General features: G+C 62.9%; 54 protein-coding genes and 1 other RNA gene (2 of these 55 only partly in view). 40 read left to right on the top strand and 15 right to left on the bottom strand.

Annotation, left to right across the window (positions count from 1 at the left end):
• A protein-coding gene (locus CAF70_RS22050) for an alpha/beta hydrolase (RefSeq protein ID WP_085626491.1) crosses the window boundary here: on the bottom strand, window positions 1-298 show its 5' end (the start). It extends 359 nt beyond the left edge of the window; 298 of the gene's 657 nt are visible here — the first part of the coding sequence; it begins with the start codon at window positions 296-298; its stop codon lies beyond the left edge, outside the window.
• Between the two features lie 332 nt (window positions 299-630).
• Here CAF70_RS22050 and CAF70_RS22045 point away from each other — a divergent pair, with 332 nt between their 5' ends.
• The 4 genes from CAF70_RS22045 to CAF70_RS22030 all read left to right on the top strand — a co-directional run bounded on the left by CAF70_RS22045 (window position 631) and on the right by CAF70_RS22030 (window position 4,788).
• A complete protein-coding gene (locus CAF70_RS22045; protein ID WP_085626492.1) occupies window positions 631-1,659 on the top strand; it encodes an amino acid ABC transporter substrate-binding protein in 1,029 nt (342 codons plus the stop codon).
• 67 nt (window positions 1,660-1,726) lie between these two features.
• A complete protein-coding gene (locus tag CAF70_RS22040) occupies window positions 1,727-2,905 on the top strand; it encodes an amino acid ABC transporter permease (protein ID WP_085626493.1) in 1,179 nt (392 codons plus the stop codon).
• Between the two features lie 10 nt (window positions 2,906-2,915).
• Window positions 2,916-4,013: an amino acid ABC transporter permease gene (locus CAF70_RS22035; protein WP_063913329.1), complete on the top strand. Its 1,098-nt coding sequence runs from the start codon at window positions 2,916-2,918 to the stop codon at window positions 4,011-4,013.
• Between the two features lie 10 nt (window positions 4,014-4,023).
• Window positions 4,024-4,788 (top strand): amino acid ABC transporter ATP-binding protein, encoded by a 765-nt coding sequence (locus CAF70_RS22030; protein ID WP_003251792.1) that lies wholly within the window; start codon window positions 4,024-4,026, stop codon window positions 4,786-4,788.
• A 120-nt stretch (window positions 4,789-4,908) separates the two neighbouring features.
• Here CAF70_RS22030 and algW read toward each other — a convergent pair whose 3' ends face one another.
• Window positions 4,909-6,069, bottom strand: coding sequence for a Do family serine endopeptidase AlgW (gene algW, locus CAF70_RS22025; RefSeq protein ID WP_085626494.1), 1,161 nt, complete (start codon window positions 6,067-6,069; stop codon window positions 4,909-4,911).
• Window positions 6,070-6,235: 166 nt separating this feature from the next.
• On the opposite strand from algW, the gene CAF70_RS22020 reads away from it, so the two are divergent.
• The 3 genes from CAF70_RS22020 (at window position 6,236) to cysN (ending at window position 10,067) form a co-directional block, all read left to right on the top strand.
• Entirely contained in the window at window positions 6,236-6,994 is a 759-nt protein-coding gene (locus CAF70_RS22020) for a Nif3-like dinuclear metal center hexameric protein (protein ID WP_085626495.1), read from the top strand.
• A gap of 238 nt (window positions 6,995-7,232) precedes the next feature.
• Window positions 7,233-8,150, top strand: coding sequence for a sulfate adenylyltransferase subunit CysD (gene cysD / locus CAF70_RS22015; protein ID WP_013974136.1), 918 nt, complete (start codon window positions 7,233-7,235; stop codon window positions 8,148-8,150).
• Window positions 8,151-8,165: 15 nt separating this feature from the next.
• A complete protein-coding gene (gene cysN / locus CAF70_RS22010; RefSeq protein ID WP_085626496.1) occupies window positions 8,166-10,067 on the top strand; it encodes a sulfate adenylyltransferase subunit CysN in 1,902 nt (633 codons plus the stop codon).
• A 252-nt stretch (window positions 10,068-10,319) separates the two neighbouring features.
• On the opposite strand, the gene CAF70_RS22005 is transcribed toward cysN, so the two are convergent.
• Entirely contained in the window at window positions 10,320-10,799 is a 480-nt protein-coding gene (locus CAF70_RS22005; RefSeq protein ID WP_085626497.1) for an Lrp/AsnC family transcriptional regulator, read from the bottom strand.
• Window positions 10,800-10,926: 127 nt separating this feature from the next.
• Between CAF70_RS22005 and CAF70_RS22000 the strand changes: the two genes are divergently transcribed.
• On the top strand, window positions 10,927-12,123 hold the full coding sequence (locus CAF70_RS22000; RefSeq protein ID WP_085626498.1) for a methionine gamma-lyase: 1,197 nt from the start codon (window positions 10,927-10,929) through the stop codon (window positions 12,121-12,123).
• A gap of 162 nt (window positions 12,124-12,285) precedes the next feature.
• Here CAF70_RS22000 and CAF70_RS21990 read toward each other — a convergent pair whose 3' ends face one another.
• Window positions 12,286-12,723, bottom strand: coding sequence for a YhcB family protein (locus CAF70_RS21990; RefSeq protein ID WP_085626500.1), 438 nt, complete (start codon window positions 12,721-12,723; stop codon window positions 12,286-12,288).
• A gap of 135 nt (window positions 12,724-12,858) precedes the next feature.
• Between CAF70_RS21990 and CAF70_RS21985 the strand changes: the two genes are divergently transcribed.
• From CAF70_RS21985 to zapE, 3 genes are all read left to right on the top strand, one after another.
• Window positions 12,859-13,494, top strand: a complete 636-nt coding sequence (locus CAF70_RS21985) for an alpha/beta hydrolase (protein ID WP_085626501.1) — start codon at window positions 12,859-12,861, stop codon at window positions 13,492-13,494.
• Window positions 13,495-13,519: 25 nt separating this feature from the next.
• Window positions 13,520-14,869 carry a tryptophan--tRNA ligase gene (locus tag CAF70_RS21980; protein WP_085626502.1) on the top strand — a complete coding sequence of 450 codons (1,350 nt, stop codon included), beginning with the start codon at window positions 13,520-13,522 and terminating at the stop codon, window positions 14,867-14,869.
• A gap of 166 nt (window positions 14,870-15,035) precedes the next feature.
• On the top strand, window positions 15,036-16,130 hold the full coding sequence (zapE, locus tag CAF70_RS21975; RefSeq protein WP_025340562.1) for a cell division protein ZapE: 1,095 nt from the start codon (window positions 15,036-15,038) through the stop codon (window positions 16,128-16,130).
• Between the two features lie 132 nt (window positions 16,131-16,262).
• Here zapE and CAF70_RS21970 read toward each other — a convergent pair whose 3' ends face one another.
• Both CAF70_RS21970 and CAF70_RS21965 read right to left on the bottom strand, forming a co-directional pair.
• On the bottom strand, window positions 16,263-17,183 hold the full coding sequence (locus CAF70_RS21970) for a GlxA family transcriptional regulator (protein WP_178076415.1): 921 nt from the start codon (window positions 17,181-17,183) through the stop codon (window positions 16,263-16,265).
• A gap of 274 nt (window positions 17,184-17,457) precedes the next feature.
• Window positions 17,458-18,498 carry an NADP(H)-dependent aldo-keto reductase gene (locus CAF70_RS21965; RefSeq protein WP_085626503.1) on the bottom strand — a complete coding sequence of 347 codons (1,041 nt, stop codon included), beginning with the start codon at window positions 18,496-18,498 and terminating at the stop codon, window positions 17,458-17,460.
• Window positions 18,499-18,756: 258 nt separating this feature from the next.
• Between CAF70_RS21965 and rplM the strand changes: the two genes are divergently transcribed.
• From rplM to CAF70_RS21930, 7 genes are all read left to right on the top strand, one after another.
• Complete coding sequence (gene rplM, locus CAF70_RS21960; protein ID WP_003260798.1) at window positions 18,757-19,185, top strand: 50S ribosomal protein L13; 429 nt, start codon at window positions 18,757-18,759, stop codon at window positions 19,183-19,185.
• A 14-nt stretch (window positions 19,186-19,199) separates the two neighbouring features.
• Window positions 19,200-19,592 (top strand): 30S ribosomal protein S9, encoded by a 393-nt coding sequence (gene rpsI, locus CAF70_RS21955; RefSeq protein WP_003260797.1) that lies wholly within the window; start codon window positions 19,200-19,202, stop codon window positions 19,590-19,592.
• Window positions 19,593-19,856: 264 nt separating this feature from the next.
• Window positions 19,857-20,450, top strand: a complete 594-nt coding sequence (gene petA / locus CAF70_RS21950) for a ubiquinol-cytochrome c reductase iron-sulfur subunit (protein ID WP_015271723.1) — start codon at window positions 19,857-19,859, stop codon at window positions 20,448-20,450.
• The gene (locus tag CAF70_RS21945) at window positions 20,450-21,661 is read left to right on the top strand and encodes a cytochrome bc complex cytochrome b subunit (protein ID WP_025340560.1); all 1,212 of its coding nucleotides are present in this window, start codon (window positions 20,450-20,452) and stop codon (window positions 21,659-21,661) included. Before petA ends, CAF70_RS21945 begins: the two co-directional genes overlap by 1 nt.
• Window positions 21,661-22,440, top strand: coding sequence for a cytochrome c1 (locus CAF70_RS21940; RefSeq protein WP_085626504.1), 780 nt, complete (start codon window positions 21,661-21,663; stop codon window positions 22,438-22,440). Before CAF70_RS21945 ends, CAF70_RS21940 begins: the two co-directional genes overlap by 1 nt.
• 118 nt (window positions 22,441-22,558) lie before the next feature.
• Window positions 22,559-23,182, top strand: coding sequence for a glutathione S-transferase N-terminal domain-containing protein (locus CAF70_RS21935; RefSeq protein WP_085626505.1), 624 nt, complete (start codon window positions 22,559-22,561; stop codon window positions 23,180-23,182).
• 10 nt (window positions 23,183-23,192) lie between these two features.
• Window positions 23,193-23,621, top strand: coding sequence for a ClpXP protease specificity-enhancing factor (locus CAF70_RS21930; protein ID WP_085626506.1), 429 nt, complete (start codon window positions 23,193-23,195; stop codon window positions 23,619-23,621).
• Between the two features lie 52 nt (window positions 23,622-23,673).
• On the opposite strand, the gene CAF70_RS21925 is transcribed toward CAF70_RS21930, so the two are convergent.
• The 5 genes from CAF70_RS21925 to CAF70_RS21905 form a co-directional block, all read right to left on the bottom strand.
• Window positions 23,674-23,892, bottom strand: a complete 219-nt coding sequence (locus tag CAF70_RS21925) for a YgdI/YgdR family lipoprotein (RefSeq protein WP_085626507.1) — start codon at window positions 23,890-23,892, stop codon at window positions 23,674-23,676.
• A 143-nt stretch (window positions 23,893-24,035) separates the two neighbouring features.
• Window positions 24,036-24,614 (bottom strand): BON domain-containing protein, encoded by a 579-nt coding sequence (locus tag CAF70_RS21920; RefSeq protein ID WP_063913315.1) that lies wholly within the window; start codon window positions 24,612-24,614, stop codon window positions 24,036-24,038.
• Complete coding sequence (locus CAF70_RS21915; protein ID WP_085626508.1) at window positions 24,611-25,204, bottom strand: phosphoheptose isomerase; 594 nt, start codon at window positions 25,202-25,204, stop codon at window positions 24,611-24,613. Before CAF70_RS21915 ends, CAF70_RS21920 begins: the two co-directional genes overlap by 4 nt.
• Window positions 25,205-25,290: 86 nt before the next feature.
• Complete coding sequence (locus CAF70_RS21910) at window positions 25,291-25,662, bottom strand: YraN family protein (protein ID WP_085626509.1); 372 nt, start codon at window positions 25,660-25,662, stop codon at window positions 25,291-25,293.
• Entirely contained in the window at window positions 25,662-27,479 is a 1,818-nt protein-coding gene (locus CAF70_RS21905) for a penicillin-binding protein activator (protein WP_085626510.1), read from the bottom strand. Before CAF70_RS21905 ends, CAF70_RS21910 begins: the two co-directional genes overlap by 1 nt.
• 186 nt (window positions 27,480-27,665) lie before the next feature.
• Here CAF70_RS21905 and rsmI point away from each other — a divergent pair, with 186 nt between their 5' ends.
• From rsmI to lpxC, 18 genes are all read left to right on the top strand, one after another.
• Window positions 27,666-28,541, top strand: coding sequence for a 16S rRNA (cytidine(1402)-2'-O)-methyltransferase (gene rsmI, locus CAF70_RS21900; protein ID WP_085626511.1), 876 nt, complete (start codon window positions 27,666-27,668; stop codon window positions 28,539-28,541).
• A 67-nt stretch (window positions 28,542-28,608) separates the two neighbouring features.
• Window positions 28,609-28,968: RNase P RNA component class A (gene rnpB, locus CAF70_RS21895), an RNA gene on the top strand.
• 308 nt (window positions 28,969-29,276) lie between these two features.
• Entirely contained in the window at window positions 29,277-29,732 is a 456-nt protein-coding gene (gene mraZ / locus CAF70_RS21890) for a division/cell wall cluster transcriptional repressor MraZ (RefSeq protein WP_004575120.1), read from the top strand.
• Entirely contained in the window at window positions 29,729-30,676 is a 948-nt protein-coding gene (gene rsmH / locus CAF70_RS21885; protein ID WP_085626512.1) for a 16S rRNA (cytosine(1402)-N(4))-methyltransferase RsmH, read from the top strand. The genes mraZ and rsmH overlap by 4 nt, the downstream gene beginning before the upstream one ends.
• Window positions 30,673-30,966 (top strand): cell division protein FtsL, encoded by a 294-nt coding sequence (gene ftsL / locus CAF70_RS21880; protein ID WP_025340552.1) that lies wholly within the window; start codon window positions 30,673-30,675, stop codon window positions 30,964-30,966. The genes rsmH and ftsL overlap by 4 nt, the downstream gene beginning before the upstream one ends.
• Window positions 30,966-32,708: a penicillin-binding protein 2 gene (locus CAF70_RS21875; RefSeq protein ID WP_172827529.1), complete on the top strand. Its 1,743-nt coding sequence runs from the start codon at window positions 30,966-30,968 to the stop codon at window positions 32,706-32,708. Before ftsL ends, CAF70_RS21875 begins: the two co-directional genes overlap by 1 nt.
• Window positions 32,705-34,195, top strand: a complete 1,491-nt coding sequence (locus tag CAF70_RS21870; protein ID WP_178076413.1) for a UDP-N-acetylmuramoyl-L-alanyl-D-glutamate--2,6-diaminopimelate ligase — start codon at window positions 32,705-32,707, stop codon at window positions 34,193-34,195. The genes CAF70_RS21875 and CAF70_RS21870 overlap by 4 nt, the downstream gene beginning before the upstream one ends.
• Window positions 34,188-35,555: a UDP-N-acetylmuramoyl-tripeptide--D-alanyl-D-alanine ligase gene (gene murF / locus CAF70_RS21865; protein ID WP_085626513.1), complete on the top strand. Its 1,368-nt coding sequence runs from the start codon at window positions 34,188-34,190 to the stop codon at window positions 35,553-35,555. The genes CAF70_RS21870 and murF overlap by 8 nt, the downstream gene beginning before the upstream one ends.
• Window positions 35,555-36,637 carry a phospho-N-acetylmuramoyl-pentapeptide-transferase gene (gene mraY / locus CAF70_RS21860; protein WP_023661969.1) on the top strand — a complete coding sequence of 361 codons (1,083 nt, stop codon included), beginning with the start codon at window positions 35,555-35,557 and terminating at the stop codon, window positions 36,635-36,637. The genes murF and mraY overlap by 1 nt, the downstream gene beginning before the upstream one ends.
• A 6-nt stretch (window positions 36,638-36,643) precedes the next feature.
• Window positions 36,644-37,990, top strand: coding sequence for a UDP-N-acetylmuramoyl-L-alanine--D-glutamate ligase (murD, locus tag CAF70_RS21855; RefSeq protein ID WP_085626573.1), 1,347 nt, complete (start codon window positions 36,644-36,646; stop codon window positions 37,988-37,990).
• On the top strand, window positions 37,987-39,201 hold the full coding sequence (gene ftsW / locus CAF70_RS21850; RefSeq protein WP_025340546.1) for a putative lipid II flippase FtsW: 1,215 nt from the start codon (window positions 37,987-37,989) through the stop codon (window positions 39,199-39,201). The genes murD and ftsW overlap by 4 nt, the downstream gene beginning before the upstream one ends.
• On the top strand, window positions 39,191-40,270 hold the full coding sequence (murG, locus tag CAF70_RS21845; RefSeq protein ID WP_085626514.1) for an undecaprenyldiphospho-muramoylpentapeptide beta-N-acetylglucosaminyltransferase: 1,080 nt from the start codon (window positions 39,191-39,193) through the stop codon (window positions 40,268-40,270). The genes ftsW and murG overlap by 11 nt, the downstream gene beginning before the upstream one ends.
• Complete coding sequence (murC, locus tag CAF70_RS21840) at window positions 40,263-41,711, top strand: UDP-N-acetylmuramate--L-alanine ligase (protein ID WP_085626515.1); 1,449 nt, start codon at window positions 40,263-40,265, stop codon at window positions 41,709-41,711. The genes murG and murC overlap by 8 nt, the downstream gene beginning before the upstream one ends.
• Window positions 41,708-42,664, top strand: a complete 957-nt coding sequence (locus CAF70_RS21835) for a D-alanine--D-alanine ligase (protein WP_085626516.1) — start codon at window positions 41,708-41,710, stop codon at window positions 42,662-42,664. Before murC ends, CAF70_RS21835 begins: the two co-directional genes overlap by 4 nt.
• A gap of 5 nt (window positions 42,665-42,669) precedes the next feature.
• A complete protein-coding gene (locus tag CAF70_RS21830; RefSeq protein WP_085626517.1) occupies window positions 42,670-43,539 on the top strand; it encodes a cell division protein FtsQ/DivIB in 870 nt (289 codons plus the stop codon).
• A gap of 14 nt (window positions 43,540-43,553) precedes the next feature.
• Window positions 43,554-44,810 carry a cell division protein FtsA gene (gene ftsA / locus CAF70_RS21825; protein WP_015271706.1) on the top strand — a complete coding sequence of 419 codons (1,257 nt, stop codon included), beginning with the start codon at window positions 43,554-43,556 and terminating at the stop codon, window positions 44,808-44,810.
• A gap of 55 nt (window positions 44,811-44,865) precedes the next feature.
• Window positions 44,866-46,062: a cell division protein FtsZ gene (ftsZ, locus tag CAF70_RS21820; protein WP_003251871.1), complete on the top strand. Its 1,197-nt coding sequence runs from the start codon at window positions 44,866-44,868 to the stop codon at window positions 46,060-46,062.
• 112 nt (window positions 46,063-46,174) lie between these two features.
• Window positions 46,175-47,086, top strand: coding sequence for a UDP-3-O-acyl-N-acetylglucosamine deacetylase (lpxC, locus tag CAF70_RS21815; protein ID WP_023661965.1), 912 nt, complete (start codon window positions 46,175-46,177; stop codon window positions 47,084-47,086).
• Between the two features lie 47 nt (window positions 47,087-47,133).
• Here the strand turns inward: lpxC and CAF70_RS21810 are convergent, their stop codons facing one another.
• A complete protein-coding gene (locus tag CAF70_RS21810; protein WP_085626518.1) occupies window positions 47,134-47,589 on the bottom strand; it encodes a DUF721 domain-containing protein in 456 nt (151 codons plus the stop codon).
• Between the two features lie 391 nt (window positions 47,590-47,980).
• On the opposite strand from CAF70_RS21810, the gene secA reads away from it, so the two are divergent.
• The 4 genes from secA (at window position 47,981) to CAF70_RS21785 (ending at window position 53,842) form a co-directional block, all read left to right on the top strand.
• Window positions 47,981-50,716, top strand: a complete 2,736-nt coding sequence (gene secA / locus CAF70_RS21800) for a preprotein translocase subunit SecA (protein ID WP_085626520.1) — start codon at window positions 47,981-47,983, stop codon at window positions 50,714-50,716.
• A gap of 196 nt (window positions 50,717-50,912) precedes the next feature.
• Window positions 50,913-52,130 (top strand): bifunctional glutamate N-acetyltransferase/amino-acid acetyltransferase ArgJ, encoded by a 1,218-nt coding sequence (gene argJ, locus CAF70_RS21795; RefSeq protein ID WP_085626521.1) that lies wholly within the window; start codon window positions 50,913-50,915, stop codon window positions 52,128-52,130.
• A 138-nt stretch (window positions 52,131-52,268) separates the two neighbouring features.
• On the top strand, window positions 52,269-52,901 hold the full coding sequence (locus CAF70_RS21790) for a glutathione S-transferase family protein (protein WP_085626522.1): 633 nt from the start codon (window positions 52,269-52,271) through the stop codon (window positions 52,899-52,901).
• Window positions 52,898-53,842, top strand: a complete 945-nt coding sequence (locus CAF70_RS21785) for a Nudix family hydrolase (RefSeq protein WP_085626523.1) — start codon at window positions 52,898-52,900, stop codon at window positions 53,840-53,842. Before CAF70_RS21790 ends, CAF70_RS21785 begins: the two co-directional genes overlap by 4 nt.
• 143 nt (window positions 53,843-53,985) lie before the next feature.
• Here the strand turns inward: CAF70_RS21785 and CAF70_RS21780 are convergent, their stop codons facing one another.
• The 3 genes in view from CAF70_RS21780 to CAF70_RS21770 are tightly spaced (at most 38 nt apart) and all read right to left on the bottom strand, a layout consistent with a single transcriptional unit that may run on beyond the window.
• Window positions 53,986-54,552 (bottom strand): cob(I)yrinic acid a,c-diamide adenosyltransferase, encoded by a 567-nt coding sequence (locus CAF70_RS21780; protein WP_085626524.1) that lies wholly within the window; start codon window positions 54,550-54,552, stop codon window positions 53,986-53,988.
• 1 nt (window position 54,553) lies between these two features.
• Window positions 54,554-56,584, bottom strand: a complete 2,031-nt coding sequence (locus CAF70_RS21775) for an ATP-binding protein (RefSeq protein WP_085626525.1) — start codon at window positions 56,582-56,584, stop codon at window positions 54,554-54,556.
• A gap of 38 nt (window positions 56,585-56,622) precedes the next feature.
• Window positions 56,623-56,783, bottom strand: the end of a protein-coding gene (locus CAF70_RS21770; RefSeq protein ID WP_085626526.1) for a putative 2-dehydropantoate 2-reductase. 757 nt of this gene lie beyond the right edge of the window; only the last 161 of its 918 coding nucleotides appear in the window; its start codon lies beyond the right edge, outside the window; it ends in the stop codon at window positions 56,623-56,625.

Genomic DNA, 56,783 nt, shown 5'->3' with positions numbered 1-56,783 from the left:
CCTGCTCGGCCTTGATCAGGGCAATGAGCTGCTCGGCCGATTCTTCCAGCTGCGTTTCGTCGATGGCGCGGGCCGGGGTCATTGCCTTGATGTCGTACCAGCTGGGCATGGCGTAGCCGCCGTTGATGGTTACCGGGCGGGTGGGGGCCTGGGGCATGACGAAACGGGTGCTGAGCAGGCGCTCCTGCATGAATTCGGCCACTGGTAGGAAGTCGTAACGGTCGGCACCCAGACCGTGCAACCAGATCACACAGGCATCTGCGGTTTTCTGCGGTTCGAGAATCAGTGGGTTGGTCATGACTGCTCCGAAAGTGTGCGGGTCTTGTTATGGCGTGCGTGAAAAGAAGGCGCTGGAAATGATTGTCTGAAAAAGAATGTCGCAACGATACAACTTTACCTACTTGACGAGCGCTTAAACGCTACAGCCGGGAATTTTGGTACGCGCTTTGCAATTCAACCTGTGATGCAAAGGGCAGGCCGTGACGGTAACACCCTTTGCACGCGAAGGCTGTCACAGAACAGTCCATTGCGCCATTTGACCCAATAACAAGCCAATACGGGTCGGACACGCCTCAAAAGGGTGCGGTGCAATTCCGGCTCGATACAACAAGAGCGATTTGGAGGTTGTGAATGAAGATGTTGAAAACCACCCTGGCAGTCCTGACCGCTGCCGCCGCGCTGGGCGCCGTGAGCAACGCCCAGGCCGGCGCCACCCTCGATGCGGTAAAGAAGAAGGGCTTCGTCCAGTGTGGCGTGAGCGACGGTCTTCCAGGCTTCTCGGTACCTGATGCGCAGGGCAAGATCGTTGGTATCGACGCCGACGTGTGCCGCGCTGTGGCCGCCGCCGTGTTCGGTGACGCCAGCAAGGTCAAGTTCAGCCAGCTCAACGCCAAGGAACGCTTCACCGCCCTGCAGTCGGGCGAAGTCGACGTGCTGTCGCGCAACACCACCTGGACCAGCTCGCGTGATGCCGGCATGGGCCTGGTGTTCGCCGGGGTTACCTATTACGACGGCGTTGGCTTCCTGGCCAACAAGAAGCTGGGGGTATCCAGCGCCAAGGAGCTCGATGGCGCGACCATCTGCATCCAGGCCGGTACCACCACCGAGCTGAACGTGTCGGACTACTTCCGCGCCAATGGCCTTAAATACACCCCTATCACCTTCGACACCTCCGACGAAAGCGCCAAATCGCTGGAATCGGGCCGTTGCGACGTGCTGACCTCGGACAAGTCGCAGTTGTTCGCCCAGCGCTCCAAGCTGGCCGCGCCGACCGAGTACGTGGTACTGCCGGAAACCATCTCCAAGGAACCGCTCGGCCCGGTGGTGCGTAAAGGCGACGAAGAATGGTTCAGCATCGTCAAGTGGACCCTGTTCGCCATGCTCAACGCCGAAGAGGCGGGCATCACCTCGAAGAACGTCGAGGCCGAAGCCAAAAGCACCAAGAACCCGGACGTCGCCCGCCTGCTGGGCGCGGATGGCGAGTACGGCAAGGACCTCAAGCTGCCCAAGGACTGGGTAGTGCAAATCGTGAAGCAAGTCGGTAACTACGGCGAAGTGTTCGAGAAGAACCTGGGCCAGAGCACCGACCTGAAGATCGACCGTGGCATGAACGCCCTGTGGAACAACGGCGGCATCCAGTACGCGCCACCTGTGCGCTGATGGCTGCACCCTGCGGCGGCATCCCGCCGCCGCAGGCTGTTCGGAACCCTACTGTCCGGGGCACTTCATGCAAAATCGAATTGGCGCACAAAAGGGGTTATCCCTGAGCGATCCACGTGTGCGCGCGTGGCTGTTCCAGATTCTCACGATAGTCTTCGTGGTCGGTCTGGGCTGGTATCTGTTCCACAACACGCAAACCAACCTGCAACACCGGGGCATCACCTCGGGCTTCGACTTCCTCGACCGCAGTGCCGGCTTCGGCATCGCCCAGCACCTGATCCCCTATGTGGAATCCGACAGCTATGCGCGGGTGTTCGTCATCGGCCTGCTCAACACCCTGCTGGTGACCTTCATCGGCGTGGTGCTGGCGACCCTCCTCGGCTTCATCATCGGTGTGGCGCGGCTGTCGCCAAACTGGATGATCAACAAGCTGGCGACCGTGTATGTGGAAACCTTCCGCAATATCCCGCCGTTGTTGCAGATCCTGTTCTGGTATTTCGCCGTGTTCCTGACCCTGCCGGGACCGCGCGGCAGCATCAATATCGACGATACCTTCTTTATCAGCAACCGTGGCCTGAACATGCCCGGCGCGTCCATGGCCGAAGGCTTCTGGCCGTTCGTCGTGGCCCTGGTCCTGGCACTGCTGGCCATCGTGGTAATGGTGCGCTTTGCCAACAAACGCTTCGACGAGACCGGTGTACCGTTCCACAAGTTCTGGGTGGGGCTGGCGTTGTTCATCGCCATTCCCGGCGTTTGCGTACTGCTGTTCGGCACCCCGGTGCACTGGGAAGTGCCGCAATTGAAAGGATTCAACTTCGTCGGCGGCTGGGTGCTGATCCCCGAGCTGCTGGCGCTGACCCTGGCGTTGACCATCTATACCGCAGCGTTCATCGCCGAGATCGTGCGCTCCGGTATCCGTTCGGTCAGCCATGGCCAGACCGAGGCCGCGCGCTCGCTGGGCCTGCGCGAGGGCCCGACCCTGCGCAAGGTGATCATCCCCCAGGCACTGCGGGTGATCATTCCGCCGCTGACCAGCCAGTACCTGAACCTGGCGAAGAACTCATCGCTGGCGGCCGGTATCGGCTACCCGGAAATGGTCTCGCTGTTCGCCGGTACCGTGCTCAACCAGACCGGCCAGGCCATCGAGGTGATCGCCATCACCATGAGTGTCTATCTCGCCATCAGCATCAGCATTTCGCTGCTGATGAACTGGTACAACAAGCGCATTGCGCTTATCGAGCGGTGAGGATACGCCCGTGAATGCCCATGTTTTCAAACCCGATATGCCGCCACCGGTGAAAACCGTCGGCGTGCTCGCATGGATGCGGGCCAATCTGTTCTCCAGCTGGCTCAACACGCTGCTGACCCTGTTCGCCATCTACCTGGTGTGGCTGATCGTGCCGCCGTTGCTGCAGTGGGCGTTGCTTGACGCCAACTGGGTCGGCACCACCCGCGCCGACTGCACCAAGGAAGGCGCCTGCTGGGTGTTCGTGCAGCAGCGCTTCGGCCAGTTCATGTACGGCTACTACCCGGCGGAGTTGCGCTGGCGCGTGGACCTGACCGTATGGCTTGCCGTGCTCGGCGCCGCGCCACTGTTCATCAAGCGCTTCCCGCGCAAGGCCTTCTACGGCCTGGGCTTCCTGGTGCTGTACCCGGTGCTGGCCTACACCCTGCTGCATGGGGGCGTCCTGGGCCTGGAAAACGTAGCGACCAGCCAGTGGGGCGGGCTGATGCTGACCTTGGTGATTGCCACCGTGGGTATCGTCGGCGCCTTGCCACTGGGCATCCTGCTGGCCCTTGGCCGGCGTTCACGGATGCCGGCAGTGAAGGTGGTGTGCGTAACCTTCATCGAGTTCTGGCGCGGCGTGCCGTTGATCACTGTGCTGTTCATGTCGTCGGTGATGCTGCCGTTGTTCCTGCCCGAGGGCATGAGCTTCGACAAGCTGCTGCGGGCGATGATCGGCGTGATCCTGTTCCAGTCGGCGTACATTGCCGAGGTGGTGCGGGGCGGCCTGCAGGCCATCCCCAAGGGCCAGTATGAAGCCGCTGCGGCCATGGGCCTGGGCTACTGGCGGGCGATGGGCCTGGTGATCCTGCCGCAGGCGCTCAAGCTGGTGATCCCCGGCATCGTCAACACCTTCATTGCCCTGTTCAAGGACACCAGCCTGGTGATCATCATCGGCCTGTTCGACCTGCTGAACAGCGTCAAGCAAGCCGCCGCCGACCCTGCCTGGCTGGGCATGGCCACCGAGGGCTACGTGTTCGCCGCCCTGGTGTTCTGGATTTTCTGTTTCGGTATGTCCCGCTACTCCATGCATCTGGAGCGCAAGCTGGACACTGGCCACAAGCGTTAGGAGTTTCGAAATGAGTGAAGCGATCAAGCAGCCTGCCGGCCCCGAAGGCATCATCCAGATGCAGGGCGTTAACAAGTGGTACGGCCAGTTCCATGTGCTCAAGGACATCAACCTGAACGTGCGCCAGGGCGAGCGTATCGTACTGTGCGGGCCGTCCGGCTCGGGCAAGTCCACCACCATCCGTTGCCTCAACCGCCTGGAAGAGCACCAGCAGGGGCGCATCGTGGTCGATGGTGTGGAGCTGACCAACGACCTCAAGCAGATCGAAGCGATCCGCCGCGAGGTCGGCATGGTGTTCCAGCACTTCAACCTGTTCCCGCACCTGAGCATCCTGGAGAACTGCACCCTGGCGCCGATGTGGGTGCGCAAGATGCCACGGCGCAAGGCCGAGGAAATCGCCATGCACTACCTGGAGCGGGTGCGTATTCCGGAGCAGGCGCACAAGTACCCGGGGCAGTTGTCCGGTGGCCAGCAGCAGCGTGTGGCGATTGCCCGTGCGTTGTGCATGAAGCCGAAGATCATGCTGTTCGACGAACCGACCTCGGCGCTGGACCCGGAAATGGTCAAGGAAGTGCTCGATACCATGGTGGGCCTGGCCGAGGATGGCATGACCATGCTCTGCGTGACCCACGAGATGGGCTTTGCCCGGACCGTGGCGAACCGGGTGATCTTCATGGACAAGGGCGAGATCGTCGAGCAGGCGGCACCGGATGACTTCTTCGACCGGCCGCGCAGTGACCGGACCAAGTTGTTCCTGAGTCAGATCCTGCATTGATGCTGTAGGGGCCCCTTCGCGGGCACGCCCGCTCCCACAGGTACTGCACAGGGCTTGAGGCCGGTGTTATCACTGTGGGAGCGGGCGTGCCCGCGAAGGGCCGCAAAGCGGCCCCGTTTTTTACTTCTCTTCCTTGGCGACTGCCGGCGCCGGTGGCGGCCGCAGCCCCACCTCGGCGATCAGCTTCAGCTGCTGCCCATTGCGCATCACCTCGATGGTGATCTTCTCGTTGGGCTTGATCCTCGCCACCTGGTTCATCGACTTGCGCCCGTCACCGGCCGGCTCACCGTTGATGCTCAGGATCACGTCACCCAACTGCAACCCGGCCTTCGCCGCCGGCCCTTCGCGGAAAATACCCGCCACCACGATGCCCGGGCGGTCCTTCATGCCGAACGAGTCGGCCAGTTCCTGGCTCAGCGGCTGTACCTCGATGCCCAGCCAGCCACGGATGACCTGGCCGTGCTCGACGATCGACTTCATCACCTCCAGCGCCAGTTTTACCGGGATGGCAAAACCGATACCCTGCGAACCGCCGGATTTGGAGAAGATCGCGGTGTTGATGCCGATAAGGTTACCGTTGGCATCCACCAGCGCACCGCCGGAGTTGCCCGGGTTGATTGCTGCGTCGGTCTGGATGAAGTCTTCGTAGTTGTTCAGGCCCAGCTGGTTGCGGCCAGTGGCGCTGATGATGCCCATGGTCACGGTCTGGCCGACGCCGAACGGGTTGCCGATGGCCAGCGACACGTCGCCGATGTGAATGTTGTCGGAACGGCCGATGGTGATCGCCGGCAGGCTCTTCAGGTCGATCTTCAGCACCGCCAGGTCGGTTTCCGGGTCGCTACCAATCACCCGGGCCAAGGTTTCGCGGCCATCCTTCAGGGCCACGACGATCTGGTCGGCGCCACTGGTGACGTGGTTGTTGGTCAGCAGGTAGCCCTCGGGGCTCATGATCACCGCCGAGCCCAGGCTCGATTCCCAGCGGCGCTGCTTGGGCAGGTTGTCACCGAAGAACCGGCGGAACTGCGGGTCTTCGAACAGCGGGTGGGCGCTCTTGTTCACCACCTTGGTGGTGTACAGGTTGACCACCGCCGGGGCGGCCAGGGTCACGGCGTCGGCGTAGGACACCGGGCCCTGCATGATCCGCGAAGTCTGCGGTGCCTGCTGCAGGTTGACGTCCTGGCTGGGCAGGCCGACCCATTCCGGGAAGCGCTGGATGATCAGCATGGCGATCAGTAGGCCGGTAAGCAGCGGCCAGCCAAAGTAACGCAAAGCCTTGAACATGAATGAATCCTGGAAAGAGCGGGGTGGTGGCCGCGCGGTCGGGCATGAGCGCGCGCGATCATACACCGGTTCCCCCAGTGCCGGCGACGGCTCATAATGGCCGGCATTATACGGGCGTTGCATGGGCGTTGTGCCCGAGAAAAGCGCAGATTTCGAGGAGATTTTCATGGCCGTCGCTCTGAACACCCTGGTCGAGGAAGCCGAGCGTTACCTGGGCAGCGCGAGGATCCAGGATTATTGCCCCAACGGCCTGCAAGTCGAGGGCCGGCCGCAGGTCAGCCGTATCGTCAGCGGTGTCACCGCCAGCCAGGCATTGCTGGATGCGGCAGTCGAGGCCGAGGCCGACCTGGTGCTGGTGCACCATGGTTACTTCTGGAAGGGCGAGAACCCGTGCGTCACCGGCATTCGCCAGCGCCGGCTGAAGACCCTGTTGAACAACGACATCAGCCTGCTGGCGTTCCACCTGCCGCTGGACGTGCACCCGGACGTGGGCAACAACGTGCAACTGGCGCGGCAGTTGGACATCACCGTCGAAGGGCCACTGGACCCGGAGAACCCCAAGGTGGTCGGGCTGGTCGGCTCGCTGGCCGAGCCCGTGACCGCGCGCGACTTCGCCCGACGGGTGCGGGAGGTGCTGGGGCGTGAACCGTTGCTGGTCGAAGGCGAGCAGATGATCAGTCGGGTCGGCTGGTGCACCGGGGGCGGGCAGGGCTACATCGACACGGCGATCGCGGCCGGGGTGGACCTGTACCTGACCGGCGAGGCGTCGGAGCAGACCTATCATAGTGCCCGCGAGAATGGTGTCAGCTTCATTGCCGCCGGTCACCATGCTACCGAGCGCTATGGGGTGCAGGCGCTGGGTGATTACCTGGCGCGGCGGTTTGCCGTGGAGCACCTGTTCATCGATTGCCCGAACCCGATCTGACATCGGCGCCGCCTTCTTCGCGGGCACGCCCGCTCCCACCAGGGCTGCGCTGCACCTGTGGGAGCGGGCATGCCCGCGAAGGGCCGTAGAGCGGCCCCGTCCCACCCCAAACCCCCAGTCATATCGTTAGACTTTTTCGATCTAGCCAGCCTCCTAAATAGAAGCAGCCGCTGTGGTAGAGTGATTCGCTCGAACACGGCCCGCAGGCCGTCCATAAGATCGTTTTTCGTGAGTAGCCATGGTCGACAAACTGACGCACTTGAAACAGCTGGAGGCGGAAAGCATCCACATCATCCGCGAGGTGGCCGCCGAGTTCGACAACCCGGTGATGCTGTACTCGATCGGCAAGGATTCCGCCGTGATGCTGCATCTGGCGCGCAAGGCCTTCTTCCCGGGCAAGCTGCCGTTCCCGGTGATGCACGTCGACACTCAATGGAAATTCCAGGAGATGTACAGCTTCCGCGACAAGATGGTCGAGGAAATGGGCCTGGAGCTGATCACCCACGTCAACCCCGAGGGTGTGGCGCAGGGTATCAACCCGTTCACCCATGGCAGCTCCAAGCACACCGACATCATGAAGACCCAAGGCCTGAAGCAGGCGCTGGACAAGCATGGTTTCGATGCCGCCTTCGGTGGCGCGCGCCGCGACGAAGAGAAGTCGCGGGCCAAGGAGCGCGTGTACTCGTTCCGTGACAGCAAGCATCGCTGGGACCCGAAGAATCAGCGCCCCGAGCTGTGGAACGTGTACAACGGCAAGGTCAACAAGGGCGAGTCGATCCGCGTCTTCCCGCTGTCGAACTGGACCGAGCTGGACATCTGGCAGTACATCTACCTCGAAGGCATCCCGATCGTGCCGCTGTACTTCGCCGCCGAGCGTGAAGTGATCGAGAAGAACGGCACCCTGATCATGATCGACGACGAGCGCATCCTCGAACATCTCACCGATGAAGAGAAAGCGCGCATCGTCAAGAAGAAGGTGCGTTTCCGTACCCTCGGCTGCTACCCGTTGACGGGTGCTGTCGAGTCGGAAGCCGAGACCCTGACGGACATCATCCAGGAGATGCTCCTGACCCGTACGTCCGAACGTCAGGGCCGTGTCATCGACCACGATGGCGCCGGTTCCATGGAAGACAAGAAACGCCAAGGCTACTTCTAATTTCAGGGTTACTCCATGTCGCACCAATCTGATCTGATCAGCGAGGACATCCTCGCCTACCTGGCCCAGCACGAGCGCAAGGAACTGTTGCGCTTCCTGACCTGCGGCAACGTCGACGACGGCAAGAGCACCCTGATCGGGCGCCTGCTGCACGACTCGAAGATGATCTATGAGGACCACCTCGAGGCCATCACCCGTGATTCGAAGAAAGTCGGCACCACCGGCGAAGAAGTCGACCTGGCGCTGCTGGTCGACGGCCTGCAGGCCGAGCGCGAGCAGGGCATCACCATCGATGTCGCCTACCGCTACTTCTCCACCGCCAAGCGCAAGTTCATCATTGCCGACACCCCGGGCCACGAGCAGTACACCCGCAACATGGCTACCGGTGCGTCCACCTGCGACCTGGCGATCATCCTGGTCGACGCCCGCTACGGCGTGCAGACCCAGACCCGCCGCCACAGCTATATTGCTTCGTTGCTGGGCATCAAGCATATCGTGGTCGCGGTCAACAAGATGGACCTCAAGGGCTTCGATGAAGGCGTGTTCGAATCGATCAAGGCCGACTACCTGAAGTTCGCCGAAGCCATCAACCTGACCCCGAGCAGCCTGCACTTCGTGCCGATGTCGGCGCTCAAGGGTGACAACGTGGTCAACCATAGCGAGCAGTCGCCGTGGTACGCCGGCCCGACGCTGATGGAAATCCTCGAAACCGTCGAGGTGTCGGCCGACCGCAACTTCACCGACCTGCGCTTCCCGGTGCAGTACGTCAACCGTCCGAACCTGAACTTCCGTGGCTTTGCCGGCACCATCGCCAGCGGCGTGGTGCACAAGGGGGACGAAATCGTCGTGCTGCCGTCGGGCAAGAGCAGCCGCGTCAAGTCCATCGTCACCTATGAAGGTGAACTTGAAAACGCAGGCCCTGGCCAGGCAGTGACCCTGACCATGGAAGACGAGATCGACATCTCCCGTGGTGACCTGCTGGTGCATGCCGACAACGTCCCGCCGGTCACCGACCAGTTCGACGCCATGCTGGTGTGGATGGCCGAGGAGCCGATGCTCCCGGGCAAGAAGTACGACATCAAGCGTGCTACCAGCTACGTGCCGGGCTCGATTGCCAGTATTACCCACAAGGTCGATGTGAACACCTTGGAGCAGGGCGCTGCCAGCGCGCTGCAACTGAACGAGATCGGCCGCGTCAAGGTGTCCCTGGACGCCTCGATCGCCCTCGACGGTTACGACAGCAACCGCACCACCGGTGCGTTCATCGTCATCGACCGCCTGACCAACGGCACCGTTGGCGCGGGCATGATCATCGCCCCGCCAGTGTTGCCGCACGGCAGCACCGGTCATCATGGCAAGCTGTGCCATGTGGCTACCGAAGAGCGCGCCCTGCGCTTCGGCCAGCAGCCTGCCACCGTGCTGTTCAGCGGCCTGTCTGGCGCTGGCAAGAGCACCCTGGCCTACGCCGTGGAGCGCAAGCTGTTTGACATGGGCCGTGCGGTCTACGTACTCGACGGCCAGAACCTGCGTCACGACCTGAACAAGGGCCTGCCACAGGACCGCGCCGGCCGCACCGAGAACTGGCGCCGCGCCGCCCATGTGGCGCGCCAGTTCAACGAAGCCGGCCTGCTGACCCTGGCCGCGTTCGTGGCTCCGGATGCCGAGGGCCGTGAGCAGGCCAAGGCGCTGATCGGCAAGGAGCGCCTGCTGACCGTTTACGTCCAGGCCTCGCCGCTGGCCTGCCGCGAGCGCGACCCGCAAGGCCTGTACGCTGCCGGTGGCGACAACATCCCGGGCGAAAGCTTCCCGTACGATGTGCCGCTGGATGCCGACCTGGTGATCGATACCCAGTCCACCAGTGTGGACGAGGGCGTCAAACAGGTGCTGGAGCTGCTGCGTCAGCGTGGTGCGATCTAAGCGCCAGGCTGCAAGAAAAAACCCGCCTCGGCGGGTTTTTTTCTTTCCATGCCGACATACGTGCGCGTTCTCTTGTGGGTGCAACAGCCTTGTCCAGAATCTAGAGGCCTGCGCAGCCCTTTGTGGGAGCGGGCGTGCCCGCGAACACCGGCAAAGCCGGTGCCATCCACCGCGTCGTCTGTTTCGCGGGCACGCCCGCTCCCACAAAGGGTGGCGCGAGCTTTTGGATTTGGAGCAACGTGCAGGGGGCGTTCAGATGTGTTTTTCCGACACCGGAATCACTCGCCGTTCCTTCACCGCCTTGTAGGAAAAACTCGAATAGATCTCCTTCACCCCCGGCAACCGTTGCAGCACTTCCCGGGTGAACTCCCCAAACGACTCCAGGTCCCGCGCCAGGATCTCCAGCAGAAAATCATACCTCCCGGAAATGTTATGGCAGGCGACGATCTCGGGAATCTCCATCAGCCGTCGCTCGAACGCCAGCGCCATGTCCTTGGTGTGCGAGTCCATCATGATGCTGACGAACGCGGTCACGCCAAACCCCAGCGACTTGGGCGAAAGGATGGCCTGGTAGCCGGTGATGTAGCCGTTGTCCTCCAGCAACTTGACCCGTCGCCAGCAGGGCGAGGTGGTCAGTGCCACCTGGTCGGCGAGTTCTGCAACGGTGAGGCGGGCGTTGTCCTGCAGGGCAGCCAGCAGGGCGCGGTCGGTGCGGTCGAGGCTTGAAGGCATGTTTTGCCCTCCTGGTGCGGAAATTATTGTTTTTGTTCCAGCAAGCACGCGGATGCGTAGGCAACTTTGGAAAAAATCGGGCAGCTCGGTGGCATAAGCTTATAACAAACCACAAGAGGCTGTTGCCATGCGCGACTCCCATGACAAGACCGGTTTCGCCACACGGGCCATTCACCATGGCTACGACCCGCTTTCCCACGGTGGCGCCTTGGTGCCGCCGGTGTACCAGACTGCTACCTATGCCTTCCCAACCGTCGAGTACGGCGCTGCGTGCTTCGCCGGCGAGGAGCCGGGGCACTTCTACAGCCGCATCTCCAACCCGACCCTGGCCCTGCTGGAGCAGCGCATGGCCTCGCTGGAGGGCGGCGAGGCGGGGCTGGCGTTGGCGTCGGGCATGGGGGCCATCACCTCGACGATCTGGACCCTGCTGCGCCCTGGCGACGAGCTGATCGTCGGGCGTACGTTGTATGGCTGCACCTTTGCCTTCCTGCACCATGGCATTGGCGAATTCGGGGTGAAGATCCGCCATGTCGACCTGAACGATGCCAAGGCCCTGAAGGCGGCGATCAACGGCAAAACGCGGATGATCTACTTCGAAACGCCAGCCAACCCCAACATGCAACTTGTGGATATCGCCGCAGTGGCCGAGGCGGTGCGCGGGCATGATGTACATGTGGTGGTCGACAACACCTACTGCACACCCTATCTACAACGTCCGCTGGAGCTGGGGGCTGACCTGGTAGTGCATTCGGCGACCAAGTACCTCAGTGGCCACGGCGATATCACTGCAGGCCTGGTGGTCGGGCGCAAGGCATTGATCGACCGCATTCGCCTGGAAGGGCTGAAGGACATGACCGGGGCGGTGCTGTCGCCGCATGACGCAGCGCTGCTGATGCGCGGGATCAAGACCCTGGCCCTGCGCATGGACCGCCATTGCGCCAATGCCCGGCAGGTGGCGGAGTTTCTGGCCCGGCAGCCGCAGGTGGAACTGATTCACTACCCGGGGCTGCCGTCGTTTGCCCAGTACGAACTGGCGCAGCGCCAGATGCGTTTACCGGGCGGGATGATCGCATTCGAACTCAAGGGCGGTATCGAGGCTGGCCGGCGTTTCATGAACGCGCTACAGCTGTTCGCCCGCGCGGTGAGCCTGGGCGATGCCGAGTCGCTGGCGCAGCATCCGGCGAGCATGACGCACTCAAGCTATACCGCGAAGGAGCGGGCGCATCACGGGATATCGGAGGGGCTGGTGCGCCTGTCGGTGGGGCTGGAGGATGTGGAGGACCTGCTGGCGGATGTCGAGCAGGCACTGCAGGCTTGCAGCTAGGTTGCCTGGGCCGGCCTCTTCGCGGGCACGCCCGCTCCCACAGGTATCACACAGATTACAAATGCTGTGGTGTACCAGTGGGAGCGGGCGAGCCCGCGAAGAGGCCAGTGAATCCAGCCCACAAAAAAGGCCTCTTGCGAGGCCTTTGTCATGTTCGGCTGATTAACGCTTGAGCCCGTAGCTCTCGTCGAGCATGCCCGGCGAGTTCGGCGCTTTCGGTGCGTAGTCGCGTGGCACTTCGGCAGTGTCCTTCGGCGGGGTCAGGCGGTCGCGTGGGCCTTGCGCGCCCTCGGAATGCAGGGCCGCCAGCAGGCGTTGGCGCGTAACGTCATCAAGGGCCAGGCTGTTGGCGCCTTCGGCCAGGTGATCCTGAACGTCCTGGTAGCTCTGGGTCAGTTTCTTGACCAGCACGGCGGTGCTGTTGAAGTGGGTGACCACTTCGTTCTGGTAGCTGTCGAAGCGCTTCTGGATGTCGTCCAGCTGACGCTGGGTGCTGCTCGGCGCAGCATTGGGCAGCAGGCGAGCGACGACGAAACCGACCACGACGCCGATGACCAGGGCCAGGGTCGGCAACAACCAAACAAGGAGCGAGAGTTCCACGAGTCCTTCCTCTATAAACGGCTTTGCTTTACGTTAACGGCTCAGACCTGCGCTGTATACCGCGAGCGATCGCAAATCAGAACAGAATTCCTCACCTAGACGAATCGACCCCTCCCGAGGTCACGGAGTAGTGCCTTGCTTGTCCGCGAAACCCCCTTGTTCATCGATGGCCCCAGTGGCCAGCTGGAAGCCTTGTACCTGGACGTGGCCAATGCCCGTGGCGCGGTGCTGATCTGCCACCCCAACCCGGTCCAGGGCGGCACCATGCTCAACAAGGTGGTCTCGACCCTGCAACGCACCGCTCGTGACGCCGGCTACGTGACCTTGCGCTTCAACTACCGTGGCGTAGGGCAGAGCGCCGGCAGCCATGACATGGGCGCTGGCGAGGTGGCCGATGCCCAGGCCGCTGCGGCCTGGCTGCGCGAAAAGCACCTGGGCTTGCCGCTGGTGCTGATGGGCTTCTCGTTCGGCGGCTTCGTCGCTGCCAGCCTGGCCGGCCGCCTGGAGGCCTCAGGGGCAGAGCTGCAGCAACTGTTCATGATCGCCCCGGCGGTAATGCGCCTGACGCCGGAATACCCGGTGCCGCAGCGCTGCCCGATCACCGTGGTGCAGCCGGACGCCGACGAAGTGGTTGCGCCGCAGCTGGTTTACGAATGGTCCGACAGCCTGTCGCGCCCCCATGAGCTGCTGAAAGTGGCAGAATGCGGACACTTCTTCCATGGCAAGCTGACCGATCTGAAGGATCTGCTGCTGCCGCGCCTTTCGAACTGAGCCAAGCCTGAATAAGCGAACACCCATGACCACGCGCATTCTTACCGGTATCACCACCACCGGCACTCCGCACCTGGGCAACTACGCCGGCGCCATCCGCCCGGCGATCCGTGCCAGCCAGCAGCCCGGTGTCGACTCGTTCTACTTCCTGGCCGACTACCACGCCCTGATCAAGTGCGATGACCCGCTGCGCATCCAGCGTTCGCGCCTGGAAATCGCCGCCACCTGGCTGGCCGGTGGCCTCGACCCGGACAAGGTGACCTTCTACCGCCAGTCCGACATCCCGGAAATCCCCGAGCTCACCTGGCTGCTGACCTGCGTCAGCGCCAAGGGTCTGCTCAACCGTGCGCACGCCTACAAGGCCTCGGTGGACAAGAACCTGGAAAACGGCGAAGACCCGGATGCCGGCGTAACCATGGGCCTGTACAGCTACCCGGTGCTGATGGCCGCTGACATCCTGATGTTCAACGCCAACAAAGTGCCAGTCGGCCGTGACCAGATCCAGCACGTGGAAATGGCGCGCGACATCGGCCAGCGCTTCAACCACCTGTTTGGTCAGGGCAAGGACTTCTTCGCCCTGCCGGAAGCGGTGATCGAGGAGAGCGTGGCAACCCTGCCGGGTCTGGACGGGCGCAAGATGTCCAAAAGCTACGACAACACCATCCCGCTGTTCACCAGCGCCAAGGACATGAAAGACGCCATCTCGCGCATCGTCACCGACTCGCGTGCACCTGGCGAAGCGAAAGATCCGGACAACGCGCACCTGTTCACCCTGTTCCAGGCCTTCGCGACGCCGGCGCAGTGCGCCGAGTTCCGTGAACAGCTGCTGCAGGGCCTGGGCTGGGGCGAGGCCAAGCAGCGCCTGTTCCAGCTGCTGGACGGTCAGCTGTCCGAGAAGCGCGAGTACTACCACCAGCTGATCGCACGCCCGGCGGACCTGGAAGACATCCTGCTGGCTGGCGCCGCCAAGGCTCGCAAGATCGCCACGCCGTTCCTCGAGCAACTGCGCGAGGCCGTTGGCCTGCGTTCGTTCCGCAGCAGCGTGCAGGTCGGCACCGAAGTGAAGAAAAAGGCCGCCAAGACCTCGCGTTTTGTCAGTTTCCGAGATGATGACGGCAGCTTCCGCTTCCGCCTGCTGGCTGCCGACGGCGAACAACTGCTGCTGTCGCGCAGCTTCACCGACGGCAAGAGCGCCGGCGCCGTGAGCAAGCAGCTGCAGCAAGGTGGCGAGGCCGATGTGCGCATCGAAGGCCTGGGCTTCGGCCTGTGGCTGAATGGCGAGCAGGTTGCCGACGGGCCGCAGTTCGACACTGCCGAGGCCCGTGATGCGGCCATCGAAAGCCTGCGTGCAGCGCTTGCCCCACAAGCGGACTGAAGATGTTGTAACTGTGGGAGCGGGCGTGCCCGCGAAACAGGCGCCGCGTTGCATGGCACCGGCTTTGCCGGTGTTCGCGGGCACGCCCGCTCCCACAGACTGATTGCCATTAGGCGGGCCTGTCGCTACAGTGACGGCCCGTTTTTTGTTGCCTCGCTAACGAATCATGACGCCCCTAGAACGATATCAAGCAGATCTGAAACGTCCCGACTTCTTCCATGACGCGGCGCAGGAAACTGCGGTGCGTCACCTGCAGCGCCTGTACGACGACCTGGTACACGCGCAGAACAACAAGCCGGGGGTATTCGGCAAGCTGTTCGGCAAGAAGGAGCAGACCCCGGTCAAGGGCCTGTACTTCTGGGGTGGGGTAGGGCGCGGCAAGACTTACCTGGTCGATACCTTCTTCGAGGCACTGCCGTTCAAGCAGAAGATGCGCACGCACTTCCACCGCTTCATGAAGCGCGTGCACGAGGAAATGAAAACCCTCAAGGGCGAAAAGAACCCGCTGACCATCATCGCCAAACGCTTCAGCGAAGAAGCCAAGGTGATCTGCTTCGACGAATTCTTCGTGTCGGACATTACCGACGCGATGATCCTCGGCACCCTGATGGAAGAGCTGTTCAAGAACGGCGTATCGCTGGTGGCCACCTCCAACATCGTGCCGGACGGCCTGTACAAGGACGGCCTGCAGCGCGCGCGCTTCCTGCCGGCCATCGCCATGATCAAGCAGTACACCGAGGTGGTGAACGTCGACAGCGGGGTCGACTACCGCCTGCGTCACCTGGAACAGGCCGAGCTGTATCACTACCCACTCGATGAGGCGGCGCACCAGAGCCTGCGCGCCAGCTTCAAGGCACTGACTCCCGAGTGCACCCAGGCGGTCGAGAACGATGTGCTGATGATCGAGAATCGCCCGATCAATGCCCTGCTTACCTGCGACGACGTGGCCTGGTTCGACTTCCGCGCCCTGTGCGACGGCCCTCGCAGCCAGAACGACTACATCGAACTGGGCAAGATCTTCCATGCCGTGCTGCTGAGCAACGTGGAGCAGATGGGCGTCACCACCGATGACATTGCCCGCCGCTTCATCAACATGGTGGACGAGTTCTATGACCGCAACGTCAAGCTGATAATCTCGGCCGAGGTGGAGCTGAAGGACCTGTATACCGGCGGGCGGCTGGCCTTCGAGTTCCAGCGTACCCTGAGCCGGTTGCTGGAGATGCAGTCGCACGAATTCCTGGCGCGCGCTCACAAGCCGTAAGAATTTTGGGGCCGCTTTGCGGCCCATCGCAGGCAAGCCAGCTCCCACAGGTTTAGCGCAGCCCTTTAGACTTATGCAATACCTGTGGGAGCTGGCTTGCCTGCGATGGGCTGCAAAGCAGCCCCATTGTCCTCAAGCCTCCTGCATGAACTGCTGCCGATACTGGTTCGGCGACAACTCGGTATGCTGGCGGAACAGCCGCGCAAAGAAACTGGCATCGTCATAGCCGACCTCGTAACTGATGGTCTTGATGCTTTTGCGCGTGCTCGACAACAACCCCTTGGCTGTCTCGATCCGCAACCGTTGCAGGTAGTGCAGCGGTTTGTCCCCCGTCGCGCCCTGGAAGCGGCGCATGAAGTTGCGAATGCTCATGCCGTGGTTGCGAGCGACGTCCTCGAAGCGGAACTTGTCGGCGAAGTGCTCCTCCAGCCAATGCTGGATCTGCAGGATGATCAGGTCCTGGTGCAGCTTCTGCCCGCCAAAACCCATGCGCCCCGGGGTGTAGTTGCGCTGCACTTCGTAGAGGATGTCGCGGGATACGGCGCGGGCCACGTTGGCACCACAGAAGCGTTCGATCAGGTAGATATACAGGTCGCAGGCTGAAGTGGCGCCGCCAGCACAATAGATATTGTCGGCGTCGGTCAGGTGCTTGTCCTGGTTCAGTCGGATCTTCGGGAAGCGCTCGGCAAAGCTGCTGAAGAAGCGCCAGTAGGTGGTCGCCTCCTTGCCGTCGAGCAGGCCGGACTCGGCCAGCCAGAACACCCCACTGGCCTCGGCGCACAGCACAGCGCCACGGGCATGCTGTTCACGCAGCCACGGCAGTACCTGTGGATAACGCTGCAGCAGGTTGTCGAAGTCGTCCCAGAAGGCCGGGAGAATGATCACATCGGCATCTTCCAGGCCGCCATCGACCGGGAGTTGCACATTGCTGAAGCTGTCCACGGGCTGGCCGTCGGGGCTCACCAGGCGGATCTCGAACATCGGCTGCAGGCCCAGGCCCAGCTGTTTGCTGTAGCGCAAGCTGGCGAGGTGGAAGAAATCCTTGGCCTGCATCAAGGTCGAAGCGAATACCTTGTCAATGGCCAGGATGCAGACGCGCCGCAGCGACGCGGAGGGTTGGGTAAACATCATTGTCATTGTTCTTATAGGGTAGAGTGGTCAATCACCGGCTGGATCGTCTTATTTTTTGGCGATTGTGTCTAGCCTGCCGGACCGCGCGTGTTTCTTCGCGGGCTCGCCCGCTCCCACAGGGACCGCACACAGTTCAATGGCTGTGCAGTACTTGTGGGAGCGGGCGAGCCCGCGAAGAAACCAGCACAGGGTCGGTTCAAGGCGCCGGGTTCGGCTGCTCCTGGTGAATCGCCTCGATCGCCGCCAGCAGTTCATCGCTCAGGCTCAGCTCGAGGCTGGCCAGGTTGCTGTCCAGTTGCTCGAGGCTGGTCGCGCCAATGATGTTGCTGGTCACGAATGGCTGCCGGGTGACGAACGCCAAGGCCATTTGCGCCGGGTCCAGGCCGTGATCACGGGCCAGTTGCACGTAGCGGCTGCAGGCCGCCACGGTCTGTGGGTTGGAGTAGCGGGCAAAGCGGCTGAACAGGGTCAGGCGTGCGTTTTCCGGGCGTGCGCCGTTCTCGTATTTGCCGGAAAGCATACCGAACGCCAGCGGTGAATAGGCCAGCAGGCCACACTGCTCGCGGATGGCCACTTCCGCCAGGCCCACTTCGAAACTGCGGTTGAGCAGGTTGTACGGGTTCTGGATCGACACCGCCCGCGGCCAGCCACGGCTTTCGGCCAGCTGCAGGAACTTCATGGTGCCCCATGGCGTTTCGTTGGACAGGCCGATGTGGCGGATCTTGCCCGCGCGCACTTGCTCGTCGAGGACTTCAAGGGTTTCTTCCAGCGGGGTGAAGTGGTCCTGCGGCAGGTGTTGGTAGCCCAGCTTGCCGAAGAAGTTGGTGCTGCGCTCGGGCCAGTGCAGCTGGTACAGGTCGATGCGGTCGGTCTGCAGGCGCTTGAGGCTCTCGTCCAGCGCCGCGACGATGTGCTGGCGGTTGTGCCTGAGCTGGCCGTCGCGAATATGGCTGATGCCGTTGCCGGGGCCCGCGACCTTGCTCGCCAGTACCCATTCGTCGCGATCGGCACTGGCCTTGAACCAGTTGCCGATGATGCGCTCGGTGGCAGCGTAGGTCTCGGGGCGGGGCGGCACCGGGTACATCTCGGCGGTGTCGATGAAGTTGACCCCGGCGGCCTTGGCCCGGGCAATCTGCGCGAAGGCCTCTGCCTGGTCGTTCTGTTCGCCCCAGGTCATGGTGCCCAGGCACAGGGCGCTGACGTTGAGGTCGGTACGGCCGAGCTGACGGTATTCCATCGGGTAGACACTCCTTGGGCAAATAAGCCCATCAAAGCAGGTTGAAATTTTTCGCGCAATCTGGATAATTCGGCACCTCTCCGTGTGGCGGAAGTGATGCACCACCACGCAGGAAGAACCCCGTCGAACACTGGCGTGCCTGACCCGAGCCCCCAAAAGCGTCAGCGTTCGGCTGCGCGCTTGCCCTTGGCAAGCTGTGCACTATCCAGTAAGATTCGCCGTCTATTTTTCGCTGGGCGGCCTCTGAGGCTTTAGAGAATGAAAACTTTTACTGCTAAACCGGAAACAGTAAAGCGCGAGTGGTTCGTAGTCGACGCCGCTGGCCAGACCCTGGGTCGTCTGGCTACCGAAATCGCTAGCCGTCTGCGTGGCAAACACAAGCCAGAATACACCCCTCACGTTGACACCGGCGACTACATCGTCGTTATCAACGCCGAGCAGGTTCGTGTGACTGGTGCCAAGTCTTCCGACAAGATGTACTACTCCCACTCCGGTTTCCCGGGCGGTATCAAGGAAATCAACTTCGAGAAGTTGATCGCCAAGGCCCCTGAGCGTGTTATCGAAACTGCGGTCAAAGGCATGCTGCCGAAGAACCCGCTGGGTCGCGACATGTACCGCAAGCTGAAAGTGTACGCGGGTGCTGCTCACCCACACACTGCTCAGCAGCCTCAAGAACTGAAGATCTAACGGGATAGTTCATTATGTCGGCGACTCAAAACTACGGCACTGGCCGTCGCAAGACCGCAACCGCTCGCGTATTCCTGCGTCCGGGTACTGGTAACATTTCCATCAACAACCGTTCTCTGGACGTGTTCTTCGGTCGCGAAACCGCTCGCATGGTTGTTCGTCAGCCGCTCGAGCTGACCGAAACCGTCGAGAAGTTCGACATCTACGTCACCGTTTCCGGTGGTGGTGTCAGCGGTCAAGCCGGTGCGATCCGTCACGGTATCACCCGCGCTCTGATGGAATACGACGAAACCCTGCGTGGCGCTCTGCGTCGTGCTGGCTACGTCACCCGCGACGCTCGTGAAGTCGAGCGTAAGAAAGTGGGTCTGCGTAAAGCGCGTAAGCGTCCTCAGTACTCCAAGCGTTAATACCGCTTCGGCAGTCGAAAAAAGCCCGGTTCCTTGGAACCGGGCTTTTTTTATGTCTTGGACTAACCTGTCAGCATGTCAGTGACCACTTGTCGCATAGACACAGATCAAGCAAAGCACGGGTAGTGCCCCCTGGCTGGGGTAATCACCTTGTCAGTGTGTGGATTTGTTTCTTACCATGGCGACCAATTTTTAGCGCCACTGACACAACCTAAGTACAGGGTCTGGTTCAACAGGCCAAGCAAGCTGATGGGAGAGGACTGAATGAGCAATGACGGCGTCAACGCAGGCCGGCGCCGCTTCCTCGTAGCCGCGACATCCGTAGTCGGGGCGGCGGGGGCAGTGGGGGCTGCGGTACCGTTCGTGGGGTCATGGTTTCCCAGTGCCAAGGCGAAAGCCGCGGGTGCACCGGTGAAGGTCAATATCGCCAAGGTCGAGGCCGGGCAGCAAATGGTGGCCGAATGGCGTGGCCAGCCGGTGTTCATCGTGCGGCGAACGGACGAAATCCTCGGCAACCTGAAGAAAGTCGTCGGTGACCTGGCTGACCCGGAGTCCAAGGCCTCTGTGCAGCCGACCTACGTCGACCCCCAGGTTCGTTCGATCAAGCCGGAAATTCTCATCCTCGTCGGCCTGTGCACGCACCTGGGCTGCTCGCCCACCTTCCGCCCGGAAGTTGCACCCGCCGACCTTGGCCCCAAATGGGTCGGTGGCTATTTCTGCCCGTGCCACGGCTCCCACTACGACCTGGCTGGCCGTGTCTACAAGTCGCAGCCGGCGCCTCTCAACCTGCCCGTGCCACCGCACTCTTACGAGTCGGACGAGATCGTCGTCATCGGCGTTGACCAGGAGAACGCATGATGAGCAAGTTCATGGACTGGATTGATGCTCGCTTCCCCGCCACCAAGATGTGGGAAGACCACCTGAGCAAGTATTACGCGCCCAAGAACTTCAACTTCCTGTACTTCTTCGGCTCGCTGGCGTTGCTGGTGCTGGTCAACCAGATCGTCACCGGTGTATGGCTGACCATGAGCTTCACGCCCTCGGCGGAAGAGGCGTTCGCCTCGGTCGAGTACATCATGCGTGACGTGGAATACGGCTGGATCCTGCGCTACCTGCACTCAACCGGTGCATCGGCGTTCTTCATCGTGGTCTATCTGCACATGTTCCGCGGCCTGCTCTACGGCTCCTACCAGAAGCCGCGTGAACTGGTGTGGCTGTTCGGCATGCTGATCTACCTGGCGCTGATGGCCGAAGCCTTCATGGGCTACCTGCTGCCGTGGGGCCAGATGTCGTACTGGGGTGCCCAGGTGATCATCTCGCTGTTCGGTGCCATCCCGGTGATCGGTGGTGACCTTACCCAGTGGATCCGCGGTGACTACCTGATCTCGGGCATCACCCTGAACCGCTTCTTCGCCCTGCATGTGGTCGCCTTGCCGATCGTGATTCTCGGCCTGGTGGTACTGCACATCCTCGCCCTTCACGAAGTGGGTTCGAACAACCCGGACGGCGTCGACATCAAGAAGAAAAAGGATGAAAACGGCATCCCGCTGGACGGTATCCCATTCCACCCGTACTACACCGTCAAGGACATCGTCGGCGTGGTGGTGTTCCTGTTCGTGTTCTGCGCCGTGGTGTTCTTCTTCCCGGAAATGGGTGGGTACTTCCTGGAGAAACCCAACTTCGAACAGGCCAACGCCTTCAAGACCCCTGAGCACATTGCGCCTGTGTGGTACTTCACGCCGTTCTACGCGATCCTGCGTGCGGTGCCTGACAAGTTGATGGGCGTCATCGCCATGGGTGCGGCCATCGCCGTGTTGTTCGTACTGCCCTGGCTCGACCGCAGCCCGGTGCGCTCCATGCGCTACAAGGGCTGGATCAGCAAACTCTTCCTGCTGGTGTTCTGCGTGGCCTTCGTCATCCTCGGCGTGCTGGGCGTACTGGCACCGACACCTGGGCGTACCTTGCTGTCGCAGGTGTGCACGGTGTTGTACTTCGCCTACTTCCTGCTGATGCCGTTCTACACAAGGCTCGAGAAGACCAAACCGGTTCCGGAAAGGGTGACTGGCTGATGAAAAAGTTGATTGCAGTATTTTTGCTGGCAGTGATGCCTGCCTTTTCCTTCGCTGCCGAACACGGCCTCGAGCTGGACAAGGTCGACATCGACCTGAGTGACAAGGCCGCCATGCAGGACGGTGCGCGTACCTTTGCCAACTATTGCATGGGTTGCCACAGTGCCAAGTTCCAGCGTTACGAGCGGGTGGCCGATGACCTGGGGATTCCGCACGAGCTGATGCTGGAGAAGCTGGTGTTCACGGGTGCCAAGATCGGTGACCACATGCAGATTGGCATGAAGCCCAGTGACGCCAAGACCTGGTTCGGCGCCGCACCGCCCGACCTGACCCTGGTGGCCCGTGTGCGTGGTACCGACTGGCTGTACACCTACCTGCGCAGCTTCTATGAGGACCCATCGCGGCCTTACGGGGTAAACAACAAGGTGTTCCCGAACGTCGGCATGCCTAACGTGCTGGTCGGTCTGCAAGGCAACCAGGTGATTGGCTGCAAACAAGTGCAGACCGTGACCGATGGAAAGAAGCAATTCGACCCGTTGACCGGTAGCCCTATCACCCATGAAGCCTGCGACCAGCTGACCATTACGCCGAAATCCGGTACCCTGACAACCGAGCAGTTCGACGAGAAGGTCAAGAACCTGGTGACCTTCCTGGCCTATTCGGCCAACCCGGTCAAACTGGAAAGCCAGCGCATCGGTACCTACGTGTTGCTGTACCTGGCTTTCTTCTTCGTATTCGCCTATTTGCTCAAGCGTGAATACTGGAAGGACGTGCACTGATCACGCAGTAGTTTCTGGTTGTTGAACGCGCCCGGGGCGCCCCCGCAGAGATGCGGGGCGCGCCCCGGGCGCGTTTTCATTTACAGTTGTACAAGCATCCCGTGCGAGGAGCCGCTACATGGGCGCAACCAACAGGTTAGCCTGCTATTCCGATCCCGCTGATCACTATTCCCATCGGGTACGTCTTGTGCTCGCCGAGAAGGGCATCAGCGTACAGGTCATCGATGTCGACCCCGGCCGCCTGCCGCCCAAGCTGATCGAGGTGAACCCTTACGGCAGTGTGCCGACGCTGGTCGACCGTGACCTGGCGTTGTATGAATCGACCGTGGTGATGGAATACCTCGAGGAGCGTTACCCGCACCCACCGCTGATGCCGGTATACCCGGTTGCGCGGGGGAACAGCCGCTTGCTGATGCACCGCATCCAGCGCGACTGGTGCTCCCTGGCCGATACCGTGCTCGACCCGCGCAGCAACGAGGCCGCTCGTGCCGAGGCGCGCAAGGCCTTGCGCGAGAGCCTGACCGGGGTCTCGCCCTTGTTTGGCGAGTTCGCCTGTTTCATGAGCGAGGAGCAAAGCCTGGTCGATTGTTGTCTACTGCCCATACTCTGGCGTTTGCCGGTGTTGGGCATCGAGTTGCCGCGGCAAGCCAAGCCGCTGCTGGATTACATGGAGCGTCAGTTCGCCCGCGAGCCTTTCCAGGCGAGCCTGTCCTCCGTAGAACGTGAAATGCGCAAGCTTTAAGGAGCCGTTGATGAACTCCAGTCGCCCCTATCTGGTTCGAGCACTGTACGAGTGGATCGTCGACAACGATTGCACGCCCCATATGCTGGTCAATGCCGAGTTCCCGAAGGTCCAGGTGCCGGATGGTTTCGCCAGTGATGGCCAGATTGTGTTGAATATCTCGCCAAGCGCCGTGCGCAGCCTGCACATGGACAACGACGCGGTCAGCTTCGAGGGCCGCTTCAGTGGCGTGGCTCACTCGCTGTTTGTGCCGGTTGGCGCCATCCTGGGTATCTACGCCCGGGAAAATGGCCAGGGCATGGTTTTTGAGCTAGAGCCGTCGCAGGATGACGAGGGCCTGGAAGACGATGATGTGCAGCCGGATGACGATGGCCCGCCAGAGGGTGGCGGCCAGCCACCACGTCCGACTGGCCGACCAAGCCTGAAAGTGGTCAAGTAACAAAAAAAGGCGATCCAACCGGATCGCCTTTTTCTTTGCTCTCAACGTGAGATTACAGGTCGCTGATGGTGCGTACCTGATCCTTGTTGATGCGGGTGCGTTTGCCGTCGAGTTGCTGGAACTCGTAGAAGCCGGAGTCGGCGTCGAATTCCGGTACGTCGACCGTCTGGATTTCACGGCCGTCGTTGAGAATGATCTGGCTAGGGGTGGAGCAGCCGGCCAGGGTGGCGACGGTGCCGAACAGCAGGGCTGGCAGCAGAAGCTTTTTCATGCGGTGTTTCCTGGATTTCTGAAAAGACACGGTGTTGCGCTTGCCTGTACCGGCCTCTTCGCGGGCTTGCCCGCTCCCACAGGGTTTGGCGTATCCCTGTGGGAGCGGGCAAGCCCGCGAAGAGGCCGGTACAGGCTAACGAATCAGTCGATGTACTCGAACAGCTTGACGATCTTCTGCACGCCCGACACACCCTGTACCACGGCAGTGGCCGAGTTGGCCTCCTGCTGGGTCACCAGGCCGAGCAGGTAGACGATGCCGTTTTCGGTAATCACCTTGATGCGCGAGCTGGGTACGGCATTATCGGTCAGCATCTGGGCTTTGATCTTGGTGGTCAGCCAGGCGTCGTTGTTGCGCGCCAGGATGGAAGAGGGCTGCATCACCTGCAGCTCGTTGTGCACCTTCTTGACCCGCTGCACCTGGCTGGCGGTCTGCTCGGCCAGGCTCTTGAGGTCGGCGCGCGGGGTCTGGCCGGCCAGCAGGACGATGCCGTTATAGCTGCTGACAACGATGTGCGAACCTTTGTCCAGGTCAGGGCTGGCCTTGGCGATATTGACCGAGGCCTTGGTTTCGATCAGCGAGTCGTCGATCTTGCTGCCGATGGTGCGCGTGCCGCGATCATCTTCGATCGGCGAATTGCGGGTAGAGGTCAGTACCGAGCTGCAACCAGTGACGCTCAGGCACAGGGTCAGGGCCATCAGGCCGAGGCGCATAGGGGTCATTCTTCACTCCCGAACAGTTGGCTGTCGATCAGATCACACAGGCAGTGGATCGCCAGCAGGTGGACTTCCTGGACGCGTGCGGTAATCGTCGAAGGTACGCGGATTTCCACGTCTTCGGGCAGCAGCAGCGAAGCCATGCCGCCACCGTCGCGGCCAGTCAATGCTACGACAATCATTTCGCGGTCATGTGCGGCCTGGATCGCCTGGATCACGTTGGCCGAGTTGCCGCTGGTGGAGATCGCCAGCAGAACGTCACCGGGCTGGCCCAGCGCGCGTATCTGCTTGGAAAAGACTTCGTTGTAGCTGTAGTCGTTGGCGATCGAGGTCAGGGTCGAGCTGTCGGTGGTCAGCGCGATGGCCGGCAGGCTCGGCCGTTCACGCTCGAAGCGGTTGAGCAGCTCCGAGGAAAAATGCTGAGCATCGCCGGCCGAGCCGCCATTGCCGCAGGCGAGCATCTTGCCCTCGTTGAGCAGCGCGTTGACCATGACCAGGCTGGCCTGCTCGATGTGCGGTGCCAGGATGTCCATTGCCTGTTGCTTGGTATCGATGCTGGCCTGGAACAGCCGGCGAATTCGGGATTGCATGTCCATCTGGTGACCTTAAGTGGGGCGGTGGCCTTTGCTACGCGCAACAACGACCAGCCCGCGAAACATAGAGCAAAAAAAACGGAGTGGGTTCAGCATTCGAAGGCGTTTTTCAGCCATTGAAGCGGTTTGCCTGCATGGTGACTACCCTGCAGGGCGACTACGTCGAAGCGGCAGGGGTGGTTGCTCCAGTGGGGCTCCTTCTGCAGGAACAGGCTGGCGGCGAGCACCAGCCGTTTCTGCTTGCGCCCGTCGATGCTGCCGAGAGCGCCACCGAAGCCCGCGTGCAACCGGTAGCGGACTTCGACGAATACTACTGTATCGGCGTCGAGCATGACCAGATCAAGCTCACCGCCTTTGCACCGCCAGTTACGCGCCAGCAGTTGCAGGCCCTGCCCTTGAAGGTATTCCAGGGCCTGGGTTTCCGCTGCCTGTCCGGCGCTGGTGGGCGACGCTGCTGCCATCAACGAGCGGTGTCAGGCAGGCGCTGGACCTGGCCGCCGACGAACTCTGCCCAAGGCAGCTGGCGCTCGACACGCTGGTTGGCGTTCATGCTCAGGCTGCCCGAAAGGCCCAGTACGCGATTGTCCGGCAGCGCTTTCAGCTGGCCCAGGCGCGGCGCCAGGCTGTAGGCGTCGACGCCCATGGCATACAGGCGGCCCAGGCTACCGGCGGCTTGTGGCCATTGCTGCACGACCTGTTGACGCAGGCTGTTGCTGGTGTCGAGCAGCCACGGGGTTTCGCAGAAGCGGATGCCGTTCATGTCGTTGTACTGGTTGACGTCGCCACTGGCGCTGTACAGGTTCGAGGTGGCGTAGACCGGTACGTCGCCGGCGTACTGGAAGTTCAGGGTCGGCTTGATCTGCTGGGCCTGTTGCGGGGTCGAGGCGAGGAAGATGAAGTCGATGTCCTGGCGGCGCGACGGCTGCGCGGCGATGCTGCCGCCTACCGTGCTCTGCAGGCTCTTGGCACGGCCTTCGCTCTGGCGCAGCTGGAACAGTTCGGCAATCTGCTGGGCCAGGGCGACCGGCTGGGCGATGCGTTCGGCGGCGAGCAGGGTACCACCGTTGCCTTCCCAATCCTGGCGGAAGGCCGCAAGCACGCGGTCACCCCATTCGCCGCTCGGCACCAGGGCCACGGCGCGAACCATGCCATCGGCGCGGGCGCGGCGGGCCACTTCACGGGCCTCGTCTTCGGCAGCCAGGCCAAACTGGAACAGCTGCGGCGGAGCCTTCTGGCCGGCGTCGGCGTAATTCAGGGCCAGGGTGGTGATCGGCAGTTGTGGCTTGGCGGCCAGCTGCTTGACCAACGGTTTTTCCAGCGGGCCGATCACCAGCTGTACGCCTGCGGCTTGGGCCTGGCGATAGAAATCGTCGAGCGAGCCGATGCGCGAGCTGTCGAATACCTGCACCGCTGGCGCCTGCTGGCCGGCTTGCTGGGCCTGGAAGTGCGCAGCCATGAAGCCGTCACGCAGGGCTCGGGCAACCCCGGCCAGCGGGCCTTCCTGGGGCAGCAGCAGGGCAATCCTGGTCAGTGGCTGGCTGGCCAGCTCCTTGAGCTTGGTCAGCGCCAGCGGCAGCTGTTGAGCGGCCGGATGGTCCGGGTGCTGCTTGACCCAGGCATCGATAGCGGCTTGTTGCTGCTCCAGGGTGCCGGCGCTTTTCACGGCGAAGGCCAGGCTGGTCCAGCCGGCCAGGGTCTGGTCGTTGCCTGGCTGCTGCAGTTGCTCTGCAGGCAGCGAGGCGACCAGGGCCCAGATAGCGTCATTGTTGGCGCTGGCGGCCTGGCCGCTGAGCAGCGGAGCCAGCAGTACGCGCTGTTGTGCGGCCGCCAGGGCCTGGCCATCTGCTTCGAGGGCGGCCGCGTGCACGCTGTAGGTGCGCGCTTGCTGCTCTTCCGGCAGTTCGGCGATGCGCTGCAGGCTAGGGTGGGCCAGGGCGGTCAGGGCAGCCTTGGGCTGGTTGCGGCTCATGGCCAGCTCGGCGCCGAGGGTGCTGGCGAACACTTGCTGGGCCGGTTTGAGCGTGTCCAGCGGCACCTGCTCGAGGATGCGTGCGGCGCGGGGGAAGTCCTTCTGCTTGTAGGCCAGGTCGGCTGCGCTCAGGCGCAGCAAGGCGGCGTCTTCCGCGGACTTGCTGGAAGCAGCCTTTTCGAGCAGTTGCTCGATGCTGGCGTCCGGGGTGCGTGGCAGTTCGCCCAGGCTGGATGAGGGCGAGCTGGCGCAGGCCGCCAGCAGGGCGGCAAGGCAGAGGGCTGTGAACAGCCGCAGGCAAGCGATCATGTAAAGGTCCTGTTACTCGATCAAGGTGGCCGGCAATTGTACCCAAGCGCTGGCCGGGGCGCGATGTCGCCGTGTCGAACCTTCACTATAGGTGGCCTGCCACCGGTCGTTGGCGAAGTTCTTTGCGCCCTGTTGCAGGCGCTCGGGCTACAATAGCGCCTTTGATCCGAACGACAGGTGTGCGCAGTGACTGATGTGGCAGGGGCTTCGAAATCCACCGTGGGGACGCTGTATGTGGTCGCAACCCCCATCGGCAACCTCGACGACATGAGCGCCCGGGCGCTGAAGGTGCTGGCGGACGTGGCCCTGATCGCGGCGGAAGATACTCGCCATTCGGTCCGCCTGCTGCAGCACTTCGGCATCGACACGCCGCTGGCGGCCTGCCATGAGCACAACGAGCGTGACGAGGGCGGGCGTTTTCTCACCAAGCTGCTGGCAGGCGAAAATGTGGCACTGGTATCCGACGCCGGCACGCCGCTGATTTCCGATCCCGGCTACCACCTGGTGCGCCAGGCGCGAGCTGCCGGGGTGAACGTGGTGCCGGTGCCGGGCGCCTGTGCTCTGATCGCCGCCCTGTCGGCGGCCGGCCTGCCCTCGGACCGCTTCATTTTCGAAGGCTTCCTGCCAGCCAAGGCGGCGGGGCGCCGGGCGCGCCTGGAGCAGGTAAAGGAAGAACCGCGCACGCTGATCTTCTATGAGGCCCCTCACCGCATCCTGGAATGCCTTGAAGACATGGAGGCGGTGTTCGGTGGCGAGCGCCCGGCGCTGTTGGCGCGCGAGCTGACCAAGACCTTCGAGACCCTCAAGGGCCTGCCGCTGGCTGAGCTGCGCGCGTTCGTTGCCGGCGACAGCAACCAGCAGCGCGGCGAGTGCGTGGTGCTGGTCGGTGGCTGGAGTGCGCCGGAGGGCGGGCAGGCGATCAGTGCCGAGGCGCAGCGGGTGCTCGACCTGCTGCTGGCCGAGCTGCCGCTCAAGCGGGCGGCGGCGCTGGCTGCGGAAATTACCGGGGTGCGCAAGAACCTGCTGTATCAACTTGCCCTGGAAAAGCAGAAAGCCGAATAGTGGCATATTGATATAAATGCCGGTATTGCTTGTCGTTGGGCGCGCGTGCCGTTAATCTTGTCGGCGGAGAGTCGATCGGACAGTCGCTGCCTGCTTTTGTTCCGCAATAGCAGGGGGAGGAAAGTCCGGGCTCCATAGGGCAGAGTGCCAGGTAACGCCTGGGAGGCGCGAGCCTACGGAAAGTGCCACAGAAAATAACCGCCTAAGCATTTCGGTGCCGGTAAGGGTGAAAAGGTGCGGTAAGAGCGCACCGCACGGCTGGCAACAGTTCGTGGCTAGGTAAACCCCACTCGGAGCAAGACCAAATAGGGTTCCATCAGGCGTGGCCCGCGTCGGAACCGGGTAGGTTGCTAGAGGCGTCCAGTGATGGCCGTCGTAGAGGAATGACTGTCCTCGACAAAACCCGGCTTACAGATCGACTCTCCACCTTTCCTTCCCTGCTTGAATCGATAGCAGATGCCCGTTGGTAATACCGAAAAAATCTTACTCTTGATAAATCACTTTAACTTTGAACTGCACGTGCTTGCGTGGGTTTGATTTTTCTCGTGTTTTTTTCTACCTGGTAGTCCTTCCGCATTCCTTTATTGCGCTAAATCTCGGTCCTGTAAGGCTTTTCCTTCCGAACGTGCCTTGACGGTGCTGCGGGCGGATTCCTATAGTGTGCGCAAGTGGCAGAAAGTGGGATGAAGTGGGTTTTCTGACACAAAAAAGCTAACATTGTGGGGAATCGCAGCCGTGTTCCGCGGAGCCAACGCCGTCAGCCTCGATGCCAAGGGCCGTCTCGCCATGCCGAGCCGGTACCGTGACGAGCTCGATTCGCGTTGCAATGGTCAGCTGATCGTGACCATCGACGCCGTTGACCCCTGCTTGTGTGTTTATCCCCTCGATGAGTGGGAACAGATAGAAGCCAAGTTGCGTGCCTTGCCATCGTTGCGTGAGGAAAACCGCCGCCTGCAGCGTTTGCTGATCGGTAATGCGGTTGACCTGGAGCTCGATGGCAGTGGGCGTTTCCTGGTGCCGCCCCGTCTGCGCGAGTACGCCAAGCTCGACAAGAAGGCGATGCTGGTGGGGCAACTGAACAAATTCCAGCTGTGGGATGAAGATGCCTGGAACGCGGTTTCGGCAGCCGACCTTGCAGCTATTCAACAACCGGGCGCCATGCCCGACGAATTGCGTGACCTGATCCTGTGACCATAGATAGCGGCTTCAACCACATTACCGTCCTGCTCGACGAAGCTGTCGAGGCATTGGCCCTGCGCGCCGACGGTTGCTATCTGGACGGCACCTTTGGCCGTGGCGGGCACAGCCGGCTGATTCTCAGCAAACTCGGGCCGCAAGGGCGGCTGCTGGGTTTCGACAAAGATCCACAGGCGATTGCCACGGGGCAAGCGCTGGCGGCCGAAGACGGCCGCTTTGTCATTGTGCAGCGCAGCTTTGCCGAGCTGGGTGCGGAAGTGGCCGAGCGCGGCCTGCACGGCAAGGTCAGTGGTGTGCTGCTGGACCTGGGCGTGTCTTCGCCACAGCTGGATGACCCCGAGCGGGGGTTCAGCTTCCTCAATGATGGCCCGCTGGACATGCGCATGAACCCGGACCAAGGCATCAGCGCTGCAGAGTTCATCGCCACTGCGCCAGTGGAAGAAATCGCCCGTGTCTTCAAGGAGTATGGCGAGGAACGCTTCGCCGGGCGCATGGCGCGAGCCGTGGTCGAGCGTCGCGAAAAACAGCCGTTCACCCGTACCGCCGACCTGGCAGAGGTGCTCAAGGTGGCCAACCCGGCATGGGAGAAGGGCAAAAACCCGGCAACCCGTGCCTTCCAGGGGCTTCGCATTCACGTCAACAACGAGCTGGGCGACCTTGAGGCCGGCCTCGAGGCCGCACTCGATGCGCTCGAAGTCGGTGGTCGCCTGGCGGTCATCAGCTTCCACTCGCTGGAAGACCGTATCGTCAAACTGTTCATGCGCAAGCTGGTGAAAGGTGAGGCTGACAACCTGCCGCGCAACCTGCCGGTTCAGCACAAGGTCTTCGAGCCGAAAATCAAGCTCATCGGCAAGGCCCAGTTCGCCTCCGAAGCCGAGCTCAAGGCCAACCCACGTTCGCGTAGCGCCGTGATGCGCGTGGCGGAGAAACTGCGGTGAGCAGGCTGTTTGCCAAACCTTTGCCAGGCGGAAGCTTCCTGATGCTTCTGTTGTTCGTTGCCGTGCTGATTTCGGCCATCGCTGTGTCCTACAGCGCGCACTGGAACCGTCAGTTGCTCAACACCCTGTACGGCGAGTTGAACGAGCGCGACAAGGCCCAGGCCGAGTGGGGTCGGCTGATCCTCGAGCAAAGCACCTGGACCGCCGCCAGCCGCATCGAAAACCTGGCTTCCGAGCAACTGAAGATGCGCGTGCCTTCGGCTGACGAAGTACGGATGGTGGCGCCATGATGAAGCTCGAAGGCGCACTCTACCCATGGCGCTTCCGCGTGGTGATCGGCTTGCTGGCGCTGATGGTCGGTGCCATCTGCTGGCGCATTATCGACCTGCAGGTGGTCGACCGTGATTTCCTCAAGGGGCAGGGCGATGCGCGCAGCCTGCGTCACATCCCTATCCCGGCTCACCGCGGCCTGATCACTGACCGTAACGGTGAGCCACTGGCAGTCAGTACCCCGGTCACTACCCTGTGGGCCAACCCCAAGGAAATGCAGGCTTCCAAAGACCGCTGGCCACAATTGGCCGCCGCGCTGGGGCAGAACCCGCAGCAGTTGACCGAGCGCCTCACCCAGCAGGCCAGCAAAGAGTTCATCTACCTGGTCCGCGGCCTGACCCCGGAGCAGGGCCAGCATGTGCTCGACCTGAAAGTGCCAGGTGTGTATGGCCTGGAAGAATTCCGCCGCTTCTACCCGGCCGGTGATGTCACCGCGCACATGGTCGGCTTCACCGACCTCGATGACCACGGTCGCGAAGGGGTGGAACTGGCCTATGACGAGTGGCTGGCCGGTGTACCCGGCAAGCGGCAGGTGATCAAGGACCGGCGCGGCCGGCTGATCAAGGACATCCAGGTAACCAAGAACGCCAAGGCAGGGAAGACCTTGGCGTTGTCGATTGACTTGCGCCTGCAGTACCTGGCCACTCGCGAACTGCGCAATGCCATTGCCGAACAGGACGCCAAGGCCGGCAGCCTGGTGATCATGGACGTCAAGACCGGTGAGGTCCTGGCCATGGTCAACCAGCCGACCTACAACCCCAACAACCGCCGCAGCATGTTCCCCGCGGCCATGCGTAACCGGGCGATCATCGACGTGTTCGAGCCGGGCTCCACAGTCAAGCCGATCTCCATGAGCGCGGCGCTGCAGAGCGGCCGCTGGAAGCCGACCGACAAGGTCGAGGTATACCCGGGCAGCCTGCAGATCGGTCGCTACACCATCAAGGACGTGTCCAAGAGCGAGGGCCCGATCCTCGACCTGACCGGCATCCTGATCAACTCCAGTAACGTCGGCATGAGCAAGATCGCCTTCGACATCGGCGGCGAGGCCATCTACCGGGTCATGTCCCAGGTCGGCCTGGGCCAGTACACCGGCCTTGGCTTCCCTGGCGAGCGTGTCGGCAACCTGCCCAACCACCGCGAGTGGCGCAAGGCCGAGACTGCGACCTTGTCCTATGGCTATGGCGTGTCGGTCACTGCCCTGCAGTTGGTGCACGCCTACGCGGCGCTGGCCAACGACGGCAAGATGGTGCCGCTGTCGATCCTCAAGGTCGACAAGGCACCGGAAGCGGTGCAGGCCATACCAAAGGAAACCGCCGAAACCGTCCAGGGCATGCTGCAGCAAGTGATCGAAGCACCGCGCGGCGTGTTCCGCGCCCAGGTGCCGTTCTACCACGTGGCCGGCAAGTCCGGTACTGCGCGTAAAGCCACTGTGGGGTCCAAGGGTTACACCGAAAACGCCTACCGCTCGCTGTTCGCCGGCTTCGGGCCGATGAGCGACCCGCGTTACGCCATCGTCGTGGTCATCGACGAACCGGGCAAGGGCGGCTACTTCGGTGGCCTGGTATCGGCGCCGGTGTTCAGCAAGGTCATGTCCGGCACCCTGCGCCTGATGAACGTGCCGCCAGACAACCTGCCGCCACCCGCACCCGTCGAACAATCGCAGGTCAATGCAGCAGCAACCGCCAAGGGAGGGCGTGGATGATGACAATGCCATTGAGCAAGCTTTTCGCTCACGCCAGCCGTGACCCGCTGATCCGTGAACTGACCCTGGACAGCCGCAATGTGCGCCCGGGCGACCTGTTCCTGGCCGTGCCGGGCGCCAAGGTCGATGGCCGCGAGCATATCGCCGATGCCCTGGCTCGTGGCGCTGCCGCCGTGGCCTATGAAGAACAGGGCGTAAGCGTCCTGCCAATCACCGACGTGCCGCTCATCCCGGTCAAGGGCCTGATCGCCCAGCTTTCGGATATCGCGGGTCGCTTCTATGGCGAACCGAGCCGCCGGCTGAACCTGGTGGGCGTGACCGGTACCAACGGCAAGACCAGCGTCACCCAGCTGGTTGCCCAGGCGCTGGACGTGCTTGGCCAGCGTTGTGGCCTGATCGGTACCCTGGGTACCGGCTTCTATGGTGAACTGCAGAGCGGCCGCCTGACCACGCCCGACCCGATCGCCGTGCAGTCGACCCTCAACGACCTCGGAAAAGGAGGCGCCAAGGCCGTGGCCATGGAGGTTTCCTCCCATGCCCTGGAACAGGGGCGGGTCGCTGCACTGGCATTCGATATCGCGGTGATGACCAACCTGTCCCGCGATCATCTCGATTATCACGGCAGCATGGAGGCCTACGAGGCCGCCAAGGCCAAGCTGTTCGCCTGGCCGAGCCTGCGCTGCCAGGTGGTCAACCTGGATGACGACTTCGGCCGTCGCCTGGCTGCCGACTTTGCCCGCCGCCCGAGTTTCGACCATATCGAGACCCGGCTGCTTAGCTACAGCCTGGAAAACCCGGACGCCTCGTTGTACTGCCGCGAAGCGCTGTTCAACGACGATGGCGTGCGTGCCACCTTGGTCACCGCCCAGGGTGAGCGCGTCCTGTGCAGTCAGTTGCTGGGCCGTTTCAACCTCAGCAACATGCTCGCCGCTGTGGCGACCCTGCTGGCACTGGATTACGCGCTGGACGAGATCCTTGAGGTCACCCCGCAGTTGCAGGGCCCGGTAGGCCGTATGCAGCGCCTGGGTGGCGGCGACAAACCGCTGGTGGTGGTCGACTACGCGCACACCCCGGACGCCCTGGAAAAAGTACTCGAAGCCCTGCGCCCGCACGCGCACGGCAAGCTGCTTTGCCTGTTCGGCTGCGGCGGTGACCGTGACCGCGGCAAGCGCCCGTTGATGGCCGAAGTGGCCGAGCGCCTGGCCGACCGCGTGCTGGTCACCGACGACAACCCGCGTACTGAAGACCCGCTGCGCATCTTTGACGACATCCGTCCTGGTTTCGCCAGGCCTGCGGAGGTCGAGTTCGTTGCCGGTCGTGGCGAAGCCATCGCGCACCTGGTCGCCACTGCCGCTGCCGACGACGTGATCGTGCTAGCCGGCAAGGGGCACGAGGATTACCAGGAGATCAATGGCGAGCGCCATGACTTCTCCGATTTGATCGAGGCCGAAAAGGCACTTGCAGCCTGGGAGGCTCCACATGCTTAAGCCGCTGTCACTCAGCCAGCTGACCACAGCACTGAGTGGTCAACACGTTGGTGCCGACGCCACCTTCACGGGTGTCAGCATCGACAGCCGCAGCGTTGGCGCCGGGCAACTGTTCGTCGCCCTGGCCGGCCCGCGCTTCGATGGTCACGACTACCTGGCCGATGTAAAGGCCAAGGGCGCTGTCGCGGCCCTGGTCGAGCGTGTAGTGGCCGATGTCGACCTGCCGCAGCTGCTGGTTGCCGATTGCCGCCTGGCCCTGGGGCAACTCGGTGCACTGAACCGCGCCGCCTACGACAAGCCGGTGGTGGCCATCACCGGTTCCAGCGGCAAGACCACGGTCAAGGAGATGCTCGCCAGCATCCTGCGTACCCGTGGCCTGGTGCACGCCACCCGCGGCAACCTGAACAACGACCTCGGCGCGCCGCTGACCCTGCTGGAGATCGCTCCCGAGCACAGTGCCGCGGTGATCGAGCTGGGCGCCTCGCGCATTGGCGAGATCCGCTACACCGTGGGCCTGACCCGGCCCCAGGTGGTCATCATCAACAACGCCGGTACCGCCCACGTGGGCGAGTTCGGCGGCCCGGAGAAGATCGTCGAAGCCAAGGGCGAGATCCTCGAAGGCCTGGGCGAGGGCGGTATCGCCATCCTCAATCTGGACGACAAGGCTTTTGATATCTGGAAGGCGCGTGCCGGCGCGCACAAGGTCTTCAGTTTCGCCCGCAGCAATGCCAGTGCCGATTTCTACGCCACCGATATCGGTCGCGATGCCCGTGGTTGCCCGTCATTCAAGCTGCATGGCGCTGGCGACGAGGTAGACGTGCAACTCAATGTGCTCGGTGAGCACAACGTCAGCAACGCCCTGGCCGCCGCCGCCGCTGCCCATGCCGTTGGTCTGAGCCTGAGCGGCATCGCTGCCGGCCTGGCTGCCATGCAACCGGTCAAGGGCCGTACCGTGGCGCAGATCGCGCCGAATGGCGTGCGGGTGATCGACGACAGTTACAACGCAAATCCCACCTCCATGTGCGCGGCCATTGATATACTCGCCGGCTTTTCCGGGCGCACCGTTCTGGTGCTTGGGGATATCGGCGAACTGGGGCAATGGGCGGAGGAAGGCCACCGTCAGGTGGGTGACTACGCGCGCGGCAAGGTCGATGCGCTTTACGCAGTGGGTTCCAACATGACACACGCGGTCAAGGCGTTCGGCGCCAATGGTCGCCATTTCGCTACTCAAGCTGAGTTGATCGACGCAGTTGGCGCCGAGAATGCCAGCGACACCACTATCTTGATCAAGGGCTCGCGCAGCGCTGCGATGGAAAACGTCGTGGCGGCATTGTGCGGTGCCAGCGGGGAGAAACATTAATGCTGCTGCTGTTGGCCGAGTATCTGCAACAGTTCCACAAAGGCTTCGCGGTCTTCCAGTACCTGTCCCTGCGCGGGATTCTGGGTGTGCTGACCGCGTTGTCCCTGGCGCTGTGGCTGGGGCCGTGGATGATCCGTACCCTGCAAATCCGCCAGATCGGCCAGGCCGTGCGTAACGACGGCCCGCAATCGCACCTGTCCAAGTCCGGCACCCCGACCATGGGCGGGGCGCTGATCCTGTCCGCCATTGCCGTCAGTACCCTGCTGTGGGCCGACCTGACCAACCGCTATGTGTGGGTTGTGCTCATCGTTACCCTGGCATTCGGTGCCATCGGCTGGGTTGACGACTACCGCAAGGTCATCGAAAAGAACTCGCGCGGCCTGCCTAGCCGCTGGAAGTACTTCTGGCAGTCGGTGTTCGGCCTGGCTGCAGCCATCTTCCTGTACAAGACCGCGCCGACCAGCGTCGAAACCACGCTGATCCTGCCGTTCATCAAGGATGTCACCATTCCTCTGGGCATCGGCTTCGTCGTGCTGACCTACTTCGTCATTGTCGGTTCGAGCAACGCGGTCAACCTTACCGACGGCCTCGACGGCCTGGCGATCATGCCGACGGTGATGGTGGGCGGTGCCCTGGGCATCTTCTGCTACCTGTCGGGCAACGTGAAGTTCGCCGAATACCTGCTGATCCCGTACGTGCCGGGCTCGGGCGAGCTGATCGTGTTCTGCGGCGCGCTGATCGGTGCCGGCCTGGGCTTCCTGTGGTTCAACACCTACCCGGCGCAGGTGTTCATGGGGGACGTCGGCGCGCTGGCGCTGGGTGCCGCGCTGGGCACCATCGCCGTGATCGTCCGCCAGGAAATCGTGCTGTTCATCATGGGCGGCGTGTTCGTCATGGAAACCCTGTCGGTGGTGATCCAGGTTGCCTCGTTCAAGCTCACCGGCAAGCGCGTGTTCCGCATGGCGCCGATCCACCACCACTTTGAACTCAAAGGCTGGCCAGAGCCACGGGTGATCGTCCGCTTCTGGATCATCACCGTGATCCTGGTGCTGATCGGCCTTGCAACCCTGAAACTGAGGTAGATGAGCGTGTCATTGATCGCTTCCGACCAATTCCGCATCGTTGTCGGCCTCGGCAAGAGCGGCATGTCCCTGGTTCGCTTCCTGGCGAGCCGGGGCATTGCCTTTGCGGTCGCCGACACCCGCGAGCAACCGCCGGAACTGGACACCCTGCGCCGTGATTACCCGCAGGTGGAAGTGCGCTGTGGTGAGCTGGATGTGGATTTCCTGTGCCGCGCCAACGAGTTGTACGTCAGCCCCGGCCTGGCCCTGGCCACCCCGGCGCTGCAGCAGGCGGCCGCGCGTGGCGTGAAGCTGTCCGGCGACATCGAGCTGTTCGCTCGCCACGCCAAGGCCCCGATCATTGCCATCAGCGGCTCCAACGCCAAGAGCACCGTTACCACCCTGGTTGGCGAAATGGCTGCCAAGGCCGGCAAGCGCGTGGCGGTTGGGGGCAACCTCGGTACCCCGGCGCTGGACCTGCTGGCCGATGACGTGGAGCTGTACGTGCTGGAACTGTCCAGCTTCCAGCTGGAAACCACCGACCAGCTCAACGCCGAAGTGGCCACCGTGCTGAACATCAGCGAAGACCACATGGACCGCTACAGCGGCCTGCCGGCCTATCACCTGGCCAAGCACCGGATCTTCCGTGGTGCCCGCCAGGTCGTGGTCAACCGCCAGGACGCCCTGACCCGGCCGTTGCCGGTGGAAGGCCGCCCATGCTGGACCTTCGGCCTCAACCAGCCGGATTTCAAGGCCTTCGGCCTGCGCGAAGTGGACGGCGAGAAACACCTGGCCTTCGAGTTCCAGGCGCTGATGCCGGCGCGTGAGCTGAAGATTCGTGGTGCCCACAACCAGAGCAATGCCCTGGCGGCGCTGGCCCTGGGGCATGCTGCCGGCCTGCCGTTCGAACCGATGCTCGAAGCCCTGCGCGAGTTCGGCGGCCTGGCCCACCGTTGCCAGTGGGTGCGCGAGCGCAACGGCGTGAACTGGTATGACGATTCCAAGGCCACCAACGTCGGTGCTGCGCTGGCCGCCATCGAGGGCCTGGGTGCCGATATCGAAGGCAAGCTGGTGCTGATCGCCGGTGGTGATGGCAAGGGCGCCGACTTCACCGCGCTGCGCGAGCCGGTCCAGCGCTTCTGCCGCGCCGTGGTTCTGCTTGGCCGTGATGCCGAGCGCCTGGCCGAAGCCCTGGGCGATGGCGTACAGATGGTGCGTGTGAAGACTCTCGATGACGCCGTGCAGCAATGCGCCGAACTGGCCCAGGCGGGTGATGCCGTGCTGCTGTCGCCAGCGTGCGCCAGTCTCGACATGTTCAAGAACTTCGAAGAACGCGGGCGCCTGTTCGCCCAGGCAGCGGGAGGCCTTGCATGATCTTCGGCATCCTCAAGCCTTACCCGTCGCCGCTGATCAGCGGCCGTGGCATCGACCTGGACTTCGCGATGCTCGCTGGCTGCTTGGCATTGCTGGGCCTGGGCCTGGTGATGATCACCTCGGCGTCCTCGGAAGTGGCTGCGGTGCAGTCGGGTAACCCGCTCTACCACATGTTCCGCCACCTGGTGTACGTATTCCTCGGCCTTGTCGCCTGCGGTGCCACCATGCTGGTGCCGATCGCCACCTGGCAGCGCATGGGCTTCATGATGCTGCTGGGGGCCTTCGGCCTGCTGGTGCTGGTGCTGGTGCCCGGTATCGGCCGCGAAGTGAACGGCTCCATGCGCTGGATCGGCTTCAGCTTCTTCAACGTGCAGCCTTCGGAAATCGCCAAGGTGTTCGTGGTCGTCTACCTGGCCGGCTACCTGGTACGTCGGCAGACCGAAGTCCGCGAAACCTGGATGGGCTTCTTCAAGCCGTTCATCGTGCTGCTGCCCATGGCGGCCCTGCTGCTGATGGAGCCGGACTTCGGCGCCACCGTGGTGATGATGGGCGCGGCTGCAGCCATGCTGTTCCTCGGCGGGGTGGGCTTGTTCCGCTTCAGCCTGATGGTGGTGCTGGCGGTGGTCGCGGTGTTCGTGCTGGTACAGGCGCAGCCGTACCGGATGGCACGTCTTATCACCTTCACCGACCCATGGTCCGACCAGTTCGGTTCCGGCTACCAGCTCACCCAGGCACTGATTGCCTTCGGCCGTGGCGAGTGGCTGGGCGTTGGCCTGGGCAACAGCGTGCAGAAACAGTTCTACCTGCCTGAAGCACACACCGACTTCGTGTTCTCGGTACTGGCCGAAGAGCTTGGCGTGGTCGGCTCGCTGCTGACCATCGCACTGTTCGTGTTCGTCACTGTGCGCGCCCTGTACATCGGCCTGTGGGCGGAAAAAGCCAAGCAGTTCTTTGCCGCTTATGTCGCCTTCGGCCTGGCCTTCCTGTGGATCGGCCAGTTCCTGATCAACATCGGTGTGAACGTCGGCCTGCTGCCGACCAAGGGCCTGACCCTGCCGTTCCTCAGCTACGGGGGCAGCTCGTTGGTGATCTGCTGTGCCTGCGTGGGGCTTTTGCTGCGTATCGAGTGGGAAAGCCGTACGCACCTGGGCAGTGAGGAGCACGAATTCAGCGAAAGCGATTTTGCCGAGGAGACCAATCATGGCCGCTGACGGCAAGAACGTACTGATCATGGCGGGCGGCACCGGGGGCCACGTGTTCCCGGCCTTGGCCTGCGCCCGTGAATTCCAGGCGCGCGGTTACAATGTGCACTGGCTGGGTACCCCGCGTGGCATCGAGAACGAACTGGTGCCCCAGGCCGGCCTGCCGTTGCACCTGATCCAGGTCAGCGGCCTTCGTGGCAAGAGCAAGCTGTCGTTGCTCAAGGCGCCGTTCACCCTGGTCAAGGCCGTGCTGCAGGCGCGGCGTATCGTGCGTGAGCTGAAACCGGTATGCGTGGTCGGCTTCGGTGGCTATGTGACCGGTCCCGGCGGCGTCGCTGCGCGGCTGTGTGGCGTGCCGTTGGTGATCCACGAGCAGAACGCCCGCGCCGGTACCGCCAATCGCTTGCTGGTGCCTCTGTCGGCACGGGTTTGCGAAGCTTTCCCGAACACTTTCGAGGCCAGCGACAAGCGTCGCACCACCGGCAACCCGGTGCGCCCGGAGCTGTTCATGGACGCGCAACGCGCGCCCCTGGCCGAGCGCCGTGCACGCCTGTTGGTGCTCGGTGGCAGCCTGGGTGCGGAACCATTGAACAAATTGTTGCCTAAGGCCCTGTCCGAAGTGCCCGCCGCGCTGCGACCGGAGGTGTTTCACCAGGCTGGCAAGCAACATGCGCCGATCACCGCCGAGCGTTATCACGAGGCAGGTGTCGAGGCGCAGGTAGAGCCTTTCATCAAGGACATGGCCCAGGCCTATGGCTGGGCCGACATGGTGGTATGCCGGGCCGGTGCCCTGACCGTCAGCGAGCTGGCGGCGGCGGGCCTGCCTTCGATGCTGGTGCCATTGCCCCACGCCATCGACGACCACCAGACCCACAACGCCCAATATCTGGCCCGGGAAGGCGCTGCCTTCCTGCTGCCACAAGCGACAACTGGCGCAGCGCAGCTCGCTGAACGCCTGAACGAGGTGCTGATGCAACCCGAGAAACTCAACGTCATGGCAGGCACCGCACGGCGCCTGGCCAAACCTGCCGCAACCAGCACCGTGGTCGATATCTGCCTGGAGGTGGCCCATGGTTGAGAGCCAGAAAGCCATGCCCCAGCCGAAGATGGGCCGTATCCGCCGTATTCACTTCGTCGGTATCGGCGGCGTGGGCATGTGCGGAATTGCCGAAGTGCTGCTGAACCTGGGCTATGAAGTGTCAGGCTCCGACCTGAAGGCCTCGCCGGTCACCGAGCGCCTGGAATCGTTCGGCGCCGAGATTTTCGTCGGCCACCGCGCCGAGAACGCCGCCACCGCCGATGTGCTGGTGGTGTCCAGTGCCATCAACCCGGCCAACCCGGAAGTCGCCACCGCCCTGGAGCGGCGCATTCCAGTGGTGCCGCGTGCCGAGATGCTCGCCGAGCTGATGCGCTACCGCCACGGCGTGGCCGTTGCCGGCACCCACGGCAAGACCACCACCACCAGCCTGCTGGCCTCGGTGTTCGCCGCCGGTGGCCTGGACCCGACCTTCGTCATCGGCGGCCGCCTGACCGCCGCCGGTACCAATGCCCAGCTGGGCACCAGCCGCTACCTGATTGCCGAAGCGGACGAGAGCGATGCCAGCTTCCTGCACCTGCAGCCGATGGTCGCCGTGGTCACCAACATCGACGCCGACCACATGGCGACCTACGAAGGTGACTTCAACAAGCTGAAGAAAACCTTCGTCGAGTTCCTGCACAACCTGCCGTTCTACGGCCTGGCCGTGATGTGCCTGGACGACCCGGTCGTGCGCGAGATCCTGCCACAGGTCAAGCGCCCTACCGTGACCTATGGCTTCAGCGACGAGGCCGACATCCGCGCCATCAACGTGCGCCAGATGGGCATGCAGACCCACTTCACCGTACTGCGCCGTGACCGCGAGCCGCTGGAGGTGTCGGTGAACATGCCCGGCAACCACAACGTGCTCAACGCCTTGGCCACCATCGCCATCGCCACTGACGAAGGCATCACTGACGAGGCCATCGTCCAGGGCCTGTCGGGCTTCCAGGGTGTCGGCCGTCGCTTCCAGGTGTACGGCGAACTGCCGGTCGATGGCGGTAGCGTGATGCTGGTCGACGACTACGGCCACCACCCGACCGAAGTGGCGGCAGTGATCAAGGCTGTGCGCGGTGGCTGGCCAAGCCGTCGCCTGGTGATCGTGTACCAGCCGCACCGCTACAGCCGTACTCGCGACCTGTACGACGACTTCGTCCAGGTACTGGGCGATGCCAACGTGCTGCTGCTGATGGAAGTCTACCCGGCCGGTGAAGAGCCGATCCCGGGGGCCGACAGCCGCCAGCTGTGCCACAGCATCCGCCAGCGCGGAAAACTGGACCCGATCTACATCGAACGTGGCGTCGACCTGGCGCCGCTGGTCAAGCCACTGCTGCGCGCTGGCGACATCCTGATCTGCCAGGGTGCCGGTGATGTCGGCGGCCTGGCTCCGCAATTGATGAAAAGCCCGCTGTTCGCTGGCGCCAAGCAGGAGAAGTCGAAATGACCAGCGCCTACGAAAAACTGCACTCGACCCTGGACGTCAAGGCGTTCGGCCGTGTTGCCGTGCTGTACGGCGGCAAGAGTGCCGAGCGTGAAGTGTCGCTCAAGTCTGGCGCCGCGGTGATCGACGCGCTGACCACCGCCGGTGTCGACGTGGTCGCCATCGACGTGGGTGACGACCTGCTCGAGCGCCTGCAAAGCGAGAAGATCGACCGCGCCTTCATCATCCTCCACGGCCGTGGCGGTGAAGACGGCAGCATGCAAGGCCTCCTCGAATGCCTGGGCATCCCCTACACCGGCAGTGGCATCCTTGCCTCGGCACTGGCCATGGACAAGCTGCGCACCAAGCAGGTATGGCAGAGCCTGGGTATTCCGACCCCGCGCCACGCAGTGCTGGCCAGCGAGAGTGATTGTTTGCAGGCCGCCACGGAACTGGGCTTCCCGCTTATCGTCAAACCCGCCCATGAAGGTTCCAGCATCGGCATGGCCAAGGTGAACAGCGCCCAGGAACTGGTCGCCGCCTGGCAGGATGCCGCCCGATACGATTCCCAGGTACTGGTGGAGCAGTGGATCCACGGCCCGGAGTTCACCGTCGCGGTATTGCGCGGCCAGGTGCTGCCTCCGATCGCCCTGGGTACGCCGCACGTGTTCTACGACTACGACGCCAAGTACATCGCCAACGATACCCAGTACCGCATTCCATGCGGCCTGGATAGCGTCAAGGAACAGGAACTGATCGACCTGACCGCGCGTGCCTGCGATGCCATTGGCATCGAAGGCTGGGGGCGGCTGGACGTGATGCAGGACGAGCAGGGCCGGTTCTGGCTGCTCGAAGTCAACACCGCACCCGGCATGACCGACCATAGCCTGGTGCCCATGGCGGCCCGCGCGGCCGGCCTGGACTTCCAGCAACTGGTGCTGGCGATCTTGGCCGAAAGCGTGGCAACGCGAGGTTAACGACCATGCAAGGCGCAATGATACGTCAGCAGCAACCCGTTACCGGCCGTAGCAAGCCGGTGCCGCGTGGTGCCAGCCGGCTGGTGGCCGACGAGCCCGTATCGGCGCGCCTGCCGCGGCCAAGCCTGGGTGGCCTGAAGCGTCTGCTTTGGCCGGTAGTGCTGGTGGCAGCCGGCTTTGGTGCCTACGAGGGCGCCATTCGGCTGATGCCGTACGCCGACCGGCCAATCACCAAGATCGACGTGCAGGGCGACCTCAGCTACATCAGCCAGCAGTCGGTGCAGCAGCGGATCGCGCCCTACGTGGCGGCGAGCTTCTTCAGTGTCGACCTGCCGGCGATGCGTGCAGAGCTCGAACAGATGCCGTGGATTGCCCATGCCGAAGTGCGTCGGGTGTGGCCCGACGAGGTGGTGATCCGCCTGGAAGAACAGTTGCCGGTGGCACGCTGGGGTGACGAAGCCTTGCTCAACAACCAGGGCCAGGCCTTCACCCCGCGCGAACTGGCCAATTACGAGCACCTGCCGCAGCTGGCCGGGCCGCAGCGTGCTCAGCAACAAGTCATGCAGCAGTATCAGGTACTGAGCCAGATGCTGCGCCCCCTGGGCTTTTCCATCGCTCGCCTGGAGCTGCGCGAGCGAGGCAGCTGGTTCCTGACCACGGGCGCGAGCAGCGCCGGGCCGGGCATCGAGCTGCTGCTGGGGCGCGACCATCTGGTGGAGAAGATGCGCCGTTTCATTGCCATTTACGACAAGACACTCAAAGACCAGATCACCACTATCGCCCGCATTGATCTGCGTTACTCCAACGGACTTGCCGTTGGTTGGCGGGAACCGATTGCACCGACGACGGCCCAACCCGCCGTTGCGAAGAATTAGAGAGAGGCAGGACCATGGCAAACGCGCATAGCGGCAAAATGATCGTCGGGCTGGACATCGGCACCTCCAAGGTGGTGGCGCTGGTGGGCGAAGTGGGCGAGGACGGCACCCTGGAAATCGTCGGGATCGGCACCCATCCGTCCCGCGGCCTGAAAAAAGGCGTGGTGGTGAACATCGAGTCCACCGTGCAGTCGATCCAGCGCGCGGTGGAAGAGGCGCAGCTGATGGCCGGCTGCCGCATCCACTCGGCCTTCGTCGGCGTGGCCGGCAACCACATCCGCAGCCTGAACTCCCACGGCATCGTCGCCATTCGCGACCGCGAGGTCAGCCTCGCCGACCTGGAGCGCGTACTCGACGCCGCCCAGGCGGTGGCCATTCCGGCCGACCAGCGCGTGTTGCACACCCTGCCGCAGGACTACGTGATCGACAACCAGGAAGGCGTGCGCGAGCCACTGGGCATGTCGGGCGTACGCCTGGAAGCCAAGGTCCACGTGGTCACCTGCGCAGTCAACGCGGCGCAGAACATCGAGAAATGCGTACGCCGCTGCGGCCTGGAAATCGACGACATCATCCTCGAGCAGCTGGCCTCGGCCTACTCGGTGCTGACCGACGATGAAAAAGAGCTGGGTGTGTGCCTGGTGGACATCGGTGGTGGCACCACCGACATCGCCATCTTCACCGAGGGCGCGATCCGTCACACCGCGGTGATCCCGATTGCCGGCGACCAGGTGACCAACGACATCGCCATGGCGCTGCGTACCCCTACCCAGTACGCCGAGGAAATCAAGATCCGCTACGCCTGCGCCCTGGCCAAACTGGCTGGCGCCGGCGAGACCATCAAGGTGCCGAGCGTGGGCGATCGCCCGCCGCGCGAGCTGTCGCGCCAGGCCCTGGCCGAGGTGGTGGAGCCACGTTACGACGAGCTCTTCACCCTGATCCAGGCCGAACTGCGCCGCAGCGGCTACGAAGACCTGGTGCCGGCCGGCATCGTCCTCACCGGCGGCACCGCGAAGATGGAAGGCGCCGTGGAACTGGCCGAGGAAATCTTCCACATGCCGGTACGCCTGGGCGTACCGCACAGCGTTCGGGGGCTTAGCGACGTGGTTCGCAACCCGATCTATTCCACCGGCGTGGGCTTGCTCACCTACGGCCTGCAGAAGCAGACCGAAGACCTGCCCCTGACCGGTAACAGCAGCAACAACAGCTATGGCGATGAACCGAAGGCCCCAGTGCTTGAACGCTTCAAGCGCTGGGTCCAGGGCAACTTCTAAGTTTCAAAGCAGTAGTGGTAGGCGCGACAACTAGAGAACTGTAAGGAGAGGGAAAATGTTCGAGCTCGTAGACAACGTCCCGCAAAGCCCGGTCATCAAAGTGATCGGTGTTGGCGGTGGTGGCGGCAACGCCGTCAACCACATGGTCAAGAGCAGCATCGAAGGCGTGGAATTCATCTGCGCCAACACCGATGCTCAGGCGCTGAAAAACATCGGCGCGCGCACCATCCTGCAATTGGGCACTGGCGTGACCAAGGGCCTGGGTGCCGGTGCCAATCCGGAAGTCGGCCGCCAGGCCGCGCTGGAAGACCGTGAGCGCATCGCTGAAGTGCTGCAGGGCACCAACATGGTGTTCATCACCACTGGCATGGGCGGCGGTACCGGTACCGGTGCTGCACCGATCATCGCCGAAGTGGCCAAGGAAATGGGCATTCTCACCGTTGCCGTGGTGACCCGCCCGTTCCCGTTCGAAGGCCGCAAGCGCATGCAGATCGCCGATGAAGGCATCCGCATGCTGGCCGAAAGCGTCGACTCGTTGATCACCATCCCCAACGAGAAGCTGCTGACCATCCTGGGCAAGGATGCCAGCCTGCTGTCCGCCTTCGCCAAGGCTGACGACGTGCTGGCCGGTGCCGTGCGCGGTATCTCCGATATCATCAAACGCCCGGGCATGATCAACGTCGACTTCGCGGACGTGCGTACCGTGATGGGTGAAATGGGCATGGCCATGATGGGTACTGGCTGCGCCAGCGGCCCGAACCGTGCGCGTGAAGCCACCGAGGCAGCGATCCGCAACCCGCTGCTGGAAGACGTCAACCTGCAGGGCGCCCGCGGCATCCTGGTGAACATCACCGCAGGCCCTGACCTGTCGCTGGGCGAATACTCCGACGTGGGTAGCATCATCGAAGCCTTCGCCTCCGACCACGCCATGGTCAAGGTCGGTACAGTGATCGACCCGGACATGCGTGACGAGCTGCACGTGACCGTAGTGGCTACTGGCCTGGGCGCGCGCATCGAGAAGCCTGTGAAGGTGGTCGACAACACCCTGCAGACTGCCCAGCAGGCGTACGAGGCTTCCAACCCGGCGCCGGTTCGCCAGGAGCAGCCTGCCGTCAACTACCGTGACCTGGAGCGCCCGACCGTAATGCGCAACCAGGCCCATGCAGGGGCTGCTGCAGCCGCTAAACTGAACCCTCAGGATGACCTGGACTACCTTGATATCCCGGCATTCCTGCGTCGCCAGGCTGATTAATGGAATTTATCAGGGGTATAAAGGTGATTGGTATTCATCAAAGGTTGGGTCTGTTATCATCCCCAGCCTTTGTTGATACCTGTTCGCAATTTGCGCTGAAGCGGCCAATGCCATGATTAAACAACGCACCCTGAAGAATACCATCCGTGCCACAGGTGTCGGTCTGCACTCCGGGGAGAAGGTTTACCTGACCCTCAAGCCTGCACCTGTTGACACCGGCATCGTCTTCCGCCGCGCCGACCTCGACCCTGTGGTCGAAATTCCGGCGCGTGCGGCCAACGTCGGCGAGACAACCATGTCGACGACGCTGGTCAACGGTGACGTCAAGGTCGATACGGTCGAGCACCTGCTCTCCGCCATGGCGGGCCTGGGCATCGATAACGCCTACGTCGAGCTCTCCGCCTCGGAAGTGCCGATCATGGATGGCAGCGCCGGACCCTTTGTATTCCTGATTCAGTCTGCCGGCCTGGAAGAACAGGACGCAGCCAAGAAGTTCATCCGCATCCTGCGTGAGGTAACCGTGGAAGAGGGCGACAAGCGCGCCACTTTCCTGCCTTTCGACGGTTTCAAGGTGAGCTTCGAGATCGACTTCGATCATCCGGTACTTCGCAACCGGACCCAGAGCGCCAGCGTCGACTTTTCCAGCACGTCGTTCGTGAAGGAAGTCAGCCGCGCGCGCACCTTTGGTTTCATGCGTGACATCGAGTACCTGCGCAAGCACAACCTTGCGCTGGGTGGCAGTGTCGAGAACGCTATCGTGGTCGATGAGGACGGCGTGCTCAACGAAGACGGCCTTCGTTACGAAGACGAATTCGTCAAGCACAAGATCCTCGACGCCATCGGCGACCTCTACCTGCTGGGCAACAGCCTGATCGGCGAGTTCAAGGGCTACAAGTCCGGCCACGCGCTGAACAACCAGCTGTTGCGTAAGCTGATTGCCGAAACCGATGCCTGGGAAGTGGTCACCTTCGAAGATGCCAGCACGGCACCGATCTCCTACATGCGCCCTGTTGCGGCCGTGTAAGTTCGAACACTCTCTAGTTCATTAAGGCCACCTTCGGGTGGCCTTTTTTATGGCTTGTCCCGAGCGTGGGCGGCCAATCGTTCCAGTGCTGCGCGCAGCTTGGGGTCGGTGATGCCCTCGGCGGTATCGCGCAGGCTCTCGGCTGCGTTGTTGGACAGCTCTGCTGCATGGCCACCACGCTTGGCTGGCACCAGCGGGGGCTGGACCTTGTACAGGATGCGCCTGAGGTTGGCGAATGCCTCCATGCCCTGTAACGCCGACATCAGGCGTTTTTGCTGATAGCGCAGGCGGGTCGCCCAGTGGCCGTCGGTTACCACCAGCAACAAGGTGCCATCGCGCCACGACGCCACATGACAGTGCTCGCGGGCGGCCGGTTGCAGCTGGCTTTCCAGCAGGCGCTGCAGGTGCTCCAGGCGTTCGGCCTGGTTCAGCAGCAGGCGCAGCGGGCGGACCTGGCGGAGCAGGGCCGAGGGCGGCTGGGCGGGGGAGGGTTTGTAGGCCATGGGGGTACGCATGAGGTTACATGGTCCGCAGTCTAACACCTCTATGGCCTGAACCGGCCTCTTCGCGGGCTTGCCCGCTCCCACAGGATCACCACAGACCTCAAGTGTTGTGTAATGCCTGTGGGAGCGGGCAAGCCCGCGAAGAGGCCGGTACAGGCAATACAAGCCAAGAGTCATTCTCGACACCTTTCATCTTGGCGAACCTTGAACTCAGGGAAAATGCCCCTATCTAAAACCGGCCCCCGCCAAAACGCTGTACAAGCATCGTGGCAATCCACCACTTTCCTCACCATCGTTTCCGGGTAGAATGCTCGTTCGCATGCGGCCTCAGGGCTGCACGGGCGACTCATGGGGCCGCCCTCCATCCCTACGTGTGGAAGATCCTGCCGATATGTTTGCGCCTTTGTTAAAGAAACTTTTTGGAAGCAAGAACGAGCGTGAAGTCAAACGCATGCTCAAGACGGTGAACATCGTCAATGCTCTCGAAGAGAAGATGGTGGCCCTCTCCGACGAGCAACTGCGGGGCAAGACCGCAGAGTTCAAGGAGCGCCTGGCCAAAGGCGAGACACTGGACCAATTGCTGCCTGAAGCCTTCGCCGTGGCCCGCGAGGCCGGCAAGCGCGTGATGGGCATGCGCCACTTCGACGTGCAGCTGATCGGTGGCATGACCCTGCACGAGGGCATGATCGCAGAAATGCGTACCGGTGAAGGCAAGACCTTGGTCGGTACCCTGGCCGTGTACCTCAACGCACTGTCCGGCAAGGGCGTGCACGTGGTCACCGTCAACGACTACCTGGCCCGCCGTGACGCCAACTGGATGCGCCCGCTGTACGAGTTCCTCGGCCTGTCGGTCGGCATCGTCTCGGCCTTCCAGCCGCCGGAAGAAAAGCGCGCCGCCTACGCGTCCGACATCACCTACGGCACCAACAACGAATTCGGCTTCGACTACCTGCGCGACAACATGGCGTTCAGCCAGGAAGAGAAGTTCCAGCGTGAACTGAACTTCGCCGTGATCGACGAAGTCGACTCCATCCTCATCGACGAAGCGCGTACCCCGCTGATCATTTCCGGCCAGGCCGAGGACAGCTCCAAGCTGTACATCGAGATCAACCGCCTGATTCCGCGCCTGACGCAGCACATCGAGGAAGTGGAAGGCCAGGTCACCCAGGAAGGCCACTTCACGATCGACGAGAAGAGCCGCCAGGTCGAACTGAACGAAGCCGGTCACCAGTACATCGAGGAAATGCTCACCCAGTCCGGGCTGCTGGCCGAGGGCGAGAGCCTGTACTCGGCGCATAACCTGAGCCTGCTGACCCACGTCTACGCCGGCCTGCGTGCGCACAAGCTGTTCCACCGCAACGTCGAGTACATCATCCAGGACGGCCAGGTCCTGCTGATCGACGAACACACCGGCCGTACCATGCCCGGCCGTCGCCTGTCCGAAGGCCTGCACCAGGCCATCGAAGCGAAAGAAAACCTGAATATCCAGGCCGAGAGCCAGACCCTGGCTTCGACTACCTTCCAGAACTACTTCCGCCTGTACACCAAGCTGTCCGGCATGACCGGTACCGCCGACACCGAAGCGTTCGAGTTCCAGTCCATCTACGGGCTCAACGTGATGGTCATCCCGCCGAACAAGCCGTTGGCGCGTAAAGACTTCAACGACCTGGTGTACCTGACCGCCGACGAGAAGTACGCCGCGATCATCGCCGACATCAAGGAAAGCATGACCCAGGGCCGCCCGGTGCTGGTAGGTACGGCGACCATCGAAACGTCCGAGCACATGTCCAACCTCCTGAAGAAGGAAGGTATCGACCACAAGGTGCTCAATGCCAAGTACCACGAGAAGGAAGCCGAGATCATCGCGCAAGCCGGTGCACCAGGTGCCCTGACCATCGCTACCAACATGGCCGGCCGTGGTACCGACATCCTGCTGGGTGGCAACTGGGAAGCCGAAGTGGCCGCCCTGGAAAACCCGACCGCCGAGCAGATCGCCCAGATCAAGGCCGACTGGCAGAAGCGTCACCAGCAAGTGATCGAGTCGGGTGGCCTGCACGTGATCGCCTCCGAGCGCCACGAATCGCGCCGTATCGATAACCAGCTGCGTGGCCGTTCCGGCCGTCAGGGTGACCCGGGCTCCAGCCGCTTCTACCTGTCGCTGGAAGACAGCCTGATGCGCATCTTCGCCTCTGACCGGGTGAAGAACTTCATGAAGGCACTGGGCATGCAGTCGGGCGAAGCCATCGAGCACCGCATGGTCACCAACGCCATCGAGAAGGCCCAGCGCAAGGTCGAAGGCCGCAACTTCGACATCCGCAAGCAGCTGCTGGAATACGACGACGTGGCCAACGAGCAGCGCAAGGTGATCTACCACATGCGCAACAGCCTGTTGGCCGCCGAGAACATTGGCGACACCATCGTCGAATTCCGCAAGGAAGTACTGGACGCTACCATCAGCCAGCACATTCCGCCGCAGTCGCTGCCCGAGCAGTGGGACGTGGCCGGCCTGGAGGCTTCGCTGGCCAGCGATTTCGCCATGAAGCTGCCGATCCAGCAGTGGCTCGACGAGGACGATCACCTCTACGAAGAGACCCTGCGCGAGAAGCTGCTGAACGAAATCACCAACGCGTACACCGAGAAGGAAGACCAGGCCGGTATCGAGGCCCTGCGTACCTTCGAGAAGCAGATTCTGCTGCGCGTGCTGGACGACCTGTGGAAAGACCACCTGTCGACCATGGACCACCTGCGTCACGGTATTCACCTGCGCGGTTATGCGCAGAAGAACCCGAAACAGGAGTACAAGCGCGAATCCTTCAGCCTGTTCCAGGAGCTGCTCGAGTCGATCAAGCGCGACACCATTCGTGTGCTGTCGCACGTTCAGGTACGCCGCGAAGACCCGGCCGAAGAGGAAGCCCGCTTGCGCCGCGAGGCCGAGGAACTGGCCAGCCGCATGCAGTTCCAGCACGCCGCTGCTCCGGGGCTGGAAAGCGAACAACTGAGCGAGGAGGGCGCCGAAGTGGCTGTCGCCTCGGCACCGGTGCGCAACGACCAGAAGCTGGGTCGCAACGAGCCGTGCTGGTGTGGTTCGGGCAAGAAGTTCAAGCATTGCCACGGGCAGATCGAGTGATCTGACCAGGCTGTTGTAACCTGAAACATCCGGGGCCGCTTTGCGGCCCATTCGCGGCACAAGGCCGCTCCTACAGGGACCGCGCCCGCCACAATGGTTGCGATGTCCTTGTAGGAGCGGCCTTGTGCCGCGAATGGGGCGCGAAGCGGCCCCGCTCTTCCATCACCTGTTCACCGTATTTTCTAGGAGCGCTCTAATGGCTGTTGGTCTTGGTCCTTTGCCCACCCTGCACCCGGTTCCGGGTTTTGAACTCGGCATCGCTTCTGCCGGCATCAAGCGCCCAGGGCGCAAGGATGTGGTGGTCATGCGCTGTGCCGAAGGCTCCAGCGTGGCTGGCGTGTTCACCCTCAACGCCTTCTGCGCAGCGCCGGTGATCCTGTCCAAGCAGCGTGTACAGGGCACCGTGCGCTACCTGCTGACCAACACCGGTAACGCCAACGCCGGCACCGGCGCGCCAGGCCTGGCCGCCGCCGAGCGTACCTGTGCCAAGCTGGCCGAACTGGCTGGCGTACCGGCCGAGTCGGTACTGCCATTCTCCACTGGCGTAATCGGCGAGCCGCTGCCGGTAGAAAAGATTGAAGGCGCATTGCAGGCCGCCCTCGACAACCTGTCGGAAAACCACTGGGCCGAGGCCGCCACCGGCATCATGACCACCGACACCCTGCCAAAGGGTGCCAGCCGCCAGTTCCAGCACGATGGCGTGACCGTTACCGTCACCGGCATCAGCAAGGGTGCAGGCATGATCCGCCCGAACATGGCCACCATGCTCGGCTACATCGCCACCGACGCCAAGGTGGCACCAGCGGTGCTCAAGGACCTGATGCTGGACGGCGCCAACAAGTCGTTCAATCGCATCACCATCGATGGCGACACCTCGACCAACGACTGCTGCATGCTGATCGCTACCGGCAAGGCCAACCTGCCGGAAGTCACCGAAGCCAGCGGCGCACTGTTCGAAGCGTTGAAGAAGGCGGTGTTCGAAGTGTGCATGGAAGTGGCCCAGGCCATCGTCCGTGACGGCGAAGGCGCTACCAAGTTCGTTACCGTGCAGGTCAACGGCGGTGGCAACCACCAGGAGTGCCTGGACGTCGGCTATGCCGTGGCCCACTCGCCGCTGATCAAGACAGCACTGTTCGCCTCCGACCCGAACTGGGGCCGTATCCTCGCCGCCGTCGGCCGTGCCGGCGTGCCGGAGCTGGATGTGAGCCTGATCGATGTGTACCTGGACAACGTGTGCATTGCCAGCAAAGGCGGCCGCAGCCCGAGCTACACCGAAGACCAGGGCGCCAAGGTAATGGCCCAGGAAGAGATCACCATCCGCATCGAACTGGGCCGTGGCCAGTGCAGCGAAACCATCTGGACCACCGACCTGTCCCACGAGTACGTGAAGATCAACGCCGAGTACCGTACCTGATTCAAATGGGGCCGCTTTGCGGCCCTTTCGCGACACAAGGCCGCTCCTACAAGCGCTCGCGATCTCCTGTAGGAGCGGCCTTGCGTCGCGATGGGCTGCAAAGCAGCCCCAAAATTCCCAAACCGATGGAGCCGAACCATGAGCTATCACCTGATCATCGGCGACAAGCTGTATTCCTCCTGGTCGCTGCGCGGCGCCCTGGCCCTAGAACTGGCTGGCGTGCCTTACGAAGAAACACTGATCAAACTCAACCAGCCTGACACCCGTCAGCGCATCCTCGCTTTCTCCGCAACCGGCAAGGTACCGCTGCTCAAGACCGAGCACGGTGTGATCGCCGACTCGCTGGCCATTGCCGAATACCTCAACGAACGCCACCCCGAGGCCCAGCTATGGCCTGCCGACGTGGCAGCCCGGGCCCAGGCCCGTTCGGCCTGCGCGCAGATGCACAGCGGCTTCTTCGCCCTGCGCGGCGCCATGCCGTTCGACCTGTCGCGCGACCAGGCGCTGGACAGCGTGCCGCTGGAGGTACAAATCGATATCGACCGTATCGTTGCACTGTGGTCCGAATGCCGGCTGGTGGCCAAGGACAGCGGCCCGTTCCTGTTCGGCAAGCCGAGCCTGGCCGATGCCTTCTTCGCTCCGGTGGCGGTGCGCCTGCGCACCTACCGCGTGGAAGTGCCTGCCGAGGCGGCGGCCTATATCGAAACCATTTACCAGTGGGCGGCCTTCCAGGCCTGGCAGCAGGCTGGCCTGGCGGAGCGTGAAGGGTGAAACGGATTCATGTGGTAGCCGCCGTCATTCGTGGTACTGACGGCCGGATTCTGATTGCCCGCCGTGCCGATACCCAGCACCAGGGTGGCCTGTGGGAATTCCCGGGCGGCAAGGTGGAAGCGGGTGAAAGCGTCGAGGCGGCGTTGGCCCGGGAACTGCGCGAGGAGCTGGGCATCGAGGTGAGCCGTTCGCGTGCGTTGATCAAGGTCAGCCACGACTACCCGGACAAGCAGGTACTGCTGGACGTGCGCGAAGTCGAGGCGTTCACCGGTGAGCCGCATGGCGCCGAGGGCCAGCCGCTGGAATGGGTTGCCCCACGTGATTTGCCCCAGTACGCGTTCCCCGAGGCCAACAAACCGATCGTTGCGGCTGCGCGCCTGCCGGACCAGTACCTGATCACACCCGATGGCCTGGAAGTGCCGCAGATGCTCAAGGGCATTCAGAAGGCGGTGGCCAGCGGCATTCGCCTGATTCAGCTGCGAGCCCCGGACATGTACGACCCCAAGTACCGCGACGTGGCGGTGGATGCGGTCGGGTTGTGCGCGGGCAAGGCGCAGTTGATGCTCAAGGGGCCGCTGGAGTGGCTGGGTGATTTCCCTGCCGCGGGTTGGCACCTGACGGCTGCACAACTGCGCAAATATGCCGCCAACGGCCGGCCGTTCCCCAAGGAACGCTGGCTGGCGGCGTCCTGCCACAGTGCCGAAGAGCTGGCGCTGGCGGAGCAGATGGGCGTGGATTTCGTCACCTTGTCGCCGGTGCAGGCAACCCAGACTCATCCCGAGGCGGTGCCGTTGGGGTGGGATGAGGCGCAGCGGTTGATTGCCGGTTTCAACAAGCCGGTCTATCTGCTGGGTGGGGTAGGGCCGGGTGAGCGTGAGCAGGCCTGGGAAGCGGGGGCACAGGGGGTTGCCGGGATTCGGGCGTTCTGGCCTGAGATTTGAGTTGCCTGTTTTTGGGGCCGCTTTGCGGCCCATCGCGACACAAGGCCGCTCCTACAAAGGAATCGCGTAATCCTGAATGAATCGCGAACCCCCTGTAGGAGCGGCCTTGTGTCGCGACGGGCTGCAAGGCAGCCCCAGAAATATCAGCCTTTTGGTTTCTCGGCAGGCTGCCACAAAACCTCAGCCACCCCCTGCCGCCGCCCGATGATCCGCGCCGCCACGAACAGCAGGTCGGATAACCGGTTGATATACGCCAACCCAACCCCCGCCAACGGCTCCAGCGCATTCAGTTGTTGGCACCGCCGCTCTGCACTGCGCGCCAGGCTCCGGCACACATGCGCCTGCGCCACTAACGCCGAGCCACTGGGCAAGATGAAGTTCTTCAACGGCCCCAGCTCTTCGTTCCACACATCGATCGCCGCCTCCAGACGTTCCACTTCCGCCAGGTTCAACGCCTGATAACTGGGCATCGCCAGCTCACCGCCCAGGTCGAACAAGCGGTGCTGACAGGGCGCCAATACCGCACTCACTTCATCCAGCCCCTGTTCGGCCAGCCCCGCCAGTAGCAAGCCTAACTGGCTGTTCAGGCTGTCCACCTCGCCAATCGCCTCGATCCGTGGGTGGTCCTTGGGAACCCGGCGCCCGTCGCCCAGGCCGGTTTCGCCCTTGTCGCCAGTGCGGGTGTAGATCTTCGACAGGCGGTAGCCCATGTCACTTCTCCGTTTTCGCCGGCGCCGCCGTTGTCGGCTGGCCGAGGGGCAGGCGCAGGGTAAAGCAGGTGCCCTGGCCGGGCGTGGACTGCACTTCCATCTGCCCCTTGTGGTTGTTGGTGATGATGAAGTACGAGACCGACAGGCCCAGCCCGGTGCCCTGGCCGATTTCCTTGGTGGTGAAGAACGGCTCGAAGGTGCGCTTGCGCACTCCTTCGGGCATGCCGATGCCGTTGTCCTCGACCTGGATTTCTGCCCATGGCGGGTTCAGGCGGGTACGCAGGGTGATGCGCCCGGGCTCGCTCGGCTGTGGCCGCTGGTGGATGGCCTGGGCGGCGTTTTTCAGCAGGTTGAGCAGCACCTGCTCCAGCTCGTTGGCGGTGCACGGTACCGGCCCCAGTTCGGGGTCGAACTGGCGCACGATGGCCTGGCCCTTGAAGTCGAAGCCGATGGCCAGGTCGAAGTCGTTGCTGGCGATCTCCAGCGCCTGGTCGATCAGTGCCGGCAGGTCGCACGGCGCCAGCTGGCGGTTGCTGCGGCGGCTGAAGCTGAGCATGTGGGTGACGATTTTCGCCGCCCGGGCACCGGCCTGCTGGATGCCGTCGAGCAATTGCGGCACTTCGCGGCTTTCCAGATAGCGGTTGACCATGGGCAGGTCGATGCCCAGTTCTTCGGCCTGTTCCAGGTTGCGCGGCAGCTCGGGTGACAGCCGCCGGCGGATGTTCTGCACGTTATGCAGGATCGCTCCCAGCGGGTTGTTGATCTCGTGGGCCATGCCGGCCGCCAGGCCACCGACCGAAAGCATCTTCTCCGATTGCACCATCATTTCTTCCAGCGACAGGCGTTGGGTGATGTCGTCGATGCGGATGACCACGCCACGGCCGCCGCCACCGGTCAGCGGGTAGAAGGTCAGGGCATAGTGGCGCAGGTCGTCGCCCTTGGGCCAGGTGACCCGCTCGATCTTGGCAACGCGGTGTTTCTCCACGGTTTCCTTCAGTTGCGGCAGGAACGGCTTGAGCGGTTCGAAGGCGATGAAGATCGGCTGGTTCAGCGCTTCGTCCAGTGGCGTGCCGGAAAGCACCGTGGCTTCGTGGTTCCACTGGGTCACGTAGAGCTGTTCGTCGAGGGCGATCAGCGCCGAGGGCATCGAGTCGATGATGCTGTTGAGGTAGTTCTGGAAGCCGGTGAGCTTTTTCTCGATCTTGCTGCGCACCTGCACTTCCAGCTCCAGCTTGCGGTTGGTGTGGCGGGTTTCCTCGGCCAGGCCCTGGGCTTGGTCATAGGCCTCCTGAAACTCGTCGCGGGTGCGCTTGAGCTGCTGTTCGCGGGCTTCGATACGCGAGAGCATGGTATTGAACGCTTCGGCCAGGCTGCCGATTTCATCGTCGTTGCCGCGCTGCGCACGCAGGGCATAGCTCTCTTCGCGGGTGACCTGGCGGCTGAGCTCTTCGAGCTGGTTGATCGGCTGGGTGATCAGGCGTTTGATCTGCCGGGCGATGACGATCCACAGCAGGATGCTGAACACCAGGATGCCCAGGCTGGCGCTGAGGGTACCGGTGTAGAAAGCCGTGGGCAGTTCGCTGCTGGCCACCAGCAGCAGGTGCGCTGGCGGGTTGGCGTCACGTGGCATGCGGATCAGCTGGGTGCTGCGAAACTCCATCAGGCGCCAGCCGTCGATGTCGCGAAAACGCTTGGGCAGGGCCAGTGGTTCGCCGTGCTGCAACTGCGCCAGGATGCGGCCATCGCCACCGTAGACGGCGGCGGCGCGCAGCGGTGTGTAGCTGTCCAGTTCCTTGAGCAGGGCGCTGGCGGTGTCCGGCGCATCGCCGGCGCGTGCCGCCAGCTGCGGGTTGGCCACCAGCCGGCCGATTGTCTGCAGCGCCTGCGGTGCCATGCTTTCCTGAGTGATCCAGTAGGCGGCGCTGATGAAGGTGAGGTTGGCCACCAGCAGGATGGTCACCAGCAGTACCAGCAGGGCCGCCAGCAGCTTCTGCCCGACCGGGAGGTTTTCCAGGCGTTGGCGCAAGGTCATGGGCAAGGCAATGTCCGTATCCGGTTGTAAGGGCCGCGTCAGTCGCAGGGTAAACCACGCACGCGCAGGTTATCGACCAGGCGCTGCAGCAGGTGTTCCAGCTGCGGCAGCTGCAGGCCATGACGGCCAGCGGCGCGACAGGCGTGGCCAAGCAGGTAGTGCACCTCGGTGCGCCGGCCCGCGCGTACATCCTGGTACA

Origin of the sequence: Pseudomonas sp. B19(2017) (assembly GCF_002113165.1) — a bacterium.
GTDB lineage: Bacteria > Pseudomonadota > Gammaproteobacteria > Pseudomonadales > Pseudomonadaceae > Aquipseudomonas.
Note: the sequence above shows the minus strand (reverse complement) of the source record. Positions and strands in the feature narration are given on the sequence as shown.

Coding starts and splice junctions, on each gene's coding strand:
- CAF70_RS22045 (WP_085626492.1), top strand. CDS start 631: ATGAAGATGTTGAAAACCACCCTGGCAGTCCTGACCGCTGCCGCCGCG.
- CAF70_RS22040 (WP_085626493.1), top strand. CDS start 1,727: ATGCAAAATCGAATTGGCGCACAAAAGGGGTTATCCCTGAGCGATCCA.
- CAF70_RS22030 (WP_003251792.1), top strand. CDS start 4,024: ATGAGTGAAGCGATCAAGCAGCCTGCCGGCCCCGAAGGCATCATCCAG.
- algW (WP_085626494.1), bottom strand. CDS start 6,069: ATGTTCAAGGCTTTGCGTTACTTTGGCTGGCCGCTGCTTACCGGCCTA.
- CAF70_RS22020 (WP_085626495.1), top strand. CDS start 6,236: ATGGCCGTCGCTCTGAACACCCTGGTCGAGGAAGCCGAGCGTTACCTG.
- cysD (WP_013974136.1), top strand. CDS start 7,233: ATGGTCGACAAACTGACGCACTTGAAACAGCTGGAGGCGGAAAGCATC.
- cysN (WP_085626496.1), top strand. CDS start 8,166: ATGTCGCACCAATCTGATCTGATCAGCGAGGACATCCTCGCCTACCTG.
- CAF70_RS22005 (WP_085626497.1), bottom strand. CDS start 10,799: ATGCCTTCAAGCCTCGACCGCACCGACCGCGCCCTGCTGGCTGCCCTG.
- CAF70_RS22000 (WP_085626498.1), top strand. CDS start 10,927: ATGCGCGACTCCCATGACAAGACCGGTTTCGCCACACGGGCCATTCAC.
- CAF70_RS21980 (WP_085626502.1), top strand. CDS start 13,520: ATGACCACGCGCATTCTTACCGGTATCACCACCACCGGCACTCCGCAC.
- zapE (WP_025340562.1), top strand. CDS start 15,036: ATGACGCCCCTAGAACGATATCAAGCAGATCTGAAACGTCCCGACTTC.
- CAF70_RS21970 (WP_178076415.1), bottom strand. CDS start 17,183: ATGCAGGCCAAGGATTTCTTCCACCTCGCCAGCTTGCGCTACAGCAAA.
- CAF70_RS21965 (WP_085626503.1), bottom strand. CDS start 18,498: ATGGAATACCGTCAGCTCGGCCGTACCGACCTCAACGTCAGCGCCCTG.
- rplM (WP_003260798.1), top strand. CDS start 18,757: ATGAAAACTTTTACTGCTAAACCGGAAACAGTAAAGCGCGAGTGGTTC.
- rpsI (WP_003260797.1), top strand. CDS start 19,200: ATGTCGGCGACTCAAAACTACGGCACTGGCCGTCGCAAGACCGCAACC.
- petA (WP_015271723.1), top strand. CDS start 19,857: ATGAGCAATGACGGCGTCAACGCAGGCCGGCGCCGCTTCCTCGTAGCC.
- CAF70_RS21945 (WP_025340560.1), top strand. CDS start 20,450: ATGAGCAAGTTCATGGACTGGATTGATGCTCGCTTCCCCGCCACCAAG.
- CAF70_RS21940 (WP_085626504.1), top strand. CDS start 21,661: ATGAAAAAGTTGATTGCAGTATTTTTGCTGGCAGTGATGCCTGCCTTT.
- CAF70_RS21935 (WP_085626505.1), top strand. CDS start 22,559: ATGGGCGCAACCAACAGGTTAGCCTGCTATTCCGATCCCGCTGATCAC.
- CAF70_RS21930 (WP_085626506.1), top strand. CDS start 23,193: ATGAACTCCAGTCGCCCCTATCTGGTTCGAGCACTGTACGAGTGGATC.
- CAF70_RS21925 (WP_085626507.1), bottom strand. CDS start 23,892: ATGAAAAAGCTTCTGCTGCCAGCCCTGCTGTTCGGCACCGTCGCCACC.
- CAF70_RS21920 (WP_063913315.1), bottom strand. CDS start 24,614: ATGACCCCTATGCGCCTCGGCCTGATGGCCCTGACCCTGTGCCTGAGC.
- CAF70_RS21915 (WP_085626508.1), bottom strand. CDS start 25,204: ATGGACATGCAATCCCGAATTCGCCGGCTGTTCCAGGCCAGCATCGAT.
- CAF70_RS21910 (WP_085626509.1), bottom strand. CDS start 25,662: ATGGCAGCAGCGTCGCCCACCAGCGCCGGACAGGCAGCGGAAACCCAG.
- CAF70_RS21905 (WP_085626510.1), bottom strand. CDS start 27,479: ATGATCGCTTGCCTGCGGCTGTTCACAGCCCTCTGCCTTGCCGCCCTG.
- CAF70_RS21875 (WP_172827529.1), top strand. CDS start 30,966: ATGAAGCTCGAAGGCGCACTCTACCCATGGCGCTTCCGCGTGGTGATC.
- CAF70_RS21870 (WP_178076413.1), top strand. CDS start 32,705: ATGATGACAATGCCATTGAGCAAGCTTTTCGCTCACGCCAGCCGTGAC.
- murF (WP_085626513.1), top strand. CDS start 34,188: ATGCTTAAGCCGCTGTCACTCAGCCAGCTGACCACAGCACTGAGTGGT.
- mraY (WP_023661969.1), top strand. CDS start 35,555: ATGCTGCTGCTGTTGGCCGAGTATCTGCAACAGTTCCACAAAGGCTTC.
- ftsW (WP_025340546.1), top strand. CDS start 37,987: ATGATCTTCGGCATCCTCAAGCCTTACCCGTCGCCGCTGATCAGCGGC.
- murG (WP_085626514.1), top strand. CDS start 39,191: ATGGCCGCTGACGGCAAGAACGTACTGATCATGGCGGGCGGCACCGGG.
- murC (WP_085626515.1), top strand. CDS start 40,263: ATGGTTGAGAGCCAGAAAGCCATGCCCCAGCCGAAGATGGGCCGTATC.
- CAF70_RS21835 (WP_085626516.1), top strand. CDS start 41,708: ATGACCAGCGCCTACGAAAAACTGCACTCGACCCTGGACGTCAAGGCG.
- CAF70_RS21830 (WP_085626517.1), top strand. CDS start 42,670: ATGCAAGGCGCAATGATACGTCAGCAGCAACCCGTTACCGGCCGTAGC.
- ftsA (WP_015271706.1), top strand. CDS start 43,554: ATGGCAAACGCGCATAGCGGCAAAATGATCGTCGGGCTGGACATCGGC.
- ftsZ (WP_003251871.1), top strand. CDS start 44,866: ATGTTCGAGCTCGTAGACAACGTCCCGCAAAGCCCGGTCATCAAAGTG.
- lpxC (WP_023661965.1), top strand. CDS start 46,175: ATGATTAAACAACGCACCCTGAAGAATACCATCCGTGCCACAGGTGTC.
- CAF70_RS21810 (WP_085626518.1), bottom strand. CDS start 47,589: ATGGCCTACAAACCCTCCCCCGCCCAGCCGCCCTCGGCCCTGCTCCGC.
- secA (WP_085626520.1), top strand. CDS start 47,981: ATGTTTGCGCCTTTGTTAAAGAAACTTTTTGGAAGCAAGAACGAGCGT.
- argJ (WP_085626521.1), top strand. CDS start 50,913: ATGGCTGTTGGTCTTGGTCCTTTGCCCACCCTGCACCCGGTTCCGGGT.
- CAF70_RS21790 (WP_085626522.1), top strand. CDS start 52,269: ATGAGCTATCACCTGATCATCGGCGACAAGCTGTATTCCTCCTGGTCG.
- CAF70_RS21780 (WP_085626524.1), bottom strand. CDS start 54,552: ATGGGCTACCGCCTGTCGAAGATCTACACCCGCACTGGCGACAAGGGC.
- CAF70_RS21775 (WP_085626525.1), bottom strand. CDS start 56,584: ATGACCTTGCGCCAACGCCTGGAAAACCTCCCGGTCGGGCAGAAGCTG.